Origin of the sequence: Roseovarius albus (genome assembly GCF_900172335.1) — a bacterium.
GTDB classification, from domain to species: Bacteria; Pseudomonadota; Alphaproteobacteria; order Rhodobacterales; family Rhodobacteraceae; genus Roseovarius; species Roseovarius albus.
Genome location: NZ_FWFX01000020.1, coordinates 1 through 49869 on the forward strand (window position 1 = coordinate 1; position 49869 = coordinate 49869).

Here is a 49869-nt window from a genome sequence, read left to right on the forward strand (position 1 = left end):
GGACAAAGCCGTGATCCAGCACCGGATGCGCGCTATAAAGATGCTTTTCCATCCCTTCCGAGACCACCCGCAAGGTCTGCTGCGGTGCTGCCCGAAGCTCATCAATCTCCGCCTGCTGCTCGACGCTTAATACCATCTCAATGCCCCCTCAATGCCAATGCTCTTATGATTCAAGGGATACTATATCTGGTAGATATAGATTTCCAAACGGCAATATGCGGAAAATGTAACCACAAAAGCTGATTTAACGCCGCGCCATCATCGCCAAACGGATCAGGGCGCGTTCAACCAGCGCCATGGCAGGGGCGGTTTGGCCAGCGGAGCGCAGTTGCAGGTCGGTTTCAGTCAGCAGAGTAAGCGCCTGTTGCAGGCGGTCCGCGCCCCAGTTCTGGGCTTGTCGCAGCATCCGGTCTCGGCGCTTGCCAAAAACCGGCGGGCGCACGCGCGCGATGCCCTGCCCCGCCCCACCGGGATCAGAAGCAGCGGCGTAGAGCGTGCGAAAATGCCGAGTGGCAGCGATACACAGGCCCACGGGCTGTACTCCCTGCGCCTTGAGCCGCTTCATGATCGGGCCGATTTCGCCCGAGCGCGCCTCGGCCACGATATTGAGGACGTCATCAAGCTCGGCCTCGCTTGAAGCAGGGGCGCAGATGGCGATGTCATCGGATGAAACCGGATCTTCATCATTCAGCTTGTAGAGTGAAAGTTTTTCCACGGTCTGACGGAAATCACCGGGGTCAAGTTCCTGCGCCAAGGTCATCAGATCGCGCATGGCATCGGTGCCAACATTGCTGAGCCCGGACTTGGCCAGAGTGGCCTCGATCTCGGCCCGCGACGGGGGATCATCATAGATCGCTGCGGCATAGGCATTGGTGTGCGTCTCAAACAGCTTGCGCAGTTTGGAGGCGGCCTTGAGTTGTCCGGCGGTCACGATAACCTGCGCATCACCTTCCCGCCAGTCTGCCAGCGCATCCGTTACAATCGGGGCCAGCACATCAGTGGCATCCTCGACGAAAGCCACGCGAGGACCGGGAAAGAAACCCTGCGCCTTGATCGCGTCCAGCAGCATCGCCGGATCTTTGCGCAGCTCGCCGCCGGGGATGCGGGTGAGACGCATTTCTTCCTCGCCTTGTGGACCGATCAGGGCGGCGATCACCTCTTGCCGTTTGAGGGCCACGCGCATGGCATCGGCGCCGTAGATCAGCAAGCCGGTGCGGCTGGGATCTGGGCGGGCAAAATACCCCGGTGCGTCGCGGGGGGACAGTTTCATTTGGGCAGATTGGGGGCGGCTGCGGTAAGTTGACGAATGACCTGATCGGCCAGAATGGTCATAAGGCGCACCTGCGCGTCGCGCCGCGCCGCCTGCGAGGCCACGGTGGTACCCGAGGTGGAATAGCCGGTGAAATTAGTTTCCTTGCCCGAGGTCAGCACTTTGCGCGTGTCCCGGTCACGCAGGGCATAGGTCGCGGTACCCACCAGATTGCGCCGATTGGTGGTATCGTTTTTGTCGATGGAGACCGCGTCTGAATAGAAGGTGACCGAATAGGACAGTGCGTATTTACCGCCCTCGCCGCGCCCCATGCGGGTCTCAAATTCGCGCACAAAGATGTAGGAAGAGCGGGTTTTGGGCGCATCCAACAGGATGTTGTCTTGCAACACCGTCGCTGCACCCTGCGGGCCATAAGCCGGACTGAAACCACAGCCTGCCAATGCGCCCAACCCGCCCAGCAAAAATGTACGACGATCAGATAACAACATTCACAATCCGGCCCGGCACAACGATGACTTTCTTGGGGGCGGCGCCCTCAAGAACCTTTTGCACAGCATGTTCTGCCAGCGCGATCTTTTCAACCTCGGCCTTGCCCATATCTTTGGGCACGCTGATTTCCGCGCGGCGTTTGCCGTTGATTTGAATCGGCAGGGTCACGGTATCATCGACCAACATGCTCTCATCCGCTTTGGGCCACGGGGCCGTCGCGGCCAAGCCTTCGCCGTCCAACAGTTGCCAGATTTCCTCGGACAGGTGTGGTGTCATCGGTGACATCAGCTGTGCGAGCGTCTTGGCCGCCTCGCGTTTGGCTGCGGCACCGGCCTTGGATTTGGCCAGCGTGTTGGTGAAGGCGTACAGCTTGGCAATCGCGGCGTTGAATCCAAAAGATTCGACCCCGCCGGTGACATCGTGGATCGCCTTGTGCATTTCGCGCAGCAGCGCTTTGTCCTCAGAATTGTCAGCCGTGTCTGAGTCAGCAATCTCGGACGCGACACGATAGACACGACCCAAATGTTTAAACGCGGCTTCGGCGCCGGAGGCGGTCCATTCCACGTCGCGCTCGGGCGGACTGTCGGACAGGACAAACCAGCGTGCGGTGTCGGCGCCGTAAGACGAGATGATGTTCAACGGATCGACCACGTTGTTTTTCGACTTCGACATCTTGGCCGAGGGGATGATCTTCGCCTCTTCGCCTGTGTCCTTAACGAAGGCCTTGCCGTCGCGCAGCTCGACCTGTTCGGGGTAGTGATAGACCGGGCGGCCCTTGGCGTTTTCGGTTTGGTAGATCGCGTGGGTCACCATGCCTTGGGTAAAAAGCGCATTGAACGGCTCAGACGATTTCTCTGGCAGGTGGCCGGTGATTTGCATCGCGCGGGCGAAAAAACGCGAATACAGCAAATGCAGGATCGCGTGTTCAATTCCGCCGATATATTGATCGACGTTCATCCAGTATTCGGCCTCGGCCAGATCGGTTGGCGTATCGGCGCGCGGCGCGGTGAAACGGGCGAAATACCACGAGCTATCGACGAAGGTGTCCATCGTGTCGGTTTCGCGTTGTGCCGGGGCCCCACAGGAGGGGCAGGAACAGTCACGCCATGTGGGGTGACGGTCTAGCGGGTTTCCGGGGACCGAGAAATCAATCGGTTTGCCGCCTTCGTCATAAGGCAGCTGAATTGGCAGGTTTTCTTTCTTTTCAGGCACCACACCGCATTTTTCGCAATGAACCACCGGGATCGGGCAGCCCCAGTAGCGCTGGCGGCTCAGGCCCCAATCGCGCAGGCGGTATTTGGTGACGCCCTCGCCCCAGCCCGCCTTTTCAGCGAAATCGACTGTGGCATCGATGGCCTCTTCGCCGGTGGCCTCGGTCAGGCCGGCGAAATGGTTGACCCAGCGCACCTTCTCAGTTTTTGGCGGAACGAAGGCCTCGTTTGCGACGGGCGTGTCGTTGTCGAGCGCAAAGAAGGTATCGACCACAGGCAGATCGTACTTGCGACAGAAATCAAGGTCGCGCTGATCGTGCGCCGGGCAGGCAAAGATCGCGCCAGTGCCGTAATCCATCAAGATGAAGTTGGCGATCCAGACCGGCAGTTCCCAATCCGGGTTCAGCGGGTGTTTGACGCGAATGCCGGTGTCGTAACCTAATTTTTCGCCGGTTTCGATAGCTTCCTCGGTGGTGCCGCCCTTGCGGCATTCGGCAACAAAGGCGGCGACCTCGGGGCTTTCGGCCTCAAGCTGCTTGGCAATCGGGTGATCAGGAGAGATGCCAACAAAGCTGGCGCCCATGAGTGTGTCAGGGCGTGTGGTGTAGACGGTAATTGGTTCCGCACCATCAATGCGCTCAAACCCGAACTGCAGGCCGCGTGATTTGCCGATCCAGTTTTCCTGCATCAGGCGGACTTTGGCGGGCCAGTTTTCCAGTGTATCCAGCGCCGACAGCAGTTCTTCGGAATGATCCGAGATCTTAAAGAACCACTGCGTCAGTTCACGGCGTTCGACCAGTGCACCCGAACGCCAGCCACGGCCGTTTTCAACCTGTTCATTGGCCAGAACGGTCATATCGACTGGGTCCCAGTTCACCACAGCGTTTTTGCGGTAAACCAAACCCTTTTCGAGGAAATCGAGGAATAGCGCCTGTTGCTGGCCATAATATTCCGGATCGCAAGTGGCAAATTCGCGTGACCAGTCGATGCTGAGGCCCAGCGGTTTCATCTGGCTGCGCATGTCAGCGATGTTGCTATAGGTCCAGTCCTTGGGATGGCCACCCGAAGCCATGGCGGCGTTTTCGGCAGGCATACCAAAGGCGTCCCACCCCATCGGGTGCAAAACGTTGTGCCCGGTAGCCAGCTTAAAGCGTGCCACCACGTCGCCCATGGTGTAGTTGCGCACGTGGCCCATGTGGATCCGACCAGATGGGTACGGGAACATTTCCAGCACGTAATACTTTGGCTTGTCCTTAGAGCGACCCGCCTGAAAGATTTCAGCGGTGTTCCAGGCTTCTTGCCATTTGGTTTCGATCTCGGCAGCTGAATAGCGCGACATGTCGGGCGCATCCCTTGGTAAGTAAGTTCTTACCTAGCCTGATAGGCTGAGCAGCGCGCGGGGTCCAGCCCGTAGGATGCGATTGCGGGTGGTTTCCGCACTGTATATGGTCAGGAAAACACCATTGTGCAGTCTCATTAATGAAAATTCTCTTCATCCATCAAAACTTCCCCGGACAGTACAAGCACCTTGCCCCATTGCTGGCCAAACAAGGGCATGAATGCGTGGCCCTGACGCTCAAGGTGAAAGAGGCAACCACATGGAACGGGATCAAGGTTTTACCTTACAGCCTGCCCAATCGCGGCGGGCAGAATGTGCACCGCTGGTTGATCGACCTTGATACCAAAGTCACACGCGGGGAGGCCTGTTATCATGCTGCGGTAAAATTGCGGGAGGCTGGGTTTACCCCGGACCTCATTCTGGCACATCCGGGATGGGGAGAATCACTGTTTCTACGTGATGTCTGGCCCAAGGCACGGATCGGGCTGTATTGCGAGCTTTATCATCAGACCGATTATCCGCACATGAATTTCGATCCCGAATTCCCGGTGAAGGATATCGGAACAGATGTGTTACGCATGCGGATGAAAAACCTCAACAACCATCTGCATTTTGGCATGGCCGATGCCGGGGTCAGTCCGACGCGATTTCAGGCCGATACTTTCCCCGCGGCATTTCGCAAGCGCATTACGGTCAGCCATGATGGAATCAATACTATACAGGCCTGCCCTGATCAGGAGGTCGTGGCCAAGTTCAAAGGCGTTCCCGACCTTACGCGCGATAACGAGGTCATCACCTTTGTGAACCGCAATCTTGAGCCCTATCGCGGCTATCACATCTTTATGCGCGCCCTGCCCCGCTTGTTAAAGGAACGGCCCAATGCGCGGGTGCTGATCGTGGGCGGAGATGAGGTCAGCTATGGGGCTGCGGCGCCCAAAGGGAAAACCTGGAAACAGATATTCATCGATGAAGTGCGCGGCCAAATCCCGGATGCCGATTGGGAACGCGTGCATTTTTTGGGGCGTATTCCTTATGATGCCTTCCTGAAACTGCTTCAGGTCAGCCGGGTGCATGTCTATCTGACCTATCCCTTTGTCCTGAGCTGGAGTCTGATGGAGGCGATGAGCTGTGAGGCCGCGATTGTGGCCAGTGACACCGCGCCGGTGCGCGAGGTGATCACCCATGGGGAAACCGGACGTTTGGTGGATTTCTTTGACAAAGAGTCCTTGGTGGACGAGGTCTGTGCCTTGTTGGACGATCAGGATCAACGGGCCGCGCTTGGGGCCGCCGCACGTCAGAAAATGCAGGCCGAGTACGATTTAAACTCCATCTGCCTGCCGCGGCAGATGGACTGGATCAATTCGGTAATGGAGGCCTGAACAGGATCAGAATTTGGCGGCCTGAATGCGCAGCTGACGGGCACGGGCCAAGATCGCATCTTCGACAGCACGTTGCGTGGCTGCGCTAACCGGGCCGCGCTTGGTTTGTAACGCCACATTCAATGAGCGCGCATCAAGCGCCGGATCGCTGATGAGCACCGTCGCGCGATAAGATGTACCGCCGCCCGGAGGAGTGCCATAGCCTGTGTTGATCACACCCGTAAATGGGTCCGCATCCTGAACTGGCAAGAAGCTCAGCACTTCTAGGCTGGCTGTCCACAAGAAGCGGTTGACCTTGACATCAGCCGTCGGGTCGCCCTGAAAAGCCTCAAATAGTGAAGTTCCGCTTTGAACCGGGTTCGATTCGCGTCCGCCTTTAACCTTCGTCGTTTCCGGATCAAAGGTCGCATTTTCTGTCCAAGCGGAGCAGGATGCCACCAGTGCCACAACCAAAAACACAGAGACCAAACGGTACAAACGAGACAGGATCATTCTACGGTCCAATATTGCTTCTACCCCCTACTATCCAACGTGAAGGTTTGGGGCAAGGCATTAACATCGCCCTGACAGTGACGTGAGCAAAAATTGCCAGTTCGGGCAATGGTTCTCACGGCTTGTAGCGCTTCTGCATTGCGGGGGCGGCACGCCTGTGGCAGATAAATTCCTACGCCAAACAAGGGGGATGCCGTGAGCCTGGAAGAGATCAAAACCCGTATTGCCCAAGCCGAAACCGACGCAGGTCGTGCCAACGGTAGTGTGGAACTAATTGCAGTTTCGAAAGTGCAGCCCAATGAGCGGGTTGATGCGGTTTTGACCGAAGGCCACCGCTGTTACGGAGAAAATCGAGTGCAGGAAGCGGCGGGCAAATGGCCGGAGTTTCGCGAGCAATTTGACGGCATTGATCTACATCTGATCGGCCCCCTGCAAACCAACAAGGCGCGGCAGGCGTTTGAGCTGTTTCAAAGCATCCATTCAGTGGACCGCCCCAAGCTGGCCAAAACCATCGCCCGGCTGGCGCAGGAAATGGGTCACTGCCCGGACCTTTTTATTCAGGTCAACACCGGGGAAGAGCCGCAAAAGGCAGGCATCATGCCCCGCGAGGCCGACGCCTTTGTGGCCGAGTGCAACGCCATGGATCTGCCGGTGAAGGGCCTGATGTGCATCCCGCCAGTAGAAGAAGAAGCCAGCCTCCACTTTGCCCTGCTAGCCAAAATCGCCGAGCGCAACGGGTTAAACGGGCTATCCATGGGCATGAGCAGCGACTTTGAAAAAGCCATCAGCTTTGGGGCCACGCACATCCGTGTGGGCAGTGCGATTTTTGGTGCGCGGGCATATGATACGGCCGGTTAAACCCGAAAGAGCCACCTTTTTACATTTCCAAAATATTCTCCGCACAATCGGCATTCCATGGGCGAATGTCTATGGTGTATCCAAAGGGGAAGAGACGGTTTTGTGCCACGCGTACGGAAACTTTCTGGCGGCGAGGCCAAAAGATTTCATACTACATTCCGGCGAAGTAAGCCGCCGCTCTGGCTTGCTGCATCACAAATGATGGCATCAAACATCGGATCGCGGGGCATAGCCGACAATCCTACCGGCCGGTCTTCTCGTGAGTTCCTTGAAAAATTGGGCAATTTCCCGTAGTCTTCACCTAGATTTCAGCAATCAGCTCTCTACAGCGCATAACGAGTAATCCCGCATCCGAAAAACTGGTGCTGTTGCTTATGGCATAAATTGATGCGCCTTGATGAGCCGTCAATCTTAAGGAGTTACCCCCATGTCGCGACTTTCTTCAAGCTGTCTAGTGGCTCTCGGTTTTCTATTCTTGTTCAGCATCATTCCGATTCGGGATGCCCCTGCCCAAGCCGCAAATGACATTGCTGATGTGCAAGCTGCCAGCCACGCATTTTACGAGGCGCTTGCATCAGAAAGCATAGGCGACGCAATGGCAGGCGTCTGGGCTCACAAACCGTATGTCACCAATGTTGGCCCTCGCAGCAAATCTGTTGTCGTAGGATGGGATGCCGTTTCGCAATATTGGATAGAGACCGAGAAAAAGGTGGCTTCTGTCAATATGGCAATTGAGGCGCCTCATCTCCATGTGATCGGTGATTTTGCTTGGGAAATCGGTGAAGAGATTGGCGAAGTGACCATGCAAGATGGCACCGTCAGACAGGCGGAGCTTCTGGCCACCAATGTCTTCGAGAGAATAGATGGGCAGTGGCTAATGGTATCGCACCATGCCAGTCGAAAGCCCGAGCAATAGGTTCATAGGCTAGGCACGTTTGTTTCATCTAACGGTCGGTTTAGTTTTCCGCCCGCCGACAGCTTTTTGAACGACCGCACCGGTAAAAACTGCTTTGCCGCCGAATAGAGATTGTCGCATTTTCTTGTGCAAAATTGACCCTTCTGCACCTAACTTAGTTATAATTGCATCAGTCAGGTTCGCCCCGCATACCCGTTATTCGATGTTTTCACTTTCGAGGAAAACCAATCGCATCGGTGGTATATAACAATGAAACATTTGTTGGGTGGTGATCTCTTCCGAGACGGTGTGAGCTTCGGACATGGCGCGCTTCTAGCTTATCCAACTTTGATGCTTCAACTAAGACACATCGGCCAACTATTCTCAAATTTGAAAATCTTCCCCTGAACTCTGCCGAGCATGGTATGAGGGATTCAAATTAGTACATTTTTTCAAAAATTTTGGAGGGTTTCGAATGGGTACGAAGTTCATTGGCGTCCTGATTATTAGTGCTTGTATCATTGGTCTGGCCCCAATGGCCGTTCCGTATTTTGAACAGGAAGAAGACGAGACACCCCCTGCAATCACGGCAGACGAGGCCACCGAGCGCCTGATCAAAGAGCAACAGGCCCGGCCTGACCGAGCCAGTGTCAAACCGGTGGCGGTGCAGCGCAAGCGGAACTATGAGGCGCCTGATCCGACCGATATCCTGCTGGCACCGGAAACCGGCCTAGGGCTGGGCTGGGGTTGGAATGCTTTTCATGGCGAGGCGATCCCGACCCACTGTGTGCAGTTCAAGCGGGACAAGCCGTTCAAGGGTCAGACCTCGTCATTGGGGTTCAGCGAGGTCAATGATCAATACGAGTTGCAGGCGGCCATGGACATGAGTGCCGAGGCCTCGGTCAAGTCGGTCGGCTATGACGTTGAAGGCGAAATGAAGTTTAGCACCGAAACCAGTATCAGCGGCTCTTCCCTGACCTATCTGATCGAAGCGGAGGTCCTGAATGCCCCTTGGGTGGCGCTGCCGCCCGGTGATGCAGGCGGGCACTCTGTTGAACTGACACCGATGGCCGAACGTTTGGCACAGCGGGATCTGGAGCAGTTCAAAGATGTCTGCGGCACCGGGTATGTTTCCGCCACTTATGGCGGTGCTAAACTGTCGATCGTTGTTGAAATCAAGACCTCCAGTCAGGACACACGCTCGGCGATGTCGGCCTCGGTCAGTGGCGGCGGCTGGGGCACCAAGGTCAGCTCCGCTATGAGCGGTTCAAGCTCTTCGAGCAACGAACAGGCCTCGCGCGAGATCAGCTTTTTCCAATCCGGCGGTCAGCCTGAAAAACTGCCGACAACACCCAAAGATATCGTGGAAGCCGCTGAAACGCTTGCCGGGCAGGCTGACAAAGCGGAAAAGATATTCCGCATTGCCGTGACACCTTATGAAGTGCTGTCGAATTGGCCGCGAGAAGAAAGCCTTTCTGGATCAGAAGTGGAGTATGAAGAACTGGCCGCGCTTTGGGGCAGTTATCAGGCGCTGTATACCGATCTGCAAGACGCGCTGGAGTCGCCCGATGCCTTTGTCGTGCCCTATCGAAATTGTGCGGAAACCCCCTGCACCACCGCGTTTTTGCCAGCGACCAACGCCAAGGTCAGAGACGAACTGAAGGATTTGCAGGATGACGTACTGATTGGGCTGGACCGGCTGGAATTGGCAGCGCGCGCCTGTATCACCGCCGAAGAGATGTGTGAGACCAACGCGGCCTTGTACCGCTCGCCATATGCCTATCAAGTGGCAATGCCGGTGCGGACCTGCCTGTTGCTTGAGGATTTCAACCCGGACGATGCGAAGACCTATAAATCCGCAAAAGACGAAGTGTATCTGACGGTCTATGGCGCGCCGATCCGAACCAAAGAAGAACCAGACGAGCAAGAGCATGGCGGTCCGCTGATCGAAGAGTTTTTCCCCGAGATTGAGCTGGCCTGCAATGGCGCGGGTCTAAGCGGTACATCCGGGGTGTCCGGGGCGCTTCCGATTTTTGCATCAATGATGATCGAAGAGACGGCAAAAGGGCGCTGTGCCTTAAGTTCGCTGACGCCCGGCTGTCTAAGCAATGCCGATATCGCAGCTTGGGGGGAGCGCATCGGTCACCAATCGATCCTGCTGACCAGCGCCAAAGAGGTTGAAGCGGTGATTGCTGCCGCTGCCGAGCCACAACAAGCCCTCTCGTCCGATGCCGCAAACTGTGCCTTTTTGAAAGACGCAGACAGCTGGCTGATCGGAGATCCCGGGACTCAATTGAAAACCAGCCTCTGGGTGCCGCCGATCTGCATGGGAACGGTAAAGCAACTGATCAACGATGCGGCAGAGACCGCAGCACCCGCAGCCGCGGTGATGGAGGAGAGCCTAAGCGCTATTGAGGGTTAAACTCTAAATAGCCTTCACAATCAGACGTGTTCCTGGCTCAATCTGACGGGCAATCTGTTGCAAATGATCGGGTCGAAAGGCGACGCAACCGGCAGTGGGATATCCGGGCCTGCGCCATTGGTGCAGGAAGATGCACGAACCCATATGCGGTTCAGCATTGGGCCAGTTCCAATCGGTGATCAAGACCAAATCATAGAGCGGATCGCCTCGGCACATAACCTCGTGCGAGTGAGCATAGGGTGTACGGACCAGCAGATTGTAATCGGGTTCTTCTGGCGCATCCGACCACAGGTCGCCAGGACGGATCGGTTGAGCCCAAGGCGCGGGGCGTGCCATGCGATCAGGGCGGTAATACATACCGACGATATGATGGATGCCAACAGGCGTGCCGCCGTCGCCCTCGCGCTTGTTTTGTACGATTCCACCGCGCCCGATGGTGCAGGGGTAACGTCGTCCCCGAAAGCGTACACCTTGCGGGGTCAAAACCAGATCCTCAGGTGTCATTCAAAACGATCCCCTTGCGCAAGATCTGAACAATGCCCCCTGCCAGCAGACCCCAGACCGCCGCGCCAAGACCAAAGGCGGTCACGCCCGAGGCGGTGACAAGAAAGGTGATCGCCGCTGCATCACGATAATCGGCATCTTGGAGCGCAGCAAAGGTCGAATTCCCCAGCACGCCGACCAGCGCCAATCCCGCCACGCTGGCCACCAGCATAGGCGGCGCCAATCCGGCAAAGGCGGTGATCACCCCTGCAAACAACCCAAAGAAGCAGTAGAAGATCCCAGCAAACACTGCCGACCAATAGCGTTGCGCCGGGTCCGGATGACAGTCCTCGTTCGAGCACATCGCAGCGGTGATCGCCGCCAGGCAGGTGGCAGGCGCCCCCCATAGGGCGGACACCACGCTGAACCCACCAACACCAGATAGCAAAGTGGTTGGCGGCGGAGTGTAGCCGTAGCTTTTAAGCACGGCCAACCCCGGCACATTCTGGGTGGCCATGGTGACGATGAACAGCGGGATCGCGATGCCAATTACAGCATCAATTGAAAACGTCGGAGTGACAAACTCTCCCATCGTGATGACCGGCCCGGCAGAGAACTGAGAGAAATCCCCGATGACAAAAATGATAGCCGTGGCCATCAACACCGCGGCCGGAACCGCCAACAATCGATTGATCCGACCGCAGATAAGCCAGACCATAACCACTGGGCCGATGACTGCAGGGACCTCGGCCATGGCAGTGACGGGCTGCAAGCAGAGCGGTAACAACACTCCGGCCAACATGGCCTGCGCCAAAGGCGCGGGGATCGAGGCAGCCAACCGGCCAAAAGGACGGTAGAGACCAGCGGTCAGCGTCAGTGCCCCCGCCACGATGAAGGCTCCAACCGCATCGGAGAACCCACCCGCTGTCACCGCCGTCACCGCCAAAAGCGCGGCGCCTGGTGTGGACCACGCCACGCTGGCCGGAATGCGGGTGTAGAGACACAAAACGACGGCGCAGAGCCCCATTGACAAGGCCGCCGCCATCAGCCCCGAGGCCGCCTGTGCTGGCGTGGCCCCCATACTGTGCAACCCCTGCAACACAATCGGGAACGAGCTAAAAAACCCGACGATGGCAACAACTGCACCGGTGGTTAAGGTCTGAAGTGATGGAAAACCTGCCCGCATTAAATTGTTCCTGCTCTCTATGGATGCAACCCTATGGTAAATAAGCGCAGGTACAAGTACCTTTGCCGGTGATCTGCTTCACAGCTGAGCGCGTTACCAATTGATAGTTTAATCATTTGGCAACTTTTTGACCGGCTTTACCGATTTCGGAAGTCGTGATTGCGCAAGCCCCAGATTCCAAAATCTATGTGCCTCGTGAGGCAGAATTTGTTTTTTGAAATCTGTTTGCTACACTTCTGGCAGAACGCGGGCGCCGTTTGGGATAACCGGAATCTGCGTATCGAGCGATGCCAATAAAGTGCAGAGGAGCACGGCCGATGATGAACACAACTCTTTCATTTCCTCTGGTCATTTTTGCGATGATGCCACTTTCATTTCTTGACCAATGTTCTGGAACGGATTCGAGTGCCGCCTTAGGCGTTTTAGCCCGCGATCGCGTGGCTCTTACAGCAACAGCAAATGAAATCGTTGTTGAGTTACCTGTTGCGGAGGGAACCCCGGTGGTCACTGGTGATGTTTTGGTGCAGCTTGATACGACGTTGCAGATGGCCAAGCTCAATCTGGCAAAAGCGGAACTGGAAAAAACGCAAGCAACGAAGCTCAAGTTAGAGGTCGGTGCCCGAAAAGAAGAGATCGCGATTGCAAAAGCAAAAGTCTCTGGTGCCGCAGCACGGTTGGCAGATGCTGAAGCGGTATATGCCCGCAATTCTCAGTTGGTCACCAATTCCGTTGTCACCGAAGCGCGCTTGGAACAAGACCTTGCGCTGAGGGATTCCGCCCGTGCCGAGCTTGCGAGCGCTGAAGAGTCCCTCAAAGAGCTCGAAAATGGTACTCGCCCCGAAGATCTGGCTGTGGCTCATGCCAATGTGCGGGCTGCCGAAGCAATGGTTCAAGCCGAGCAAAAGACATTGGAAAACTTGACTGTAACCGCCACCCGGAATGGTGTTTTAGACTCCCTGCCGTGGAATATCGGCGAACGCGTCACCCAAGGCAGCCCGGTTGCAATCGTGGTGGCGGGAGAGACACCCTACGCACGCGTTTATGTACCAGAACCCCATCGGGTGAACATTTCGCCAGGTGATAGTTTACAGGTTAAAGTGGACGGATTGGATGAACCTTTGGAGGGGGTTGTCCGCTGGATTAGTGACGACCCCTCCTTTACCCCCTACTATGGATTGAATCAGGATGACCGGACGCGGCTTGTGTATCTGGCCGAGATTGATTTGCCCAACGCCTCATCTGACCTGCCTGCGGGCGTTCCGGTCCAGGTCACTGTGCCATGAGCGATCTGGTGGTATCCACCAAGGGGCTGACACGTAAATTCGGCGAGAAGACTGCGGTCAACAACCTTGATCTGGAAATTCGCACTGGTCAGATCTACGGTTTTCTGGGGCCGAATGGCTGCGGCAAAACCACTACGATGCGTATGTTGACCGGGCTGTTAACGCCGACAAGTGGGTCAATTTCCGTGCTTGGTCAGCCGATGCCGCAATCTGCCGAGCCATTGAAAAATGAAATTGGCTATATGACGCAAATCTTTTCCTATTACCGCGACATGACGGTTTTGGAAAACCTGCGCTTTGCTGCAGAAATTTATGGCATGCCAAAAAACAAGATTGCAGGTCGCATTGACGAGCTGCTGTCAACCTATGACCTGACCGAGAACATCAATCAACTGAGCGGCAGTATGAGCGGCGGGCAACGGCAAAAGCTGGCGCTGGCAGCAACCGTCATTCATTCCCCCAAACTGCTTTTTCTGGACGAGCCGACATCGGCGGTTGATCCGGAAACCCGGCGTGGATTCTGGGAACAACTGTTTGACCTTGTCGATCAGGGGGCGACGATGATCGTGTCCACGCATTTCATGGACGAGGCGGAGCGCTGCCACCGCTTGGCGATCCTGGAGCATGGCACAAAGAAAGCGGACGGATCGCCACGCCAATTGATGGACGATCTGAACGCCACGGTGGTCGAGGTTGAAGGTGCAGGGCTACGGCGGGTCAAACACCAGTTGGACGGTCAAGATGACGTGTTGTCAACAGCTCAGGTTGGGGCGCGGCTGCGAGTTCTTGTCAAAAAGTCGGAATCCGATCCGGTGGCGATGCTGAAAGCGCTGCTGCAGGACTACCCTGACATATCGCTGACGGTGCAACGCCCCAATCTGGAAGATGTGTTCGTGAGCGCGACAAAGGGAGACCCGTCATGATCTCTCTGCGTCGCATCGTCGCTGTTTTGAAAAAAGAACTACTGCAACTTCGTCGTGATCGCATGACCTTTGGCATGGTGATCATGATCCCGCTAATTCAACTGCTTCTCTTTGGCTACGCGATCAACACCAACCTGCGCCATGTCCCGGTGGGATTGGTGGATCAGGCCAATAGCGAATTGTCCCGCACGCTGGCACAAATTGTTCAGGCCACCCAGGTGGTCACCATTACCGAGCGTTTCACAACGCCAGAAGAGGCCGAGCTTGCCATCACAGAGGCGAGGATCCGCGCAGCCTTTATTATCCCCCCGGACGTCGCCAACCGGCTTGTCCGAAGCCCATCCGTTGGATTCGGATTGCCCGATACGACGGATCAAACCAGCAGCCGCCCGGTTGCGCATTGGATTGTGGATGGGTCTGACACGATGGTTTCAAGCGCGATCAAATCGCTGCGGGCCATGCCGTTGACCGAATTGTTGAAACGGCCGCCGAACCGGCAGGTACCGACCTTTGAGGTCACCTTATATTTCAACCCTGAACAGCGATCAGCCGTGAACATCGTACCCGGGCTGGTCGGCGTCATTCTGACCATGACGATGATTTTGTTTACTTCGGCCGCGATTGTGAGAGAACGCGAACGGGGCAATATGGAAATGCTGATCAACACACCGATCAAGTCGGTCGAGTTGATGATCGGCAAGATCATCCCTTACATTTTTCTGGGGCTCATACAGGTCGCAATCATTCTGGGATTGGGGCACGTTCTGTTTGCGGTTCCGATCAACGGCAGCTTGGGAACGTTGCTGGTCGTCACGCTGCTGTTCATCATCGCCAGCCTGTCTTTGGGGTTGGTGATATCGACCCTTGCGCAAAATCAGCTGCAGGCGATGCAGATGACGATCTTTGTCCTGCTGCCATCGATCCTGATGTCTGGCTTCATGTTCCCATTTGATGGGATGCCCAAGCCGGTTCAGATGATCGCTCAAGTTTTGCCAGCCACACATTTCATGGACATGATCCGGGGGGTCGTTTTGCGCGATGCATCGCTTTACGCGCTGCGGGTGGATATCCTGTGGATGGTGGGTTTCGCAATCCTTGGATTGCTCGTTGCAACTCTGAGATTTAAAAAACGTCTTGGTTAGATTTGCGTGCAGGCCTTGCGTCGCTAAGGTCACGTGTTTGCATCAAAAAGACCCAGGCAAATTACCTGGATCTTGTATTTGTTGCGCTGAAGTTCCCCCAGAGCAATCTCCCTGCCCGGGTCTCTGTCAACCCAGAGCGTCGTTGCAGCGCTGGCAGGTGCCCGGATGTGCGTGGCGGCCCACGTCTGGCAGGATTTTCCAGCAGCGCTGGCACTTCTCGCCTTCGGCCTTTTCGAACACCACACCAATGCCGTCGATCTCTGGCACACGGAAGGCCTCTGCCGGAGCCGGATCGCCGGAGATGGTCAGCCCCGAGGTGATGCAAAGATCATCCACGTCGAAGGTCGCCAGCAAATCGCGTGTCTCTGCATCCTCGACATGCACCACAGGGGCCGCTTCTAGGCTGGAGCCGATGACTTTGTCCTGACGCTGCATCTCAAGTGAGGCAGTCACTGCACGACGCACACGACGGATCTTGGCCATGCCAGTCTCAAGCTCTTCATTGCGCCAATTGGCTGGGGTTTCGACGAAATCAATCAGGTGAACCGAACTGTCGTCGCCCGGGAAGCGTTCCAACCAGACCTCTTCCATAGTAAATACCAGAACAGGTGCCAGCCAGGTGGTCAGGCGATGGAACAGGATGTCCAGAACAGTCCGCGCAGCACGGCGGCGTTCGCTGTCTCCGTCACAATAGAGCGCGTCTTTGCGCACATCGAAATAGAACGCCGACAGATCCACGGTCGCAAAGGTAAACACCGCGCTGAATACGCCTTGGAAATCATACTTGGCATAACCTTCGCGCACGACCTCATCCAGTTCGGCCAGACGGCTGAGGACCCAGCGTTCAAGGCGTGGCATATCTGCTGGCTCAACTCGGTCAGCTTCGGAGAATCCGGACAGCGATCCAAGCATGAATCGCATGGTGTTGCGCAGGCGACGATAGCTGTCAGCGGTGCCTTTGAGGATCTCGGGGCCGATACGCAGGTCAGCGGTATAGTCCGACTGCGCCACCCAAAGACGCAGGATGTCAGCGCCGTACTGTTTGGTCACATCCTCGGGTGAGATGGTGTTACCAACGGATTTCGACATCTTCATGCCCTTGGCGTCCAGCGTGAACCCGTGTGTCAGCACACCCCGATATGGCGCGTGGCCACGCGTGCCGCAGGATTGCAGCATAGAAGAGTGGAACCAACCGCGGTGCTGGTCAGTGCCTTCAAGGTAGAGATCGGCCAAGCCGTCCTCGGACCCATCTTCACGATCATTCAGCACAAAGGCGTGGGTTGAACCGGAATCGAACCACACATCCAGGATGTCATCGACCTTGTCCCATTCTGCGGGATCAACGATGCCGTCAAGGAAGCGCTCTTTTGCGCCGTCCTTGTACCAGGCATCCGCTCCTTCAGCTTCAAACGCTTCCAGAACGCGGGCGTTGACCTCTGCGTTGCGCAGGAGGAAGCCCTCATCGGTGGGCAGCGCGCCTTTCTTGGTAAAGCAGGTCAGCGGCACGCCCCAGGCGCGTTGACGTGACAACACCCAGTCAGGGCGCGCTTCGATCATCGAATAAAGCCGGTTACGACCGGTTTTCGGCGTCCATGTCACCAATTGATCGATGGAATTCAAAGCACGCTCACGGATTGTAGTGCCGTAGGTGTCTTTGCCGTCACCCACCGCCCTATCCACAGCGGCAAACCACTGCGGCGTGTTGCGATAGATCACCGGCGCTTTTGAGCGCCAGCTGTGCGGATAGCTGTGCTTGATCTTGCCACGCGCCAGCAGGCCGCCGACCTCGACAAGCTTGTCGATCACGGTCTTGTTCGCATCGCCCTCGCCGCCCTTGCGATTGAGGATGTATTTGCCGCCAAAAAACGGCAGGTTTGCACGGAAGCCGCCATCATCCATGACGTTGTAGGTGATGACCTGTTCCAGCATGCCCAGATCGCGGTAGAGTTCGAATTCGTCCATACCGTGGCTTGGGGCACAGTGGACAAAGCCGGTGCCTTCGGTGTCAGTCACAAACTCTGCGGCACGGAAGTCGCGCTCGACATCCCAATATCCTTCTGCGCCATCGGCATACGCTAGCGGGTGTCTAATTTTAAGTGTACGCAATTCATCAGCGTCAATTCCGCGAACACGCTTCCATTGATCGTCATTCAGACGCGCGCGGCCCATGACGTCCGCCGCCAGATTATCGGCCAACAGGAACTTGTCGCCCACATTGACCCAGCATTCGTCCGGTGTCCCTGTGACTTCATAAAGACCGTAAGCAATATCTTCGCCGAATACTACGGCCTTGTTCGACGGGATGGTCCAAGGCGTAGTCGTCCAAATGACAACATGCGCATCCTGAAGCCGCAAATCAAATTTCTCGCCACTTTCTGCAGCGCCTTCAGTAATACCGGCAACCTTAAATTTCACCCAGATCGTGAAGCTTTCCTTGTCGTGATATTCGACCTCGGCATCGGCCAGCGCAGTTTTTTCAATCGGCGACCACATCACAGGTTTTGAGCCCTGATAGAGCGTTCCGGTCATCAGGAATTTCTGGAACTCTTCCGCGATGATACGCTCGGCGCGGAAATCCATCGTCAGGTACGGCTTTTCCCACTTGCCCGTGATGCCAAGGCGCTTGAATTCCTCGCGTTGCACATCGATCCAGCCTTCGGCGAATTTGCGGCATTCCTGACGGAAATCGATCAGATCGACTTCATCCTTGTTCTTGCCCTTTTTGCGGTATTGCTCTTCGATCTTCCACTCGATCGGCAGGCCGTGGCAATCCCAACCGGGGATATAGCGCGCGTCCCGCCCCATCATCTGCTGGCTGCGCACCACCATGTCCTTGAGAATCTTGTTCAGCGCGTGCCCGATGTGCAGGTGACCATTGGCATAGGGTGGGCCATCGTGAAGGGTGAAAGGCGGGCGCCCTTCGGCCTTGTCACGCAGGCGATCATAAACGCCGATTTTATTCCAACGCTCCAGCCAGGCAGGCTCGCGCTTGGGCAGGCCGGCGCGCATTGGAAAATCGGTTTCGGGCAGATTGAGTGTCTCTTTGTACTCAGGCATATCGGCGCACATCACAGGCGTCCTTCATCATGTATCTTGATCTGGGTTGTCTGGGTCGGCGCGATCTTTCATACGCCTTGTCCCGGCGGCTCGTCTAGCTCAGAGCGCCGGGCATATAATTCGAATAATGATCGCGAACATATGTGTCATTGCGCGCCTTATAGGCCGGGCTTTGGCCCACGTCCAGAGGGGCCAGCCCCGCGCGACATTTTTCCCGATTGCAGGCGAAAAGACACCCTCTATGGTGGTTTTGCAATGTGAGTGTGTAGCCAGAGTTGACCAGCGCCATGCTAAGCAAAGACATCGGGATCGCCGGAGCCGGTATCGGTGGGTTGACCGCAGCAGCAGCTTTGAGTGCCAAGGGCCACAAGGTCACGGTGTTCGATCAGTTCACCACACCTGCGCCGGTGGGATCGGGGTTGGTGATTCAGCCTGTCGGGCAGGATGTGCTTGATTTGATTGGAGCCGGTGACATGGCGCGCCAGATGGGACAACCGATCACACGCATGCTGGGTCATGAGAGCCAAAGCATGCGGGTGATTTTGGATGTGACCTATGACCCAAAACAGCGCACCGGTCGCCATGGTCTGGCAATGCATCGCTCGGCCTTGTTTCATTGCGTGTTGACAACAGCGCAAAAAGCCGGGGCGACCCTCTGCCCGGATCATCCGGTGACAGGGGTCACAGATGGCGACAAACGCCAATTGCTTTTTGCGGGTGGGGACAAAAGCCCGCCTTTCGATCTGGTTATCGACAGCACAGGGGCGAAATCTCCGCTCTCTCCGCTTGTCCCCCGCGCCCTGCCATATGGCGCGATCTGGGGCACGGTGGACCGCCCCACCGAGACGTCCTTGCCTATCGATCTGTTGTCACAACGCTACCGCAAAGCGCATCGGATGATCGGCATCCTGCCGGTGGGAAGGCTGTCAAATGACCCAACAATCAAGACCGCTCTGTTCTGGTCATTGACGCAAGCGGATTATGCCGCATGGCGGGCCGCACCGCTCGATGAATGGAAGGCGAAGGCCACCGCGCTCTGGCCGGATATGGCCCCCTTTCTGGAAAGGATCACGGACCATGCTCAGATGACGCCCGCCTTTTATTCTCATGGCACACTGCGCTCTCCGGCTGCAAAAGGCCTGGTCCATATCGGCGATGCCGCCCACCGCGCCAGCCCACAACTGGGGCAAGGCGCGAATATGGCGCTATTGGATGCCTGGGCGCTCAATCTGGCGCTGCAAGACCACGATGATCTTGCTGATGCGTTGGACCGCTATTGCCGAATGCGGCGCAGGCACCTGTGGCTCTACCAACTGATGAGTGCGGCCTTCACCCCGCTCTATCAATCCGACAGTCGCTGGCTGCCACGCCTGCGTGACCACATCCTGACGCCCTTGTCGCGCATTCCCCCCGCGCCCAGCGTCCTATCGAGACTGGTCTGCGGCGATCTGGTCCCCCCGATCCGCTGATCTGCCCTTGAAACACCCCGCTGCTTGTCGCATGTCATGGCCATGAGTACCGCCCTGCCCCCACGTTTTGCCATCACCCGCCCCGAGATCGAACGGGTGGTTGCGGCGTTTTATGCGTCAGTTCGAAATCATCCCGGTCTGGGCCCGGTGTTTGCGGTGCATGTGGATGACTGGCCCAAGCACGAGGTCAAGGTGGCAGATTTCTGGGCCAATACCATCCTGCACGAACGCAGCTACGAGGGCAGCCCGATGGCGGCTCACCTAAAAGCGGGCAATGTCAAACCGGGGATGTTTTCCACTTGGCTGGACCTATTCGACTCGGTACTACGCGCAGAACTGACCGAGGAACAAGCCGCCGCGTGGTCTGCCCTAGCCCACCGCATCGGGCGCAGCCTGCGCGCAGGTGTCGTCGACCGCGAGACCCTACCCGGAGGCATTCCGAAACTGTTCTAAACCTCGCCAATCCCGAGGACGACGCCAAAGGCGGAGGACGAGACATCCAATGCGCCGCAAGGCGCTCCTTCAGATCACTTGCCCTTGCGCATACGTTCCATCGTCATGAGCGCACGCAGCCACTGCTGTGATCCCACCAGACGGCGAAAGGCGCGTTGTAACTCGGCAGTACCGTCACGTTCATACCAATGGCCTTGGGATATGATGATCCGTTCCGGTGCGAAATCAATCATCTTTTCAACGCTTTCCTCAAGCGACTGCCGATTGAAACCACGGGCCATCCGATAGGGCATTTTACCGTCGGTGTATTCCGTACCCGCCAGCCAGACGATGGGTCGCATCCAAGCCGGCAAAGCGTTGGTGTCATGGGCCTGAATAATGTCAGAGACAATTAACGTCGCGCTGGCCTGATGAAAAAACACCACCTCGCGATGCCGCCAGCTGCCGCGCACCAACATCTGGCCCAATTGCCCATGCCATTCTGCCTCAGCCTGATCGATGTCCAGCTCGCGGTCCACCCGAACCTGTTCCAGACTTTCCTCGGCCAGTTCAGGCACCCCCGGTGCCCCGTAGACAATCGCGTCCTTATAAGCCGCCTGCCACATAGGCAGCGATGCCAGATAATTGGTATTGGGCACGACCAGATATTTGACCGGCCCCAGCGCCTCCAGCTCGGCCAGCAAATTTTCGGTCAGCGTCGTGGGCGCATGCACCCACAGGCTGCCATCATCGAGCCGGGCCACTGAGGCCCGCGACCCACGCAGGATCCAGCCTGACTGGACGGGCGCGCCGTCAATCACCCACAGCCCGTCCGCTACGGGTTTTAAGGTATCAAAAGGCGCATGTGCTCGTCCGGTCATATCTGTTTAGTCGGTGACTGTGACCTTGGTCATCACGTCCGGCTTGCCGCTGACTGTGCCAGACTGGCCTGAGCCGCGCTTGATCTTGTCAACGACCTCCATGCCTTCGGTCACCTGTCCTACAACCGTATATTGCCCATCCAGATGCGGGGCAGACTGGAACATGATGAAGAATTGGCTGTTGCCACTGTCTGGGCTACTTGATCGGGCCATGCCGACCGTGCCACGCACGAACGGTTGGTTTGAGAACTCGGCCTTCAGGTCTGGGCGATCACTGCCACCCGATCCGGCAGAGGCGAGATTTCCACTGTCCACCTTGCCAAATTCCACATCACCGGTTTGCGCCATAAAACCGTCGATAACCCGGTGAAAGGCGACGCCATCATAGGCCCCTTCGGTGGCCAGTGCGGCGATCTGCTCAACATGTTTTGGCGCGACATCCTCCAGCAGGTCGATCTTGATCGTGCCGTTGGCTTTGCCAGACACTTCAATCTCAAGCCCGGTGGCCAGCGCGGGGCTGGCCAGAAGGGCAAATACAGCTGCCAGTTTACGCATCAGCGGCAACCTTGACGCTGACCATGCGGTCGGGGCTTGCTGGTGGCTCGCCACGCACGATGGCATCGACATGTTCCATGCCGTCAATCACGCGGCCATAGACGGTGTACTGACGATTCAGGAAGTGGTTGTCTTTGAAGTTGACAAAAAACTGGCTGTTGGCGCTGTCGGGGTTCTGGCTGCGTGCCGCACCCAAGGTACCGCGGTCATGCGGAACGCCGCTGAATTCGGCCTTCAGGTTTGGCAAATCACTACCGCCAGTGCCGGCCATGCGAATGTTGAAATCTTTTTCCATGTTGCCATTGGCCACATCGCCAGTCTGCGCCATGAAGCCGTCGATCACGCGGTGGAAGGCCACGTTGTCATAAGCGCCCGAGCGTGCCAGCTCTTTCATCCGCTCGCAGTGGCCCGGGGCCACATCCGGCAGCAATTCGATTGTCACGGTGCCGTCTTTGAGTTCCATCAGGATGGTGTTTTCGGGGTCTTTGATTTCGGCCATCGGGCGCTCCTTCGATAAAGATTTGACTGATACCTAGGCGCTTCGTTCACGATTGCCAAGTATCTGCAGTTGACGCGCAGACCTCTTCGCGCCATGAGAGGCGCGAAATTGCGTAACGGAGGGTTGTGGCATGGGCTGGAAAACACTGGATGACATGGATCTGAGCGGTAAAACCGTGCTGACACGTGTGGACATCAACGTGCCGGTCAAAGACGGCATCGTCACCGACGCCACCCGGATCGAACGGATCGTGCCCACCATCAAAGATATTCTGGCACGCGGCGGTAAGCCAATCCTGATCGCTCACTTTGGCCGCCCAAAGGGTAAGGTCGTGCTGGACATGTCCCTGCGCGTGGCCGTGCCAGCGCTGGAAGCGGCGCTTGGCCGCTCGGTCACTTTGCTGGAAACATTGGAAGGCGCGGAAGCGCTGACCGACGAAGCGAAAGCCGCTGATGTCCTGCTGCTGGAAAACATCCGGTTCCATCCAGGTGAAGAGGCAAACGATGCCGCGTTTGCCAAACGTCTGGCGGGTCTGGGCAATATCTATTGCAACGATGCCTTCTCCGCCGCGCACCGTGCCCATGCTTCGACCACCGGCATTGCACAGCATATGCCATCCTGCGCCGGCCGCCTGATGCAGGCGGAGCTGGAAGCGCTGGAAGCCGCCCTTGGTGCGCCGCAGCGCCCTGTTGTCGCCGTGGTTGGTGGCGCGAAAGTATCCACCAAGCTCGACCTGCTGGGCAATCTGGTTGAAAAGGTCGATCAACTGGTCATCGGTGGCGGCATGGCCAACACCTTCCTGGCCGCGCAGGGGCTGAACGTAGGTAAATCGCTGTGCGAGCACGACATGGCCCCTACAGCGCGCGAGATCATGACCAAGGCCGGGGCCGCGGGATGTGAAATCCTGTTGCCTGCCGACGTGGTTGTGGCCCGCGAATTCGCCGCCAATGCCGCCAATGAAACAGTGCCCGCCCATGCCTGCCCCGAAGATGCGATGATTTTGGATGCCGGCCCGCAAAGCGTGGCCCGCGTTGGTGCAGCGCTGGACAGCGCCAAAACCCTGATCTGGAACGGCCCGCTGGGCGCGTTTGAAATCGAACCTTTTGACATGGCCACCAACGCCGCCGCAAAACACGCCGCCGCGCTGAGCAAAGCGGGCAAACTGACCTCGGTCGCCGGGGGTGGCGATACAGTCGCCGCCCTGAACAAGGCCGGGGCCGCGGAGGATTTCACCTATATCTCCACCGCAGGCGGTGCGTTCCTAGAATGGATGGAAGGCAAAGAACTGCCGGGTGTTGCTGCGTTGAACGGATAATATAGAGACCATCTACGGCTAACCCTGCTCACTAAATTCTGCAGATCATCGAAAAATGGTCTGCAACATAGCCCTGTATTTGCAGCGCTCGTCTGGATCGAACCCATTGCACTGAATGCTGCGGGAAACATGAGCGTTCACTCGATTGGCTCTCCGTCAAATGAAATGTAACCATCGAGATCTGCCAACGATGTTTGGAAGTTCTTTTGATATAGGTTTAGTTCACACCATTTGTGCTTGCGACAATCAGCAGTCAGAGATTTCATCACATGAGTATCTGGGCCAGTCGATTGCATTGATGTGCAGAATTCTCACATGCCCTACGCAACAATGAACATCAGCACAAACATGCCCACAACTAGCAGGCCAATATAGCTGCAAACACGCATGAATTTGTCCCACTTGCTTAGCGACTTCCACGGTCTTTTCTTTGGAGTCTGAGGCGTTTGGGTCTCTGTTTCAGGAGTTTTGCTTTGGAAAGTCTCCTTCGTCTCATCTGCTCTTCGTTTGACCGAGGAAATGGCCTCACTTGCGCCAGCTTTGAGATGGGACCATCTTTTACCCAGTTTCTCTGCACTTAACGTGTCAGGAGGAATAGGCTTGGAATCACTGTGTGGTGTCGAAGGCTTGCTGCTACCCAATCGTTCCCATTCATCAAAAAATATCCCTGGCTTGAAATCGTCCATCAACTTAGCTTCCAGCAGCCGAAAACGGCGAAGCTGAACCGTATCCATCTGGTCGAGGTTCAGCTTCAACAAACCGGTAAGTCGGTCTGACTGACTTTCTGAAAGAAGTCCGTCATGTTGCAAATCATACACCATTTTGCGCAATTGCCGCGCGCGGTCGCGATGCGGGTGCAAGCCGGTTTTGCGCAAAGTGATGGCACCGCTTCCCAGGAAGTTGAACTTTTGTGGGCGCTGCAGATGTTCAGCCTGCATCATTTCTTCGAGATAATCAAAAAGTTCACGTGTATCGACCGTCCCATCGCCATTGCGATCCGCTGCGCCCCTTAGCCCGTCCAACAGGTGTTTCGTAAACACACCATGACCAAAGGTTTGTGCTTCACGCGCGATCTGCGTGCTGGTCGCAGCGGTCATCACCAAAGTGCGGCTGTTTGCGCCAAGTTCCAACTGAAGCTGCTCGCCAAGCGCCGAACGAGAGGCGTCCTCACCAGCTGCACCCGCATAGCAGCAGTCCAGGATCATCAATCGCGTTCGCGCAGAAGCCTGCTCAACCACATCCAGCAAATTGCCGTATTTCAATGCGGTGGAATGGATCAGATCACTACGCGTGTTACCAAATGCTAGATGAAGCTTCTGATTGCGCACCAGTCCGTGACCCGCATAATAAATCAGCAAAAGATCATTGCGCTGCATCTCGGTGGTTATCTGCTCAATTGTTGTCAACGCGTCGGAATGGTTGCCTTGGGTTATCAATTCAACACGATCAAATTGCTCACCGGTTTCTCCTTGCAGCAGATTATGAAGCGCAGTGGCATCATTGCGCGCATAACTTAAATCATCCAATTCGGTGTCTGCGAAGCTGTCTATACCGATTATGATCGCAGTCTTTCGTGTCGATTTATCAACACCAGTTCGGTTCTGAGGGGGCTCGAAAGGCTTAACAGTAAGGTCTGATTGATCGAACTCGGGGCCAGTTGAAGCCACCCCCTGCGAAAAATCGGGAGCAAGGCGGGAAAGGACGTCGAATACCCGATCCTCACTGAAGTTCTTTGCATCAAAGGCGAGTTCTGTGCCCTCATCTGTACGCAGTGCAAATGCAACCGATTTTTCTCGAACGATGTATGCTTTCAGCACCTGAATAAGCGATGACACCGCTGCTGATTGCCCGACCTCAATCCAGAGCTGTGGGTCAAGCAACAGTTCAAACGCCCGCGAACCTGATGCAGGTTTGCGCGTTGCACGTGAAGATCTGAGCCCATCTGCGTCATTCAAATCACGATCAAGCTGCCCCACAAGTGTTGACAGCGCTTCATCGTCTAAATCAGACGATTGAATGTCCAGCTTAATAGCCATGATACATTACCCGACACAGCAAAAACTTGAAAACGATTGCCGTAACAGACTTACCAAGAGTAGCAGATTTCATCTGGAATGTCCAAAAACGGCAGGACACGCGGCCCCTGTAACATTTCTGCAAATTAAATCTCCCCTGACTGTTGACTCCCTGCTTTTCGCTTCTTAGCTATGCGTCGTTATCACTCGCCGACAGGGAGTGCTAACACGCTCCGCTCGGAGTTAGGGAGAAACTTTATAGGGAAACCTACATCATGGCATTTAAACCGCTACATGACCGTGTTCTTGTACGTCGCGTTGAAAGCGAAGAAAAAACCGCTGGTGGTCTGATCATTCCAGACAGCGCCAAAGAAAAGCCTAGCGAAGGCGAAGTTGTTTCCTGCGGCGAAGGCGCCCGCAAAGACAACGGCGAGCTGATCGGCATGGCCGTCAGCGCAGGTGATCGCATCCTGTTCGGCAAATGGTCGGGCACAGAGATCACGATCGACGGCGAAGAGCTGCTGATCATGAAAGAAAACGACATCTTGGGCGTAATGGCCTGATCGTCAATCTGACACCACAATTTCTATAGACATTCAGGAGCATTATCATGGCTGCTAAGGACGTCAAATTTGACACCGATGCCCGCAACCGCATGCTGAACGGCGTAAACATCCTCGCCGATGCGGTCAAAGTAACACTGGGCCCAAAAGGCCGTAACGTCGTTCTCGACAAATCCTTCGGCGCACCACGTATCACCAAAGACGGTGTATCGGTTGCCAAGGAGATCGAACTGGAAGACAAGTTCGAAAACATGGGCGCGCAAATGGTGAAAGAAGTCGCCAGCCGCACCAACGACGAAGCCGGTGACGGCACAACCACAGCAACAGTTCTGGCACAAGCGATCGTTCGCGAAGGCCTGAAGCAGGTTGCTGCTGGTCTGAACCCAATGGATCTGAAGCGCGGCATCGATCTGGCAACTGCCAAAGTTGTTGAATCCATCAAAGCTGCTTCACGTGAAGTTAAAGACAGCGACGAAGTTGCGCAGGTTGGTACAATCTCTGCCAACGGCGAAGCCGCAATCGGTCAGCAAATCGCAGGCGCGATGCAAAAAGTTGGCAACGAAGGTGTCATCACCGTTGAAGAGAACAAAGGTCTGGAAACAGAAACCGATGTTGTTGAAGGTATGCAATTCGACCGCGGTTACCTGTCACCTTATTTTGTCACCAACGCTGACAAGATGACCGCCGAGCTGGAAGACTGCATGATCCTGCTGCACGAGAAGAAACTGTCTTCGTTGCAGCCAATGGTTCCACTGCTGGAACAAGTCATCCAGTCGCAAAAGCCTCTGCTGATCATCGCAGAAGATGTTGAAGGCGAAGCGCTGGCAACTCTGGTTGTCAACAAACTGCGTGGCGGCCTGAAAATTGCTGCTGTCAAAGCCCCTGGTTTCGGCGACCGCCGCAAAGCCATGCTGCAGGACATCGCGATCCTGACCGGCGGTCAGGTCATCAGCGAAGATCTGGGCATGAAGCTGGAAGGCGTTACAATGGACATGCTTGGCACAGCCAAGAAAGTTCAGATCACCAAAGACGAAACCACTGTTGTGGACGGCGCTGGTGAGAAAGCCGAGATCGAAGCACGTGTTGCTCAGATCCGTAACCAGATCGAAGAAACCACATCTGACTACGATCGTGAAAAGCTGCAAGAGCGCGTTGCCAAACTGGCAGGCGGTGTTGCCGTCATCCGCGTTGGCGGCATGACCGAAGTTGAAGTGAAAGAGCGTAAAGACCGCGTTGATGACGCGCTGAACGCAACCCGCGCTGCCGTCCAAGAAGGCGTTGTTGTGGGTGGTGGTGTTGCTCTGGTTCAGGCTGGCAAAGCTCTGGACAATCTGGAAGGTGCAAACGCCGACCAAACTGCAGGCATCAACATCGTTCGCAAAGCAATTGAATCACCTCTGCGTCAGATCGCCGAGAACGCCGGTGTTGACGGTGCAGTTGTTGCGGGCAAAGTCCGCGAGAGCAGCGACTCATCGTTCGGCTTCAACGCTCAGACCGAAGAATATGGTGACATGTTCTCCTTCGGCGTGATCGACCCTGCCAAGGTTGTGCGTACAGCTCTGGAAGACGCGACATCGATTGCTGGCCTGTTGGTCACAACCGAAGCCATGGTCGCCGACAAGCCAGCCAAAGATGGCCCAGCCGGCGGCGGCATGCCCGACATGGGCGGCATGGGCGGCATGGGCGGCATGATGTAAGCCATCCGTTCTGGATATTATTGGGAAAGGGGCTGTGCTTTGCGCGGCCCCTTTTCTGTTCAGGCAATCGATTTTTGCCGTTCACAACATTGTACGCTTGCCTCATAAAGCAATTTCCGGTTCAACATCTGCGGACCCAACGCGCGAAGGTAACAACTATGACCACCTGGATCACAATCTGCGACACCTGCAAGCAGGACGACTGGACACCTGAAACCCACAGCCGCCCGCATGGGGAAGATCTGGCGGAACTGGTAGAGGCACAATCCGAGGGGCGCGAGGTACGCACGCGCCGGGTGTCATGCCTAATGGGCTGCTCGCATGGCTGCAATGTAGCCATTCAGGCGCCGGGCAAGCTGGCCTACACGCTGGGCCGTTTTACACCGGATCAGGACGCCGCCGAGGCGATTGTGGACTATGCCGAACTGCACGCGCAGTCCGAAACCGGTCAAGTGCCGTTCAAGCAATGGCCGCAGGGTGTGAAGGGGCATTTTGTCACCCGGCACCCCCCGCTGCCTGCTAACGATCAAGGCTAATGCGCTCCGGACGCGATCACGGCGGCGGCCTTGATGCCGCCATGGCCCGCTTTGGTGGAACACGGGCGGATTGGGTTGATCTGTCGACGGGTATCAACCCGGTGCCCTACCCTTTGCCGGAGATTTCTGCCGACGCATGGGCAGCCCTGCCTGATCAGAAGGCGGAGGACCAGTTAATAGATGCCGCGCGCCGGTTCTGGAATGTGACTGATGACCTGTCCCTTCTTGCTGCGCCCGGCGCCTCAAGCCTGATCGCTCAATTGCCATGCCTGATCCCGCAGGGGAGTAAACGCGTTCACATCCCCACTCCAACCTATAACGAGCACGCTGCTGGTTTTGCGGCACATGGGTGGAACAAGGTTAACGATACCCCAGATGTTCGGGTGATCGTCCACCCAAACAATCCGACCGGGCATTGGTACGGAGCCTTGGACTTGGATGCGCCATTTACCGTAATCGATGAAAGCTTTGCCGATGTTGCGCCGGAACGATCGATGATCGGACATGCGAATAACAGCACAATCATTTTGAAAAGCTTCGGCAAGTTCTGGGGTTTGGCAGGGCTGCGTTTGGGCTTTGCCATTGGTCCCTCGGATTTGATTGAACGCCTTTCCGAGCGTCTAGGTCCTTGGGCTGTGTCCGGCCCTGCGCTTCGCATCGCCACGGCTGCGTTGACCGATCATGGCTGGGCCACCGAAACGCGCGCACGCTTGAACGACGATGCCGCCCGGCTGGACAACTTGATGACCAAGGCTGGAGCCGAGTTGGAGGGTGGGATTTCCCTCTTCCGGCTTTACCGCGTTGACAATGCGACGGCTTGGCAGGAACGGCTAGCCGCGCATCACGTATGGAGTCGTATTTTCCCCTATTCCGAACACTATCTTCGCCTTGGCCTGCCCACGCCGCAGGAATGGGCGCAATTGGAGACAGCGCTATGAGTCTCGCGATTTGCCTTGTATTGGCCATGGTGCTAGACGCTGTTTTGGGCGAGCCCAAATGGCTGTGGGATCGTGTTCCTCATCCCGCCATCTTGATGGGTCGCTCAGTTGATGTGCTGGACAATGCGTTGAACACCGGAACGCAGCGTCGTCTCAAGGGCATCATAACCATGGTCGCTTTGACCGTACTCGCCATCGTACTGGGCAATTTGATTTCGATCTTTGGCGGCGTTGCTGAAATCCTCGTAGCGGCCATGCTATTGGCCCATAAATCGTTGGTCGATCATGTCCGCGCCGTTGGGCGCGCCCTACGCCTGTCACGCAATGACGCGCAGTTGATGGTGGCACGCATTGTGGGCCGCGACACCAAAGATATGACGGGGCCACAGATTGCCCGTGCGGCCATTGAATCTGCCGCCGAGAATTTCAGCGACGGGGTGATTGCCCCGGCCTTCTGGTTTCTGGTTGGCGGTCTGCCCGGTTTACTGCTCTATAAGTTCACCAACACCGCCGACAGCATGATCGGCTACCGCAACGAACGTTATGAGGAATTCGGCTGGGCCGCCGCCCGATTTGACGATCTGTTGAACCTGATCCCCGCCCGGTTGACCGCAATGCTCTTTGCCCTCAGCCATGGTCAGATCAGCCAATGGCGTGTCATCGCGGCGGAGGCTCGTCTGCACCGATCGCCCAATGCGGGCTGGCCAGAGGCAGCCTTGGCACGTGGGCTGGATGTGGCTTTGTCAGGCCCGCGCTCTTATGATGGGCAGATGCGTGATTTTCCCTATGTCAACGAGACCGGTCGCAAGCTGATCGGCGCGCCCGAGATCAGCGCCGCCTGCACCGCCCTGTGGCGATCCTGGACCATTGCCTTGCTCTTTGCTTTCTTACTCGCGATGGTCTGCACATGAGCGAGACGTTTGAGATCTTTCTGGCGGCCACTCCCGGGTTAGAACTCCCCCTCTTCAATGAGGTGCGCGAGGCCGGGTTTAGCTATCCGCACAAGGTGCCCGGTGGTGTGACCATTCAAGGCGGCTGGCCAGATGTCTGGCGCGCAAATCTGGTCCTACGTGGAGCCAGCCGGGTGCTGGCGCGCATTGGATCGTTTCGGGTGATGCATCTGGCGCAACTGGACAAACGCGCCCGCAAATTTCCGTGGTCTGAAGTACTACGCGCAGACGTCCCGATCAAAGTTGATGTCACCTGCCGCAAATCCCGTATCTATCACGCCAAGGCGGCGACCCAGCGAATTGAACGCGCCCTAACCGAGACGCTTGGTGTAGCACTCTCTGCGGATGCGCCTTTACGTCTAATGGCCCGGATCGAAGATGACCTGTGCACCTTCAGTATTGATACCTCGGGAGAGCCTTTGCACAAGCGTGGTTTCAAGGAGGCCGTGGTCAAAGCCCCCATGCGCGAAAACATGGCGGCGATGTTCCTGCGGGAATGCGGATATACCGGGGATGAACCTGTGCTGGACCCGATGTGCGGCTCGGGCACTTTCGTGATTGAGGCCGCCGAGGTGGCTGCCGGCCTGATGCCCGGGCGGGCACGTAACTTTGCCTTCGAGCAACTGGCCAATTTTGACCCCGATCAATGGGTGGCGTTCAAGGCCGAAGCAACAACAACACCAACAGACATCCCATTCTATGGCAGCGACCGCGATACCGGTGCCGTGCGCGCCGCCAGCGCCAATGCCGATCGCGCGGGCGTACAAGCCACGTTCACACACTGCCCAATCAGCGATCTGCAACGCCCGGATGAGCCGGCGGGCTTGATCATAATCAACCCGCCCTATGGCGCGCGGATCAGCAATAAAAAACCGCTCTATGCATTGCACAATGCATTGGGCCAAGTGCTGAAAGAAAGGTTTTCCGGCTGGCGCGTCGGGCTTGTCACCTCGGATGCAGATCTGGCCAAAACAACCGCCCTGCCCTTTGACGCCCCCGGTCCCTATGTGGCCCACGGTGGGTTGAAAATCCGGCTTTGGCAAACCAGACCCTTGCCCTGAGCGCAAACCCAGATCCGCTCTTTCATCTGACCAAAAATATCTCGGGGTGAATTGGCCAACGGCCAAGAGGGGCAGCGCCCCTCTCCCACTTACGCAACCATCTGCTCTGCTTTTTTGAGATCAACGGAAACCAGCTGGCTGACCCCTTTTTCCGCCATAGTCACACCGAACAAGCGATCCATCCGGCTCATCGTCACGGCGTGGTGGGTGATGATCAGGAAACGGGTTTCGGTACGGCGGCACATTTCGTCCAGAAGGTCACAAAACCGGCCCACGTTGGCATCATCCAATGGCGCGTCGACCTCATCAAGCACACAGATCGGGGCAGGATTGGCCAGAAACACGCCAAAGATCAGCGCCGCCACGGTTAGCGTCTGCTCGCCGCCTGACAACAGGCTAAGAACAGACAGTTTCTTGCCGGGAGGCTGACACATGATCTCAAGTCCCGCATCCAGCGGGTCATCGCTTTCGACCATAACCAGATTGGCCTCGCCCCCACCAAACAAGTGCTTATAAAGCATCTGGAAGTTGGAATTGACCTGTTCAAAAGCGGTCAGAAGGCGCTCGCGCCCTTCTTTGTTCAGGCTGGCGATGCCGCTGCGCAGGGTGCGGATGGCTTCCTCGAGATCGTTCTTTTCATTGACCAGTGTGGTGTGTTCTTCTTCAACCTCACGGGCGTCTTCCTCGGCCCGCAGGTTGACCGCGCCCAGCGCATCACGTTGGCGTTTCAGGCGGTTCACATCAGCTTCGATCTGGTCCGAGGCAGGCATCTCGTCAGGGTTCACATCCAGTTGTTCCAGCAGCGCCTCAGGCGCAAGCTCAAGCTCTTCGGTGATCCGTTCAGCCGCCACCGCCACGGTTTCACGCGCGGCTTCCATTCGCGCCTCAGAGCGGGCACGCGCCTCACGTGCATCGGAAGCGTTGCGTTCAGCGTCACGTTCACCGGCAACCGCTTCGCGTGCGGCACTTTCGGCCACGGACAATGCATCGGCCGCTTCGGCGCGTCGTGCACCTGATTTGTCAATCTGCTCACCTAATTCCTCGCGCTTGGCAGCAATCTCTTCAGGCGCTGCGGAGGCTTCGACCAGTTCTTCTTCAGTCGTATACTTACGTTCAGCCAGTTCTGAACTGCGCTTTTCGGCTGTTTCCAATCGGTGCCGCCAACCGCTGACTTCCTTGGCTACTTCCTGGCTGCGTTTGGTCCGGCTTTCGCCCTCGCGGCGTATCTCATCATGAGCCGAGCGGCGTGACATCATGGTGATGCGCGCGGCCTCGACAGTCATTTTCACATCATCAACCTGCGCACGCGCCTCGTCCAGATCACCCAGATCGGTCTGGCCCTTCTCGGCTTCAGACAACTGCTTGCGCGCCTCCATTGCCTCTTCTTCGTGGCGGGTCACAGCCAGGCCCAGAGATTCGTGCTTGGAGGCCGCAAGGTTGCGATCCGCCTCGGCACGCGACAGCGTTCGGCTGGCTTGAGTCACTTGCGCATCCGCTGCTCGACGCGCTTCACGTGCGGCGCGGTCTTCTTCGGTTTGGCGTGCCAGCATCAGAGACAAGGCTTCATGCGCCTGCTGTGCACCTTCGGCACGGGCCGTGGCATGGGCCAGTTCCTGCTTGAGTTCTTCAAGGCGGTTGAGCTGCTCCAAGCGCAAGGCTGCCGCACTTGGCGCATCCTCTGCCCAGGCGCGATAACCATCCCAGCGCCACAGGTCGCCTTCACGGCTAACCAAGCGTTGACCAGGATTCAACTCGGCCTGTAAGCGCGGACCATCGTCACCGGACACCAGCCCGATCTGGCCAATCCGACGTGCTAGCACCTCGGGTACATTCACATAGCTCGAAAGCGCATTAACCCCCGCAGGCAAGGTTTGCGCGTTGGAGTAGCCCGGCAAAAGCGCCCAGCCAGACGGGCCATCTGCCGAGACCTCTGGCGCGCGCAGATCATCAGCCAAAGCTGCACCCAGCGCCTTTTCATAGCCCGATGTCACCTGCAAACGGTCAAGAATCTGACCACCTTCAGCAGTGTCGCGCTCCAATAACTTGGCAAGCGCCGTTACCTCGGCGCTCAGGGCATTCAACTCGCCCTCGGCCTCGGACCGTTCCGCCCGCGCCGTTACCTCACGATCCTGCGTTTCCATGCGCGCCTCTTCGGCGGCATTCAGGGCCAGTTCAGCCTCTTCCGCAATATGCTGCGCCTCTTCCTCGGCCTGCTGAGCAATCTCGAATTCCTGCGCTGCACGGGCTTCCGCCTCTTTCGCACCCTGCGCGGCCTCACGGGCACGAGTAGATTCTGTTTCGCTTTTGCCCAACATTTTACGGCTGTCATCCAACAGTCGCTGCGCCGAATGGTGACGCGCGGCCAGACGGGCGACATCCTCGGTTAACTGCCCCAGGTCAGTTTCGCGCTGCTGCAGGACGGCGGCCGCTTCATGCGCTTCTTCTGAGGCGATTTCCAACCGTTCGTCATGCCCCTCGCCCGCCTTGCCCAGTTCACGCGCTTCCCACTCCAACCGCTCGATCGTTTCGCCTGCATCGCGGTTCAGGCTGGCCTCGCGTTCAATATCACGGGACAGTTGCTCGATCCGCGAGGTCAGAGTTTCAATCCGGGTGCGGGCGTTCTGCTCTTGCTCGTTCAGAGTATCTCGTTGGACCTGCAGACGTTGCAGCACCGCAGCGGCAATCGCCTCTTCTTCACGCAGGGCAGGTAAGGCATCTTCGGCCTGCACCCGCAATTTCGCGGCCTCACGGGCAGCTGCCTCCATCCGGGCTGCGCCCGTAATGCGCTCGCGCAGTTCCTCATCGGCGGCAGCGCGGGCCAGATCGGCCTCCTTCCAACGACGATAGAGCAGCAGGCCTTCAGAGCGGCGTAGGTCCTCACCAATTGCGCGATAGCGTTGCGCTTGCCGTGCTTGACGGGCCAGTTGTACCAACTGCGTGGCAAGCTGTTCGATCACATCATCGACACGGGCCAGATTGGTTTCAGCGCCTTTGAGTTTGAGCTCAGCTTCATGGCGACGTTGATAAAGCCCGGAAATGCCCGCTGCTTCCTCAAGGATTTTGCGGCGCGCCTTGGGCTTGGCATTGATCAGATCGGTGATCTTACCCTGACTGACCAGCGCCTGCGAATGCGCCCCGGTCGAGGCATCAGCAAACAGCATCTGCACGTCTTTAGCGCGGGCATCCTTGCCGTTCACCTTGTAAGCCGAGCCAACATCTCGAGTGATCCGACGGATCACCTCAAGGTGGTCAGCATCGTTAAAACCTGCCGGAGCCAGCCGATCAGAGTTGTCCATATGACAGACAACCTCAGCAAAGTTGCGCGCTGGCCGGCTGGCCGCCCCGGCAAATATCACGTCTTCCATGCCACCGCCCCGCATGATGCTGGGGCGGTTCTCGCCCATCACCCAGCGCAGCGCCTCAAGCAAGTTCGACTTGCCGCACCCATTTGGCCCCACCACTCCGGTCAGACCATCCGTGATGATCAGGTCTGTCGGGTCAACGAAGCTTTTGAAGCCGGTCAGTCTGAGCTTTGAAAAATGCAATGCGGCCCCTTGCGGTATCTACGGCACATAACGATTCCTGTTGAGGAATATTGTGACGGTGAGAATCGCAGGCTGTCAACGCATAACCCCACCATATGGGGTAAGTCGCGGAGTTATCCACAAAATATTGCGAATTTCCGCGCAAATCATTGACGCAAGACCAATGGAAGCGCAGTGGTCGCTTGATTCGGCTGCTATCTTGCAGGGGCAGTGGTCTTGCAGGGGCAGTGGTAACGCCATGTCGCGGTGGTTGCGCTTCAGGTCGCAAAAAAGCTCTGTCTGACCCGAGTTTGAAATCATTCTTGACCCAATCGATCTTCATATTCATACCAAGCCGAACGAAGATTTCTCACCTCCCTTTCTGCGTCCACACGTAGACAGGACCGATCAACGGAACGAAACATGCAAAGACCTTTCCTTCTTTTGATCATCGGGGGGCTCTTGGGATTGGGGCTGGGGCTTCTCATAGCGCCTCCAGGCCATGTTCATCCCGAAGCTCATGACCATAGCAATCCAGCACATCATTCCGACGGGCAAGCACATGATGCAATGGATCATTCGGACATGGACCATGACGCGATGCATGACAAACTGACCGAGGCTTCGGCGCCCTATCCCCGCCTTACGCTGTCCCTGTATCCAGATGGCAATAACAGCCGAAATCTGCAGATCCAGGTCGAAGATTTCACCTTTGATGCGCGGACCGTTAACAGTGCACATACTCCCGGTGCCGGACATGCGCATATCTATGTGAATGACGTCAAGCTGGCCCGGACCTATGGGGAATGGTTCCATATCACTGGCTTGAGCGTAGGCACCCACGACATCCGGGTCACGCTCAACGCCAACGACCACAGCCAACTCGCCATTGATGGCACACCGATTGAGGCCACTACCACCGTGGTGATCGAATGAACAATTTGACCGTTGCAACCAACGGTGCTCGCAAGGAGAAGAATTAATGCCTGCCAAAATTCCTGCCACCGTTGTCACCGGCTTTCTTGGTGCCGGCAAAACGACACTAATCCGTCATATGCTGGAAAATGCCAATGGCAAACGCATTGCCCTGATCATCAATGAATTTGGCGATCTGGGTGTTGATGGCGGCATCCTCAAAGGCTGCGGCATCGAAGGCTGTGCCGAGGATGACGTGATGGAGCTTTCCAACGGCTGCATCTGCTGCACCGTGGCCGAAGATTTCGTGCCGACCATGGAAAAGTTGCTGGACCGCAAAGACGCGCCAGATCACATTGTGATCGAAACCTCAGGTCTGGCGCTGCCCCAGCCATTGGTACGCGCCTTCAACTGGCCCGAGATTTCCACGCGTGTAACTGTTGACGGTGTTGTCACCGTGGTTGATGGCAAAGCTGTTTCTGAAGGTCGTTTTGCCCATGACGTCGCTGCTGTTGACGCACAGCGTCAGCAAGATGAGAACCTTGATCACGAAACGCCACTGTCCGAGCTGTTCGAGGATCAGATCGCCTGCGCCGACATGATCGTTGTGAATAAATCTGACCTGCTGGGCGCGGAAGAATCCGAGGCGCTGGCTGGCAAGTTACGCGGTGAGAGCCGAGACGGCGTGCAGGTGGTCAAGGCCACCATGGGCGCACTGCCCATCGACGTTCTACTGGGTCAGGGCATCGGTGCCGAGGACGATATGGACGCGCGCCACGAGGTGCATCACCATCATCACGACCATGACGATGATCATCACGATGACGACCATCATGATGATGACCACGATCATCATCACCACCATCATCACGACCATGATCACGACGCTTTCGAGAGCTTTGTTGTCACCCTTGGTGAGATCACCGATGCAGGTGCTTTTGCCGAGCAGGTCGCCGATGTGATCCGCAAAAACGACATCCTGCGCCTCAAAGGCTTTGCTGCAGTTGAAGGCAAGCCTATGCGCCTGACGTTGCAAGCGGTTGGTCCGCGTGTGGACACCTATTTCGACCGTCCGTTCGGTGCTGACGCGCGCGAAACCCGTTTGGTCGTCATTGGTCAATCCGGCCTGAACCGCGCGGCGATTGAGAAAGCACTGGCGGCCTGATGTTGGTGATCGAGGCTTCAGATCCGCGCGAAACGGGTGTGAAACAGCTGTTGGAATCCAGCCATGCGCTGATGGCCGAGCTGTTTCCGCCCGAGGAAAACTTTGCGCTCGATATCGAAGACCTCTGCACGCCGGACATCCATTTCTTCACCGCCCGCGAAGGCGGTGAAATTCTGGGCACCGGCGCGATTGCTGTACGAGAGGGCTACGCCGAGGTGAAATCCATGTTCACCTCGCAGGCTGCGCGTGGCAAAGGCGTGGCGGCTGCTCTGCTGCGCCAGCTTGAGGATCAGGCCCGTGCCTTGGGCCTGACTGCACTGAAACTGGAAACCGGCGAGGATCTGGCGGCTGCCGTTCGTCTTTATGAGCGTCACGGATTCACCCGCTGCGGGGCCTTTGGTGACTACCAGCCCAATGCCTCCAGCGTTTTCATGGAAAAACAACTGGACGTTTGAAGCGCCGGATGCTTCATCGTCCCGACACGACACTTGACCCAAAGGGCTGCCCCTGATGCACTTGCTTGCTGCCACCCCCGGATCCATCGATGATGGCAAAGAACCCGTTGATCTGGCCCAGAGCCCGGCAGAAGTGGTGTTTGTCTCGGCCGCAGATACGGAGCTGGCAGGGCTGAGTGCCGCGCGCACGGAAATGGAGTTCGCACCGACCCTGCGTTTGGCCAATATGATGCATTTGGTTCATCCGATGTCGGTCGATCTGCACCTTGATAACTGTGTCACCAAATCCAAACTGGTGATCGCCCGTGTGCTGGGCGGCGTGGGCTATTGGAAATATGGGGCCGAGCAATATGCCGCGCGTTGCTGTGAGGCGGGCGTACCGCTGGCGCTGCTGCCCGGCGATGACAAGCCAGACCCGGAGCTGCGTGATCTGTCGACGGTCTCGTCCGAAGATTACGATGCACTCTGGGCCTATATGGTCGAAGGTGGGCCGGAAAATGCCACCAATTTACTGAACTATGCGCGGGCCATGCTGGACGGGTCCGGAAAACCGATGGCAGCCAGCCCGCTGCTGCGTGCCGGGGTCTATTGGCCCGGCGCAGGCGTTGCCGACCTGAGCGCCGCGCAAGAAGCATGGATAGAGGGCCAACCGGTGGTGCCCGTCGTGTTCTATCGTGCGCTAGTGCAAGGTGCGGGTCTCAACCCAATCAACCGCGTGGTCCGCTCATTGCTGCGCGCCGGATTGAACCCGCTGCCAGTCTTTGTCGCATCTTTGAAAGACCCTGTGTCCACCGCCACGCTGGAGCAACTATTTACCGCCGCCCCGCCGTCGGTGATTCTGAACTGCACCTCATTTGCAGTTGGGTCCCCCCATGCGGGCGATGTGAACCCCGACAACCCGCTGACCATGCCAGCCGCGCAAGGCGCACCTGTGTTTCAGGTGGTGCTAGCCGGATCGTCAGAAGAAGCCTGGGCCGAAGGTTTGACCGGCCTTTCAGCTCGCGATATCGCAATGAATGTCGCCCTGCCCGAGGTTGATGGCCGGGTGCTGTCTCGCGCCATCAGCTTCAAGGGTGAGGCTTACTTTGACGAGGCCACCGAATGCCCCATCGCCACCTATCGTGCACAAGGCGACCGGGTGGAGTTTGTTGCCAATCTGGCTGCAAATTGGGCCAAGCTGCGCAGCACCGTAGCAGCTGAGCGCAAGGTTGCTTTGGTCTTGGCTAACTATCCCAACAAAGATGGCCGCCTGGCCAATGGTGTCGGTCTGGACACTCCCGCTGGAACGGTACACGTTCTAAACCTGTTGAAGGGTGATGGCTATCGCGTTGAGAACCTGCCCACCGACAGCGATGCGCTGATGCAGACGATCATGGCAGGGCCAACCAATTGGTTGACAGATCGGGCGGAGCGTGAGGGTGGTGAGGTCCTGTCGATCGAAACCTATCAAGAATATTTCAACACCCTGCCATGGGAAATGAAAGAGGCAATGACCACCCGCTGGGGTGCGCCGGAAGATGACCCATTCTATGACGCGCAGGGCTTTCATCTGTCGATCCTGAATTACGGCAACGCTGTCGTCGGCATCCAGCCCGCGCGTGGCTATAACATTGATCCGACTGACACCTATCACTCCCCTGATCTTGTGCCCCCGCACAACTATCTGGCCTTCTATTTCTGGCTGCGCCATCGGTTTGGCGCGCAGGCCATCGTGCACATGGGCAAACATGGAAATCTGGAATGGTTACCGGGCAAGGCGCTGGCGCTGAGCCAGACCTGCTGGCCCGAGGCGATCTTTGGCCCAACACCGCACATCTATCCCTTCATTGTTAACGATCCGGGCGAAGGAACGCAGGCCAAACGCCGGGCGCAAGCGGTGATCATCGACCACCTGACGCCACCCCTGACTCGCGCTGAAACCTATGGACCCCTGCGCGACCTCGAGGCTTTAGTGGACGAATACTACGAGGCGGCGGGTGTTGATCCACGCCGAATCGACCACCTGCGCCGAGAGATCCTGTCCTTGTCATCTGTCACTGGATTGGACAAGGACGTCGGCATGTCTGGTGAAGATGAAGATAGCGATCTGGCCAAACTTGACGCCTATCTATGCGAGTTGAAAGAAGCTCAAATCCGCGACGGACTGCATATCTTTGGACAATCGCCGGAAGGGGAGCAGGAACGTGATTTAGCCATCGCCCTGGCGCGCGTGCCACGCGGCGAAGGCCATGAGCGCGATGCCTCCTTCATCCGCGCTTTGGCCGCGGATTGCAACGTGGACATTGATCCGCTCGATTGCGATATGGCCGCGCCTTACACCGGGCCACGTCATGCCGAACTTGAAGCACTGGATGCAGGTCCATGGCGCAGCAATGGCGACACAGTTGAGCGGCTGGAACTTCTGGCGCAACGCCTTCTGCGGGATGGCGGGCGGGGCGTCGTGGCCCCCGGGCCACGCGCGTCCGTCGTCCTGCAGGAAATCAATGAGCGTATTTTACCAACCCTGCGCACCTGCGGACCAGACGAAGGAGCGGGGCTCCTCACCGCCCTCAAGGGGCACTTCGTCGCCCCGGCGCCCTCCGGCGCCCCCACCCGCGGACGTCTGGACACCTTACCAACCGGGCGCAACTTCTACTCGGTCGACAGCCGTGCCGTGCCCACGCCCACCGCCTGGGCTCTGGGTTGGAAGTCAGCCAACCTGTTGATTGAGAAACACCTACAGACCCACGGCGATTGGCCGCGCACCATGCTGCTAACCGCATGGGGCACCGCAAACATGCGCACCGGCGGTGACGACATTGCGCAAGCCATGGCGCTGATGGGCGTAAAACCCAAATGGGACAGTGCCAATCGCCGCGTCACCGGGTTCGAAGTGCTGCCCCAAGGTGTGTTGGGCCGCCCGCGTGTGGACATCACCCTGCGCATATCGGGCTTCTTCCGCGATGCCTTCCCGCAGCTCATTGCCCTCTTTGACAGCGCGGCCCGTGCGGTTCAGGCACTGGATGAACCCGATGACCTGAACCCAGCTGCTGCCCGAACACGTGCTGGCGAAGCACAGCCACGCGTCTATGGCTCAAAACCCGGGGCATATGGCGCCGGCCTGCAGGCAATGATCGATGAGCGCCTCTGGGCTGACAAGGCCGTCCTGGCTGAGGCTTACCTGACCTGGGGCAGCTATGCTTATGGTGCCAAGGATGAAGGCACCGCAGATCGCAAAGGGTTCGAGACCCGCCTCCGCCAGACAGAGGCCATTGTGCAGAACCAGGACAACCGCGAACACGACCTGCTCGACAGTGATGATTATTACCAGTTCGAAGGCGGGGCTGCCGCTGCTGTCAGCACGCTGCAAGGCAAGGACCGCCCAATATATCACAACGATCATTCCCGCCCCGAGCGGCCCGTCATCCGCACGTTGGATGATGAGATTGGCCGCGTTGTCCGCTCGCGCGTCGTAAATCCCAAATGGATCGATGGAATCAAACGCCACGGCTACAAAGGCGCGTTCGAGATTGCCGCAACGGTAGACTATCTTTTTGCCTTCGCCGCCACGACAGGAGCCGTTAAAAACCACCACTTCGACATGGTGGAAGCCGCCTTCCTCGAGGATGAAGACACCCGCGATTTCATCGAGGAACACAATGCCCCTGCCCTGCGTGAAATCGCCGAACGCCTGCAAGAGGCCATCGATCGCGAATTGTGGATACCACGCTCAAACTCGGCCCGAACCCGCATTATGGCAGCACGTCAAGGCACAGAGATTCCTTGACAGGCTGCTCCCCCTCATGCGCAAAATAGGCTGAGTTAATCTGATCCCGAGGGTCCGCCATGACCTTGCGCAGATACACACGGCACGACGATTTCCACGCCTTGCATATGCTCTTGCACCAGGCCTTTGCTCATATGGAGGGACGAATTGATCCACCTTCATCAATGACTAGGCTGACACCAGATGGCCTCCGTGGCATGGCAGATGAATGTGAAATTTGGGTTTTAGAACAACGAGATCAACCCATTGCCTGCATGATCCTGACACCCGAAGACGGCAACCTCTATCTGGGCAAATTGGCCGTCTCTCACCCACATCGCGCCCAGGGTCATGCCCGGGACCTAATCCATCATGCCGAAGACCGTTGTCGCGCACTCCGCCTCGCGGGCCTGACGCTGGAAACACGGATTGAACTGACAGAGAATCACTCCGCCTTTTCCTCTCTGGGGTTCAGAACCATCGGCTCAACCGCGCATCCCGGTTATGATCACCCCACCAGCCTGACCATGTTCAAACCTGTTACCACGCAAGAGCTCCACTCATGACAACCAAAGGCCGCTGCCTATGCGGTGCAGTTTCCTTTGCCTTCGATGGCGCCCCAAGCTGGACCTGCTATTGTCATTGCGAAAGCTGCCGCCGCAATTGCTCAGCGCCGGTCACCGCCTATCTGGGTGTTGAGCGCACTCAGTTCCGATGGAGTAGCGCGCCACCCACCATCTATGAAAGCAGCCCCGGCACACGACGTTTGTTTTGCAGTACCTGCGGCACCCCCATGGCGTTCGAGGCAGAGCGCTACCCTGACGAAGTCCACCTGTACATCGCATCGCTGGAAGATCCCGCTGCAGTTCACCCCACCAAACACGTACATTTTGAAGAACACCTGCCGTGGATGGATATCCACGATACCCTACCGCGCTCTGCAGGATCGAACGCCCCCCATCAAGAGAAGCACAAAAACCACGAAAACCAGGATTGACGTGCGCTTAAATTCGGCTAAAACAGCGCCAGATTATCCGAAGGGCTAAGCTAACCAGTCAGACAATCTCGCCCCTATAGCTCAGCTGGTAGAGCAACTGATTTGTAATCAGTAGGTCCGCGGTTCGAGTCCGTGTGGGGGCACCATTTATATCAATAATAACAGAAACTTAACTGACATAGTTACCGTGCAGTTTTCAAAGGCATTTCTGTGCTGCAAGCAATGCAAGCGCACCTCGAACAAAAAATCAAACATTGGCGACATTGAGTATGACGCTATGAGAAACCGAGTCGGCAGAATGCCAAATGTCGCTTTGCGAACCAGCTGGGTTCCGCCCGTTCGGTATTCAATCGCTCCCCCGGAGCGATTGCCGTTACACGGACCAGACCTCACTCCCAGCGATAGTTGAAGCTGACGCTGATGCGGTCGTCTTCGGACATGTTCATCGGGACCTCGTGGCGCAGCCAGCTTTCCCAGAGTAGCACATCGCCCACATTGGGCTTTACGTAGATGAAGCTTTGCAATTCGCGACGGGCGCTTTTCTGACGCACCGGCGCGGCCATCATCATGGCAGAACGTGGATCTTCCAGTTTGAGCGCGCTGGTGTCTGCGGGCATAGACACGTAGGTGGTGCCGCTGATCACGGAATGCGGATGGATGTGCGAGGCATGCATACCGCCCTCGGGCAGGATGTTGATCCACAGGTCCTCAAGCGTGAGCGTGCGGCCATCGAGGTCAAACTGCAGATCCTCGGCAAAGGCCGCGACATGGGCATCCAAGGAGGCCACCAGATCAGCAAAGATCGGAAACCGCCACGGCAGATCGGTCAGCGAGGCGTAAGAGGTGTAACCGGGATAGGCGTTGGCCTCGCACCAGTCCTGTCCTGCCTCGTCATCCTCGGCAATGGAATAGCACGACACCTCCATCTCTTGCGGATCAATGGGTGCGCCATGTTCTGACAGGGCAGCGCGGTACAGGCGGGTGGCGAAGAGCGATTCAATCTGTGACATGAGGGCGTATTTACATGGGTGTCGCCTGCATTGCGAGAGGCTACAGAGCGGTAAATCAAAGTGTTCCCGAAGTTTCCATCCGTTCATAACAAACCAAGTTATAATACATCTCCCAAGAGACATATTCGCCAAGCAGAGCGATTATGATCACAGCCACAACAAGTGCTAAAGCCAGCCATCCGGGTAGTATTGCCCTGAAGCGCCACAACGCCCAAAGAGCAATCGCCCATAGCGACAGCCAGACGACATCTTCCCAATAAAACCAGCCCCACAAGCATTCCTCAAAGGTCATATTTTCCCACACATGAGGCTCGACGGTAAAGGTCCGTCCACAAAGAATAACCCCCGCCGGTTTCCCGACGGGGGCTTAATTTCCGTAGGGTGGGCAGTTTGCCCACCATCCGCTTACCAGTCTTCGCGCACGACGACGCGGGTTTTCACCGGCAGTTTCATCGCGGCAAGGCGCAGGGCTTCCATGGCAATACCTTCAGCAACGCCGTCGATTTCAAACATGATACGGCCTGGTTTGACCTTGCATGCCCAATAATCAACAGAACCTTTACCTTTACCCATCCGAACTTCGGTTGGCTTCGAGGTGACAGGTACGTCTGGGAAGATACGGATCCAGACACGGCCTTGACGTTTCATGTGGCGTGTCATGGCACGACGCGCAGCCTCGATCTGACGCGCTGTGACACGCTCAGGCTGAGTTGCTTTCAGGCCATAAGTCCCGAAGTTCAGGTCAGATCCGCCTTTGGCCAGACCGTGAATACGGCCCTTATGCTGCTTGCGGAATTTTGTACGCTTTGGTTGAAGCATCTTTTATTCCTCCTCAGCGACGGCCGCCAGCGCCACGAGGCGCGGCACCGCGGGGGGCTGGTCCATCCTGAAGCTCTTGGGCTTTACGGTCACGGGCAGCAGGGTCGTGCTCCATGATCTCGCCTTTGAAGATCCAGACTTTGATGCCGATGATGCCATAGGCAGTTTCGGCTTCGACGTTTGCGTAATCGATGTCCGCACGCAGAGTGTGCAGAGGCACGCGACCTTCGCGGTACCATTCAGTACGCGCGATTTCCGCACCACCAAGACGACCGGCAACGTTGACACGGATGCCCAGGGCGCCCATGCGCATTGCGTTTTGCACGGCACGTTTCATCGCTCGACGGAACGACACACGACGCTCAAGCTGTTGAGCGATGGATTCACCCACCAGTTCAGCGTCCAGCTCGGGCTTGCGCACTTCAACGATGTTGAGGTGCAGCTCAGAGTCGGTCATGTTCGCCAGCTTTTTACGCAGGGTTTCGATATCGGCGCCTTTTTTGCCGATGATCACGCCCGGACGTGCTGTGTGAACGGTGACGCGGCACTTTTTGTGCGGACGTTCAATGATGACACGGCTAACACCGGCCTGCTTGCACTCTTTCTTGATGAAATCACGCATGGCCAGATCTTCCAACAGAAGATCACCGTAGTCTTTGGTGTCGGCATACCAGCGGCTGTCCCAGGTGCGGTTGACCTGAAGGCGCATGCCAATCGGATTGACTTTGTTACCCATTAGGCTTGCTCCTCAACTTGACGAACCTTGATGGTCAGTTCTGAAAACGGCTTGCGCAGAGCGCCAAAGCGACCACGGGCCCGAGGGCGACCGCGTTTCATGACCAGGTTTTTCCCAACATAGGCTTCTGCCACGATCAGTTCATCCACATCCAAGTTGTGGTTGTTCTCAGCGTTGGCGATGGCCGACTGCAGGCACTTACGTACATCTGCTGCAATCCGCTTTTGGCTAAAGGTCAGGTCGTTCAGAGCCTTGTCTACCTTCTTGCCACGGATCATGGCCGCAACCAGATTCAGTTTCTGCGGGCTAGTGCGAAGCATGCGCAGTTTTGCCATTGCTTCGTTGTCTGCCACGCGGCGGGGGTTCTTTTCCTTGCCCATGACTTACTTCCGCTTCGCTTTTTTATCGGCTGCGTGACCGTAGTATGTACGGGTCGGCGCATATTCACCGAATTTCTGACCAATCATGTCCTCGGAAACGTTGACCGGGATATGTTTCTTGCCGTTGTAAACGCCAAACGTCAGGCCCACGAACTGGGGCAGGATCGTCGAGCGACGCGACCAGATTTTGATTACTTCGTTGCGCCCGCTTTCGCGTGATGCTTCGGCCTTTTTCAGGACGTAGGCATCAACAAAGGGGCCTTTCCATACAGAACGTGCCATGTCTTAACGGCCCTTCTTCTTGGCGTGACGCGAGCGGATGATCAGCTTTTGCGACGCCTTGTTCTTGTTGCGGGTACGAGCACCTTTGGTTGGCTTACCCCAAGGTGTCACTGGGTGACGACCACCTGAAGTACGACCTTCACCACCACCGTGAGGGTGATCGATCGGGTTCATGACCACACCACGAACACTTGGGCGGACGCCCTTGTGACGCATACGGCCCGCTTTACCAAAGTTCTGGTTGCTGTTGTCAGGGTTTGACACGGCACCAACTGTGGCACGGCATTCCTGACGCACCATGCGCAGTTCGCCCGAGCTCAGACGGATCTGAGCGTAGCCACCGTCACGACCAACAAACTGAGCATATGTACCAGCCGCACGTGCGATTTGACCGCCCTTGCCTGGTTTCAGTTCGATGTTGTGAACGATTGTACCGATTGGCATACCCGAGAACGGCATGCAGTTACCCGGCTTGATGTCGGCCTTTGCAGCAGAAACGATCTGATCGCCAACCGCCAGACGCTGAGGCGCCAGAACGTAGGCTTGTTCGCCATCTGTGTATTTGACCAACGCGATGAATGCAGTCCGGTTCGGGTCATATTCGATCCGTTCAACGGTTGCTGCTACATCTACTTTGTTCCGTTTGAAATCAACGACGCGATAGAGGCGTTTCGCCCCACCCCCACGACGACGTGAGGTAATCCGCCCGGTGTTGTTCCGACCGCCCGATTTGGTCAAACCCTCGGTGAGAGATTTGACTGGACGTCCTTTCCACAGCTCCGAACGGTCGATCAGCACCAGCCCACGCTGGCCCGGCGTCGTCGGCTTATACGACTTGAGTGCCATGCTTTCTGTCTTCCGTTAGCTAACAGCAGGTCCCTGTTTGGGTATCCTGCCTATATGTAAGGCCCCCGTAGGTGCCAAGTTTATAAGGCCCCGAAGGTCCCCGGTTCAAAATATCATGAGGCCCCGGAACGAATCCGAGGCCCTAAGACTTGGCTCGTTTAGTTCAGAGTCGGACCTAGGTCAAGCGTTTGCCCAAGAAATATTGGGGTTTCGCGCGGTTTGGCACCGAGCGCGAGCGCCAGACCGCGGGATGGCGACGGGACCTCTATGCAGGCCCATTTATCCCCGCCAAATCCGCGGGCCTTAGCGTGTGCCACATCCGTCGTTAAATCGCCAGCCCTTGCGGGCGGTCTGGCGATGGCGCGGCGGCCTGACGGCCTTGATTCCGCGCGAGGCTTACATCGCCAACAACTTCATTGTCTCCCATTTGACCAAACACCGTGATCTCCTTTGATAGCATTCACAACAGCAAGCAAACGCTCTCGCATCTTTGGTGTAATTTTGTCGGGCCCTAGACCCATATGCTGGGATTCAATCTGGAAAAGGTACTCCACCACCTCTTCTGCTGTGCGCTTATTCCAAAGCATGCCTGCAGCCTTTAGGAGATAGCTATCGTATTCATCTTCGAACGCTTCACCTTTCCAGCCACCCATAGTCTCATTCAAGCTAATCGGATCCCACAGCGTCCATCCAATTTCTCTGAGACAATCAATGTTTATCTTCGGTCGCGCGTTTTTCATTCCACAACCCTGTCCGAGAATAGGAAGCACCGCAAGCAGTCAAACTTTCTCAATCAAAGATCAATGGTTAGTGGTAACGCAAGCGAAAGCCAGACCGCAGGATGGCGATGCTCGGCTCGTGCAAGCCGGTTTATCTGTGCCAAATCCGTAAATCGTGGTGCGGGGTGCGAGGGGTGTTAAATCGCCAGCCCTGGCGGGCGGTCTGGCGATGGCGCGGCGGCCTGCGGCCTTGATTCCGCGCTGGTGTGCGGGCAGCCTAAGCAACGCCCCAAAAGCAAAAGCCCCCGCAAAAGCGAGGGCTTTCAATCTTGTCAAAGGTATCTCAATCAGAGTCCGGTGGAAACGTCGATTGTGTTGCCTTCTTCCAATGTCACATAGGCTTTTTTCACGTCTTTACGTGTGCCCATTGTGCCGCGGAAGCGCTTGTTTTTACCTTTGGTGATCGTGGTGTTAACCGCTTTGACCTTGACACCAAAGAGAGCTTCAACAGCTTCTTTGATCTGTGGTTTCGAGCTGGCAATCGCCACTTCGAAAACAACCGCACCGTTTTCAGATGCCATGGTCGCTTTTTCGGTGACAACCGGCTTGCGGATCACGTCGTAATGTTGTGCTTTCGCGCTCATTTCAACCGAGCCTCCAGTGCTTCGACACCCGCTTTGGTGATCACGAGTGTATCACGCTTGAGGATATCATAAACATTTGCACCCATTGATGGCAGGATATCCAGACCTTCAATGTTGCGCGATGCTTTCAGAAATTCTTCATTGACAGATGCGCCATCGATGACCAAAGCGCGTTTCCAACCAAGGTTTTTCACCTGTTTGGCCAGAGCAGCAGTTTTGCCTTCGGTTGCCGCGTCTTCAATGACCACCAGCTCGCCTGCTGCCATTTTGGCGGACAGAGCATGCTTGAGGCCCAACTTGCGGAATTTCTTGGTCAGGTCGTGGCCGTGCGAACGCACAACTGGACCTTTGTAGATCCCACCACCGCGGAAGATCGGCGCGTTGCGGTCACCGTGACGTGCGCCACCGGTGCCTTTTTGGCGATAGATCTTCTTGGTCGAGTAGCTGGTTTCTGACCGTGTCTTGACCTTGTGCGTACCGGCTTGCGCATTGTTACGCTGCCAGCGAACCACGCGGTGCAGGATGTCTGCACGTGGCTCAAGACCAAAGATTTCTTCGCCCAGATCAACGGAACCGGCTTTGCCACCGTCGAGTTTAATGACATCAAGTTTCATTATGCTTCACCTCCCTCGGCGGCAACTTCTTCGGCAGGAGCCTCAGCAGCTGGAGCAGCGGCGGATTTCAGGGCGGCAGGAAGAGGTGCGTTTTCAGGGAACGGTTTTTTAACCGCATCCTTGATTGTCACCCAACCACCTTTGGAGCCAGGAACAGCGCCTTTGACCATGATCAGGCCGCGGTCTGCATCTGTCTTAACCACTTGCAGGTTCTGCGTGGTCACACGAACAGCACCCATGTGGCCAGCCATTTTCTTACCCTTGAAAACGCGACCCGGATCCTGACACTGACCGGTTGAACCGTGCGAACGGTGGCTGATCGAAACACCGTGCGTCGCGCGCAGACCACCGAAGTTGTGACGCTTCATCGCACCGGCAAAACCTTTACCGATGGATGTGCCTGCAACGTCGACGTACTGACCGTCAGCATAGTGCTCAGCCGAGATTTCTTCGCCAACTGCAATCAGGTTTTCAGGCGCTACGCGGAATTCCGCGACTTTGCGCTTGGGCTCAACTTTGGCAGCAGCAAAGTGACCGCGCATCGCTTGGGATGTGCGTTTTGCCTTTGCGTTGCCGGCACCGAGCTGAACAGCGCTATAGCCGTCTTTTTCGTCTGTTCGTTGGGCCACAACCTGCAGGTTGTCGAGTTGAAGAACGGTTACAGGGATCTGCTTTCCGTCTTCCATGAAAAGCCGGGTCATGCCGACTTTCTTTGCGATTACACCAGAGCGCAACATTCAGATGCCCTCCTTAAACCGAGATCTGGACGTCAACGCCAGCCGCCAGGTCGAGCTTCATCAGCGCGTCCACGGTCTGTGGTGTTGGGTCAACGATGTCGAGCAGACGCTTGTGCGTGCGGATCTCGAACTGATCGCGGGATTTCTTGTTCACGTGTGGACCACGCAGAACAGTGAATTTCTCGATCTTGTTAGGAAGCGGGATCGGACCGCGAACCTCTGCACCGGTGCGCTTGGCGGTATTGACGATCTCTTGTGTGCTGGCGTCCAGTACACGATAGTCAAAAGCCTTGAGCCGGATGCGAATGTTTTGGCTTTGCATTTCACATGCCTTTATTTAGGCGTTGAGGTTGAGAGGAAGACCCGCGACCACCGCGAACCCTCGTCGAACCCAAAAGGCGGGAATCATCCCGCCTCCATGTTCTTCTTGAGAACTCGCGCGATATACAGGGGGAAATGGGGTGTGGCAAGGGTTAATTGTGAACATCCAAGCATCGCCTAGCGAACCATGATTACAGTTAGGAGACGTACAGCGTCTACACCGTAAATCAAAAAGCTTCCTACTGGTGCCAAGCCGTGCATTGTCGGGCCGTGGTGCGGCGATGTGAGGGGGCTGGATTGTGGTTTATGTGGGCTAAGTCCGTATTTGCCTTCAATGCCGTGAATGGGGGGCCAAATCGCCGTGCCGTGAGGCGGCCCGGCGATGCGCGGCGGCCTGCGGCCTTGGTGCCGCGCGGGTGTGAAACACTAAGGTTAGGACAACAAAAAAAGGGCTCCCGTTTGGGAGCCCTTTCCGTCGTGTGATCGCGGGTGCGATTACTCGATGATTTTGGACACAACGCCGGCGCCGACGGTGCGGCCACCTTCGCGGATCGCGAAGCGCAGGCCGTTTTCCATGGCGATTGGGGCGATCAGCTCAACGTTGAACTTCAGGTTGTCGC

The 49869-nt window shown here is 56.8% G+C and carries 47 protein-coding genes, 1 tRNA gene and 1 pseudogene; 23 read left to right on the top strand and 26 right to left on the bottom strand.

Going from position 1 to position 49869, the window contains the following annotated elements:
* From ROA7450_RS20850 to leuS, 4 genes and pseudogenes are all read right to left on the bottom strand, one after another.
* A pseudogene (locus tag ROA7450_RS20850) lies at positions 1-136 on the bottom strand (FAD-dependent thymidylate synthase); the annotation flags it as partial.
* A 108-nt stretch (positions 137-244) separates the two neighbouring features.
* The gene (gene holA, locus ROA7450_RS19760) at positions 245-1270 is read right to left on the bottom strand and encodes a DNA polymerase III subunit delta (RefSeq protein WP_085807690.1); all 1026 of its coding nucleotides are present in this window, start codon (positions 1268-1270) and stop codon (positions 245-247) included.
* Complete coding sequence (gene lptE, locus ROA7450_RS19765) at positions 1267-1758, bottom strand: LPS assembly lipoprotein LptE (protein WP_085807691.1); 492 nt, start codon at positions 1756-1758, stop codon at positions 1267-1269. The genes holA and lptE overlap by 4 nt, the downstream gene beginning before the upstream one ends.
* Entirely contained in the window at positions 1745-4309 is a 2565-nt protein-coding gene (gene leuS / locus ROA7450_RS19770) for a leucine--tRNA ligase (RefSeq protein ID WP_085807692.1), read from the bottom strand. The genes lptE and leuS overlap by 14 nt, the downstream gene beginning before the upstream one ends.
* A 140-nt stretch (positions 4310-4449) precedes the next feature.
* Between leuS and ROA7450_RS19775 the strand changes: the two genes are divergently transcribed.
* Complete coding sequence (locus ROA7450_RS19775; RefSeq protein ID WP_085807693.1) at positions 4450-5688, top strand: glycosyltransferase family 4 protein; 1239 nt, start codon at positions 4450-4452, stop codon at positions 5686-5688.
* 6 nt (positions 5689-5694) lie between these two features.
* On the opposite strand, the gene ROA7450_RS19780 is transcribed toward ROA7450_RS19775, so the two are convergent.
* Positions 5695-6180 carry a DUF3576 domain-containing protein gene (locus ROA7450_RS19780; protein WP_085807694.1) on the bottom strand — a complete coding sequence of 162 codons (486 nt, stop codon included), beginning with the start codon at positions 6178-6180 and terminating at the stop codon, positions 5695-5697.
* Between the two features lie 195 nt (positions 6181-6375).
* Between ROA7450_RS19780 and ROA7450_RS19785 the strand changes: the two genes are divergently transcribed.
* The 3 genes from ROA7450_RS19785 (at position 6376) to ROA7450_RS19795 (ending at position 10355) form a co-directional block, all read left to right on the top strand.
* Positions 6376-7038, top strand: a complete 663-nt coding sequence (locus tag ROA7450_RS19785; protein WP_085807695.1) for a YggS family pyridoxal phosphate-dependent enzyme — start codon at positions 6376-6378, stop codon at positions 7036-7038.
* A 427-nt stretch (positions 7039-7465) separates the two neighbouring features.
* Positions 7466-7954: a YybH family protein gene (locus tag ROA7450_RS19790; protein ID WP_085807696.1), complete on the top strand. Its 489-nt coding sequence runs from the start codon at positions 7466-7468 to the stop codon at positions 7952-7954.
* Between the two features lie 454 nt (positions 7955-8408).
* Positions 8409-10355 (top strand): hypothetical protein, encoded by a 1947-nt coding sequence (locus tag ROA7450_RS19795; protein WP_085807697.1) that lies wholly within the window; start codon positions 8409-8411, stop codon positions 10353-10355.
* A gap of 3 nt (positions 10356-10358) precedes the next feature.
* Here ROA7450_RS19795 and ROA7450_RS19800 read toward each other — a convergent pair whose 3' ends face one another.
* Both ROA7450_RS19800 and ROA7450_RS19805 read right to left on the bottom strand, forming a co-directional pair.
* Positions 10359-10859 (bottom strand): L,D-transpeptidase family protein, encoded by a 501-nt coding sequence (locus tag ROA7450_RS19800; protein ID WP_085807698.1) that lies wholly within the window; start codon positions 10857-10859, stop codon positions 10359-10361.
* Positions 10849-12024, bottom strand: coding sequence for a benzoate/H(+) symporter BenE family transporter (locus tag ROA7450_RS19805; RefSeq protein WP_085807699.1), 1176 nt, complete (start codon positions 12022-12024; stop codon positions 10849-10851). The genes ROA7450_RS19800 and ROA7450_RS19805 overlap by 11 nt, the downstream gene beginning before the upstream one ends.
* A 317-nt stretch (positions 12025-12341) precedes the next feature.
* Between ROA7450_RS19805 and ROA7450_RS19810 the strand changes: the two genes are divergently transcribed.
* From ROA7450_RS19810 to ROA7450_RS19820, 3 genes are read left to right on the top strand one after another with little or no spacing between them, the layout of a single operon-like run.
* Complete coding sequence (locus tag ROA7450_RS19810; RefSeq protein ID WP_234999612.1) at positions 12342-13307, top strand: HlyD family secretion protein; 966 nt, start codon at positions 12342-12344, stop codon at positions 13305-13307.
* Positions 13304-14230, top strand: coding sequence for an ABC transporter ATP-binding protein (locus ROA7450_RS19815; RefSeq protein ID WP_085807700.1), 927 nt, complete (start codon positions 13304-13306; stop codon positions 14228-14230). The genes ROA7450_RS19810 and ROA7450_RS19815 overlap by 4 nt, the downstream gene beginning before the upstream one ends.
* Positions 14227-15372: an ABC transporter permease gene (locus ROA7450_RS19820; protein WP_085807701.1), complete on the top strand. Its 1146-nt coding sequence runs from the start codon at positions 14227-14229 to the stop codon at positions 15370-15372. The genes ROA7450_RS19815 and ROA7450_RS19820 overlap by 4 nt, the downstream gene beginning before the upstream one ends.
* 126 nt (positions 15373-15498) lie before the next feature.
* Here the strand turns inward: ROA7450_RS19820 and ileS are convergent, their stop codons facing one another.
* Entirely contained in the window at positions 15499-18441 is a 2943-nt protein-coding gene (ileS, locus tag ROA7450_RS19825) for an isoleucine--tRNA ligase (protein WP_085807702.1), read from the bottom strand.
* Positions 18442-18704: 263 nt separating this feature from the next.
* Here ileS and ROA7450_RS19835 point away from each other — a divergent pair, with 263 nt between their 5' ends.
* A complete protein-coding gene (locus tag ROA7450_RS19835) occupies positions 18705-19898 on the top strand; it encodes an FAD-dependent oxidoreductase (RefSeq protein ID WP_234999613.1) in 1194 nt (397 codons plus the stop codon).
* 42 nt (positions 19899-19940) lie between these two features.
* A complete protein-coding gene (locus ROA7450_RS19840) occupies positions 19941-20351 on the top strand; it encodes a group III truncated hemoglobin (protein ID WP_085807735.1) in 411 nt (136 codons plus the stop codon).
* A 74-nt stretch (positions 20352-20425) separates the two neighbouring features.
* Here ROA7450_RS19840 and ROA7450_RS19845 read toward each other — a convergent pair whose 3' ends face one another.
* From ROA7450_RS19845 to ROA7450_RS19855, 3 genes are read right to left on the bottom strand one after another with little or no spacing between them, the layout of a single operon-like run.
* Positions 20426-21211 carry a DUF4336 domain-containing protein gene (locus tag ROA7450_RS19845; RefSeq protein WP_085807705.1) on the bottom strand — a complete coding sequence of 262 codons (786 nt, stop codon included), beginning with the start codon at positions 21209-21211 and terminating at the stop codon, positions 20426-20428.
* 6 nt (positions 21212-21217) lie between these two features.
* Positions 21218-21766 (bottom strand): peptidylprolyl isomerase, encoded by a 549-nt coding sequence (locus tag ROA7450_RS19850; protein WP_085807706.1) that lies wholly within the window; start codon positions 21764-21766, stop codon positions 21218-21220.
* Positions 21759-22265, bottom strand: a complete 507-nt coding sequence (locus ROA7450_RS19855; protein ID WP_085807707.1) for a peptidylprolyl isomerase — start codon at positions 22263-22265, stop codon at positions 21759-21761. The genes ROA7450_RS19850 and ROA7450_RS19855 overlap by 8 nt, the downstream gene beginning before the upstream one ends.
* Positions 22266-22395: 130 nt before the next feature.
* Between ROA7450_RS19855 and ROA7450_RS19860 the strand changes: the two genes are divergently transcribed.
* Positions 22396-23580 (top strand): phosphoglycerate kinase, encoded by a 1185-nt coding sequence (locus tag ROA7450_RS19860; protein WP_085807708.1) that lies wholly within the window; start codon positions 22396-22398, stop codon positions 23578-23580.
* Positions 23581-23900: 320 nt separating this feature from the next.
* On the opposite strand, the gene ROA7450_RS19865 is transcribed toward ROA7450_RS19860, so the two are convergent.
* Entirely contained in the window at positions 23901-25616 is a 1716-nt protein-coding gene (locus tag ROA7450_RS19865) for a caspase family protein (RefSeq protein WP_085807709.1), read from the bottom strand.
* Positions 25617-25870: 254 nt separating this feature from the next.
* Between ROA7450_RS19865 and ROA7450_RS19870 the strand changes: the two genes are divergently transcribed.
* The 6 genes from ROA7450_RS19870 (at position 25871) to ROA7450_RS19895 (ending at position 31340) form a co-directional block, all read left to right on the top strand.
* A complete protein-coding gene (locus ROA7450_RS19870; RefSeq protein ID WP_085807710.1) occupies positions 25871-26158 on the top strand; it encodes a co-chaperone GroES in 288 nt (95 codons plus the stop codon).
* 47 nt (positions 26159-26205) lie between these two features.
* Complete coding sequence (gene groL / locus ROA7450_RS19875) at positions 26206-27855, top strand: chaperonin GroEL (protein ID WP_085807711.1); 1650 nt, start codon at positions 26206-26208, stop codon at positions 27853-27855.
* A 158-nt stretch (positions 27856-28013) separates the two neighbouring features.
* Positions 28014-28391, top strand: coding sequence for a DUF1636 family protein (locus ROA7450_RS19880; RefSeq protein WP_085807712.1), 378 nt, complete (start codon positions 28014-28016; stop codon positions 28389-28391).
* Positions 28391-29329: a threonine-phosphate decarboxylase gene (locus tag ROA7450_RS19885; RefSeq protein ID WP_085807713.1), complete on the top strand. Its 939-nt coding sequence runs from the start codon at positions 28391-28393 to the stop codon at positions 29327-29329. The genes ROA7450_RS19880 and ROA7450_RS19885 overlap by 1 nt, the downstream gene beginning before the upstream one ends.
* Positions 29326-30240 (top strand): adenosylcobinamide-phosphate synthase CbiB, encoded by a 915-nt coding sequence (gene cbiB, locus ROA7450_RS19890; protein ID WP_085807714.1) that lies wholly within the window; start codon positions 29326-29328, stop codon positions 30238-30240. Before ROA7450_RS19885 ends, cbiB begins: the two co-directional genes overlap by 4 nt.
* Positions 30231-31340, top strand: coding sequence for a THUMP domain-containing class I SAM-dependent RNA methyltransferase (locus ROA7450_RS19895; RefSeq protein WP_143534548.1), 1110 nt, complete (start codon positions 30231-30233; stop codon positions 31338-31340). The genes cbiB and ROA7450_RS19895 overlap by 10 nt, the downstream gene beginning before the upstream one ends.
* 89 nt (positions 31341-31429) lie before the next feature.
* Here the strand turns inward: ROA7450_RS19895 and smc are convergent, their stop codons facing one another.
* Complete coding sequence (gene smc, locus ROA7450_RS19900) at positions 31430-34885, bottom strand: chromosome segregation protein SMC (protein WP_085807716.1); 3456 nt, start codon at positions 34883-34885, stop codon at positions 31430-31432.
* Between the two features lie 402 nt (positions 34886-35287).
* On the opposite strand from smc, the gene ROA7450_RS19905 reads away from it, so the two are divergent.
* The 7 genes from ROA7450_RS19905 (at position 35288) to ROA7450_RS19935 (ending at position 42287) form a co-directional block, all read left to right on the top strand.
* On the top strand, positions 35288-35800 hold the full coding sequence (locus ROA7450_RS19905; RefSeq protein ID WP_085807717.1) for a hypothetical protein: 513 nt from the start codon (positions 35288-35290) through the stop codon (positions 35798-35800).
* Between the two features lie 46 nt (positions 35801-35846).
* A complete protein-coding gene (gene cobW / locus ROA7450_RS19910) occupies positions 35847-36944 on the top strand; it encodes a cobalamin biosynthesis protein CobW (RefSeq protein ID WP_085807718.1) in 1098 nt (365 codons plus the stop codon).
* Entirely contained in the window at positions 36944-37399 is a 456-nt protein-coding gene (locus ROA7450_RS19915) for a GNAT family N-acetyltransferase (protein WP_085807719.1), read from the top strand. Before cobW ends, ROA7450_RS19915 begins: the two co-directional genes overlap by 1 nt.
* A gap of 55 nt (positions 37400-37454) precedes the next feature.
* On the top strand, positions 37455-41165 hold the full coding sequence (cobN, locus tag ROA7450_RS19920; RefSeq protein WP_085807720.1) for a cobaltochelatase subunit CobN: 3711 nt from the start codon (positions 37455-37457) through the stop codon (positions 41163-41165).
* A gap of 59 nt (positions 41166-41224) precedes the next feature.
* A complete protein-coding gene (locus ROA7450_RS19925) occupies positions 41225-41710 on the top strand; it encodes a GNAT family N-acetyltransferase (RefSeq protein WP_085807721.1) in 486 nt (161 codons plus the stop codon).
* Positions 41707-42141: a GFA family protein gene (locus ROA7450_RS19930; RefSeq protein ID WP_085807722.1), complete on the top strand. Its 435-nt coding sequence runs from the start codon at positions 41707-41709 to the stop codon at positions 42139-42141. Before ROA7450_RS19925 ends, ROA7450_RS19930 begins: the two co-directional genes overlap by 4 nt.
* A gap of 70 nt (positions 42142-42211) precedes the next feature.
* Positions 42212-42287, top strand: a tRNA-Thr gene (locus tag ROA7450_RS19935).
* A gap of 243 nt (positions 42288-42530) precedes the next feature.
* Here ROA7450_RS19935 and ROA7450_RS19940 read toward each other — a convergent pair.
* The 13 genes from ROA7450_RS19940 to ROA7450_RS20000 form a co-directional block, all read right to left on the bottom strand.
* Positions 42531-43151: a 2OG-Fe(II) oxygenase family protein gene (locus tag ROA7450_RS19940; protein ID WP_085807723.1), complete on the bottom strand. Its 621-nt coding sequence runs from the start codon at positions 43149-43151 to the stop codon at positions 42531-42533.
* Between the two features lie 55 nt (positions 43152-43206).
* On the bottom strand, positions 43207-43443 hold the full coding sequence (locus tag ROA7450_RS19945; protein WP_085807724.1) for a hypothetical protein: 237 nt from the start codon (positions 43441-43443) through the stop codon (positions 43207-43209).
* A gap of 113 nt (positions 43444-43556) precedes the next feature.
* On the bottom strand, positions 43557-43970 hold the full coding sequence (rplP, locus tag ROA7450_RS19950) for a 50S ribosomal protein L16 (RefSeq protein ID WP_085807725.1): 414 nt from the start codon (positions 43968-43970) through the stop codon (positions 43557-43559).
* A 13-nt stretch (positions 43971-43983) separates the two neighbouring features.
* Positions 43984-44706, bottom strand: coding sequence for a 30S ribosomal protein S3 (rpsC, locus tag ROA7450_RS19955; protein ID WP_085807726.1), 723 nt, complete (start codon positions 44704-44706; stop codon positions 43984-43986).
* Positions 44706-45086, bottom strand: coding sequence for a 50S ribosomal protein L22 (gene rplV, locus ROA7450_RS19960; RefSeq protein ID WP_085807727.1), 381 nt, complete (start codon positions 45084-45086; stop codon positions 44706-44708). The genes rpsC and rplV overlap by 1 nt, the downstream gene beginning before the upstream one ends.
* Positions 45087-45089: 3 nt before the next feature.
* A complete protein-coding gene (gene rpsS / locus ROA7450_RS19965; protein WP_085807728.1) occupies positions 45090-45368 on the bottom strand; it encodes a 30S ribosomal protein S19 in 279 nt (92 codons plus the stop codon).
* A gap of 3 nt (positions 45369-45371) precedes the next feature.
* Positions 45372-46214, bottom strand: coding sequence for a 50S ribosomal protein L2 (rplB, locus tag ROA7450_RS19970; protein WP_085807729.1), 843 nt, complete (start codon positions 46212-46214; stop codon positions 45372-45374).
* Between the two features lie 413 nt (positions 46215-46627).
* A complete protein-coding gene (locus ROA7450_RS19975) occupies positions 46628-46954 on the bottom strand; it encodes a hypothetical protein (RefSeq protein ID WP_085807730.1) in 327 nt (108 codons plus the stop codon).
* Positions 46955-47280: 326 nt separating this feature from the next.
* A complete protein-coding gene (locus ROA7450_RS19980; RefSeq protein ID WP_085807731.1) occupies positions 47281-47577 on the bottom strand; it encodes a 50S ribosomal protein L23 in 297 nt (98 codons plus the stop codon).
* Positions 47574-48191: a 50S ribosomal protein L4 gene (gene rplD, locus ROA7450_RS19985; protein ID WP_085807732.1), complete on the bottom strand. Its 618-nt coding sequence runs from the start codon at positions 48189-48191 to the stop codon at positions 47574-47576. The genes ROA7450_RS19980 and rplD overlap by 4 nt, the downstream gene beginning before the upstream one ends.
* The gene (rplC, locus tag ROA7450_RS19990) at positions 48191-48928 is read right to left on the bottom strand and encodes a 50S ribosomal protein L3 (RefSeq protein WP_085807733.1); all 738 of its coding nucleotides are present in this window, start codon (positions 48926-48928) and stop codon (positions 48191-48193) included. Before rplC ends, rplD begins: the two co-directional genes overlap by 1 nt.
* A gap of 13 nt (positions 48929-48941) precedes the next feature.
* Positions 48942-49250, bottom strand: coding sequence for a 30S ribosomal protein S10 (gene rpsJ / locus ROA7450_RS19995; protein ID WP_007817142.1), 309 nt, complete (start codon positions 49248-49250; stop codon positions 48942-48944).
* 494 nt (positions 49251-49744) lie between these two features.
* A partial coding sequence (locus ROA7450_RS20000; RefSeq protein ID WP_503128370.1) for an EF-Tu C-terminal domain-related protein occupies positions 49745-49869 on the bottom strand: 125 nt, incomplete at its 5' end.

Coding starts and splice junctions, on each gene's coding strand:
- holA (WP_085807690.1), bottom strand. CDS start 1,270: ATGAAACTGTCCCCCCGCGACGCACCGGGGTATTTTGCCCGCCCAGAT.
- lptE (WP_085807691.1), bottom strand. CDS start 1,758: ATGTTGTTATCTGATCGTCGTACATTTTTGCTGGGCGGGTTGGGCGCA.
- leuS (WP_085807692.1), bottom strand. CDS start 4,309: ATGTCGCGCTATTCAGCTGCCGAGATCGAAACCAAATGGCAAGAAGCC.
- ROA7450_RS19775 (WP_085807693.1), top strand. CDS start 4,450: ATGAAAATTCTCTTCATCCATCAAAACTTCCCCGGACAGTACAAGCAC.
- ROA7450_RS19780 (WP_085807694.1), bottom strand. CDS start 6,180: ATGATCCTGTCTCGTTTGTACCGTTTGGTCTCTGTGTTTTTGGTTGTG.
- ROA7450_RS19790 (WP_085807696.1), top strand. CDS start 7,466: ATGTCGCGACTTTCTTCAAGCTGTCTAGTGGCTCTCGGTTTTCTATTC.
- ROA7450_RS19795 (WP_085807697.1), top strand. CDS start 8,409: ATGGGTACGAAGTTCATTGGCGTCCTGATTATTAGTGCTTGTATCATT.
- ROA7450_RS19800 (WP_085807698.1), bottom strand. CDS start 10,859: ATGACACCTGAGGATCTGGTTTTGACCCCGCAAGGTGTACGCTTTCGG.
- ROA7450_RS19805 (WP_085807699.1), bottom strand. CDS start 12,024: ATGCGGGCAGGTTTTCCATCACTTCAGACCTTAACCACCGGTGCAGTT.
- ROA7450_RS19810 (WP_234999612.1), top strand. CDS start 12,342: ATGATGAACACAACTCTTTCATTTCCTCTGGTCATTTTTGCGATGATG.
- ROA7450_RS19815 (WP_085807700.1), top strand. CDS start 13,304: ATGAGCGATCTGGTGGTATCCACCAAGGGGCTGACACGTAAATTCGGC.
- ROA7450_RS19820 (WP_085807701.1), top strand. CDS start 14,227: ATGATCTCTCTGCGTCGCATCGTCGCTGTTTTGAAAAAAGAACTACTG.
- ileS (WP_085807702.1), bottom strand. CDS start 18,441: ATGTGCGCCGATATGCCTGAGTACAAAGAGACACTCAATCTGCCCGAA.
- ROA7450_RS19840 (WP_085807735.1), top strand. CDS start 19,941: ATGAGTACCGCCCTGCCCCCACGTTTTGCCATCACCCGCCCCGAGATC.
- ROA7450_RS19845 (WP_085807705.1), bottom strand. CDS start 21,211: ATGACCGGACGAGCACATGCGCCTTTTGATACCTTAAAACCCGTAGCG.
- ROA7450_RS19850 (WP_085807706.1), bottom strand. CDS start 21,766: ATGCGTAAACTGGCAGCTGTATTTGCCCTTCTGGCCAGCCCCGCGCTG.
- ROA7450_RS19855 (WP_085807707.1), bottom strand. CDS start 22,265: ATGGCCGAAATCAAAGACCCCGAAAACACCATCCTGATGGAACTCAAA.
- ROA7450_RS19860 (WP_085807708.1), top strand. CDS start 22,396: ATGGGCTGGAAAACACTGGATGACATGGATCTGAGCGGTAAAACCGTG.
- ROA7450_RS19865 (WP_085807709.1), bottom strand. CDS start 25,616: ATGGCTATTAAGCTGGACATTCAATCGTCTGATTTAGACGATGAAGCG.
- ROA7450_RS19870 (WP_085807710.1), top strand. CDS start 25,871: ATGGCATTTAAACCGCTACATGACCGTGTTCTTGTACGTCGCGTTGAA.
- groL (WP_085807711.1), top strand. CDS start 26,206: ATGGCTGCTAAGGACGTCAAATTTGACACCGATGCCCGCAACCGCATG.
- ROA7450_RS19880 (WP_085807712.1), top strand. CDS start 28,014: ATGACCACCTGGATCACAATCTGCGACACCTGCAAGCAGGACGACTGG.
- ROA7450_RS19885 (WP_085807713.1), top strand. CDS start 28,391: ATGCGCTCCGGACGCGATCACGGCGGCGGCCTTGATGCCGCCATGGCC.
- cbiB (WP_085807714.1), top strand. CDS start 29,326: ATGAGTCTCGCGATTTGCCTTGTATTGGCCATGGTGCTAGACGCTGTT.
- ROA7450_RS19905 (WP_085807717.1), top strand. CDS start 35,288: ATGCAAAGACCTTTCCTTCTTTTGATCATCGGGGGGCTCTTGGGATTG.
- cobW (WP_085807718.1), top strand. CDS start 35,847: ATGCCTGCCAAAATTCCTGCCACCGTTGTCACCGGCTTTCTTGGTGCC.
- ROA7450_RS19915 (WP_085807719.1), top strand. CDS start 36,944: ATGTTGGTGATCGAGGCTTCAGATCCGCGCGAAACGGGTGTGAAACAG.
- cobN (WP_085807720.1), top strand. CDS start 37,455: ATGCACTTGCTTGCTGCCACCCCCGGATCCATCGATGATGGCAAAGAA.
- ROA7450_RS19925 (WP_085807721.1), top strand. CDS start 41,225: ATGACCTTGCGCAGATACACACGGCACGACGATTTCCACGCCTTGCAT.
- ROA7450_RS19930 (WP_085807722.1), top strand. CDS start 41,707: ATGACAACCAAAGGCCGCTGCCTATGCGGTGCAGTTTCCTTTGCCTTC.
- ROA7450_RS19940 (WP_085807723.1), bottom strand. CDS start 43,151: ATGTCACAGATTGAATCGCTCTTCGCCACCCGCCTGTACCGCGCTGCC.
- ROA7450_RS19945 (WP_085807724.1), bottom strand. CDS start 43,443: ATGACCTTTGAGGAATGCTTGTGGGGCTGGTTTTATTGGGAAGATGTC.
- rplP (WP_085807725.1), bottom strand. CDS start 43,970: ATGCTTCAACCAAAGCGTACAAAATTCCGCAAGCAGCATAAGGGCCGT.
- rpsC (WP_085807726.1), bottom strand. CDS start 44,706: ATGGGTAACAAAGTCAATCCGATTGGCATGCGCCTTCAGGTCAACCGC.
- rplV (WP_085807727.1), bottom strand. CDS start 45,086: ATGGGCAAGGAAAAGAACCCCCGCCGCGTGGCAGACAACGAAGCAATG.
- rpsS (WP_085807728.1), bottom strand. CDS start 45,368: ATGGCACGTTCTGTATGGAAAGGCCCCTTTGTTGATGCCTACGTCCTG.
- rplB (WP_085807729.1), bottom strand. CDS start 46,214: ATGGCACTCAAGTCGTATAAGCCGACGACGCCGGGCCAGCGTGGGCTG.
- ROA7450_RS19975 (WP_085807730.1), bottom strand. CDS start 46,954: ATGAAAAACGCGCGACCGAAGATAAACATTGATTGTCTCAGAGAAATT.
- ROA7450_RS19980 (WP_085807731.1), bottom strand. CDS start 47,577: ATGAGCGCGAAAGCACAACATTACGACGTGATCCGCAAGCCGGTTGTC.
- rplD (WP_085807732.1), bottom strand. CDS start 48,191: ATGAAACTTGATGTCATTAAACTCGACGGTGGCAAAGCCGGTTCCGTT.
- rplC (WP_085807733.1), bottom strand. CDS start 48,928: ATGTTGCGCTCTGGTGTAATCGCAAAGAAAGTCGGCATGACCCGGCTT.
- rpsJ (WP_007817142.1), bottom strand. CDS start 49,250: ATGCAAAGCCAAAACATTCGCATCCGGCTCAAGGCTTTTGACTATCGT.